Annotated in this window: 50 protein-coding genes (2 of these 50 cut by a window edge); 24 read left to right on the top strand and 26 right to left on the bottom strand. The window is 58.8% G+C overall.

Translation table 11 applies throughout. From position 1 onward, the window contains the following. Positions 1-1,232: the 5' portion of a S1 RNA-binding domain-containing protein gene (locus CA85_RS17910; RefSeq protein ID WP_146392713.1), read on the bottom strand. The gene continues 496 nt to the left of window position 1, outside the view; the window shows 1,232 of its 1,728 coding nt (coding positions 1-1,232); the start codon lies at positions 1,230-1,232; its stop codon lies beyond the left edge, outside the window. 108 nt (positions 1,233-1,340) lie between these two features. On the opposite strand from CA85_RS17910, the gene CA85_RS17905 reads away from it, so the two are divergent. Next, positions 1,341-1,943: a hypothetical protein gene (locus CA85_RS17905; protein ID WP_246112931.1), complete on the top strand. Its 603-nt coding sequence runs from the start codon at positions 1,341-1,343 to the stop codon at positions 1,941-1,943. 74 nt (positions 1,944-2,017) lie between these two features. Beyond that, positions 2,018-3,037 carry an AEC family transporter gene (locus CA85_RS17900; RefSeq protein ID WP_146392765.1) on the top strand — a complete coding sequence of 340 codons (1,020 nt, stop codon included), beginning with the start codon at positions 2,018-2,020 and terminating at the stop codon, positions 3,035-3,037. Between the two features lie 104 nt (positions 3,038-3,141). On the opposite strand, the gene CA85_RS17895 is transcribed toward CA85_RS17900, so the two are convergent. The 3 genes from CA85_RS17895 to ndk form a co-directional block, all read right to left on the bottom strand. Then, positions 3,142-3,588 carry an RbsD/FucU family protein gene (locus CA85_RS17895; RefSeq protein WP_146392711.1) on the bottom strand — a complete coding sequence of 149 codons (447 nt, stop codon included), beginning with the start codon at positions 3,586-3,588 and terminating at the stop codon, positions 3,142-3,144. Positions 3,589-3,602: 14 nt separating this feature from the next. Next, positions 3,603-4,511: a hypothetical protein gene (locus tag CA85_RS17890; protein ID WP_146392710.1), complete on the bottom strand. Its 909-nt coding sequence runs from the start codon at positions 4,509-4,511 to the stop codon at positions 3,603-3,605. Between the two features lie 61 nt (positions 4,512-4,572). Next, positions 4,573-5,031 carry a nucleoside-diphosphate kinase gene (ndk, locus tag CA85_RS17885; RefSeq protein WP_146392709.1) on the bottom strand — a complete coding sequence of 153 codons (459 nt, stop codon included), beginning with the start codon at positions 5,029-5,031 and terminating at the stop codon, positions 4,573-4,575. A gap of 165 nt (positions 5,032-5,196) precedes the next feature. Between ndk and CA85_RS17880 the strand changes: the two genes are divergently transcribed. After that, on the top strand, positions 5,197-6,126 hold the full coding sequence (locus CA85_RS17880; RefSeq protein WP_146392708.1) for a pyruvate kinase: 930 nt from the start codon (positions 5,197-5,199) through the stop codon (positions 6,124-6,126). Between the two features lie 111 nt (positions 6,127-6,237). On the opposite strand, the gene CA85_RS17875 is transcribed toward CA85_RS17880, so the two are convergent. The 9 genes from CA85_RS17875 to CA85_RS25040 all read right to left on the bottom strand — a co-directional run bounded on the left by CA85_RS17875 (position 6,238) and on the right by CA85_RS25040 (position 15,838). Next, positions 6,238-7,413 (bottom strand): metallophosphoesterase, encoded by a 1,176-nt coding sequence (locus tag CA85_RS17875; RefSeq protein ID WP_146392707.1) that lies wholly within the window; start codon positions 7,411-7,413, stop codon positions 6,238-6,240. Further along, positions 7,410-8,012: a SixA phosphatase family protein gene (locus CA85_RS17870; RefSeq protein ID WP_246112929.1), complete on the bottom strand. Its 603-nt coding sequence runs from the start codon at positions 8,010-8,012 to the stop codon at positions 7,410-7,412. The genes CA85_RS17875 and CA85_RS17870 overlap by 4 nt, the downstream gene beginning before the upstream one ends. A gap of 414 nt (positions 8,013-8,426) precedes the next feature. Then, positions 8,427-8,903, bottom strand: a complete 477-nt coding sequence (locus tag CA85_RS17865) for a hypothetical protein (RefSeq protein ID WP_146392706.1) — start codon at positions 8,901-8,903, stop codon at positions 8,427-8,429. Positions 8,904-8,950: 47 nt separating this feature from the next. Then, on the bottom strand, positions 8,951-9,724 hold the full coding sequence (locus tag CA85_RS17860; RefSeq protein WP_246112928.1) for a hypothetical protein: 774 nt from the start codon (positions 9,722-9,724) through the stop codon (positions 8,951-8,953). 57 nt (positions 9,725-9,781) lie between these two features. After that, positions 9,782-10,402: a hypothetical protein gene (locus CA85_RS17855; protein ID WP_186775029.1), complete on the bottom strand. Its 621-nt coding sequence runs from the start codon at positions 10,400-10,402 to the stop codon at positions 9,782-9,784. A 217-nt stretch (positions 10,403-10,619) separates the two neighbouring features. Further along, positions 10,620-11,309, bottom strand: coding sequence for an ATP-binding protein (locus CA85_RS17850; protein ID WP_146392705.1), 690 nt, complete (start codon positions 11,307-11,309; stop codon positions 10,620-10,622). Then, entirely contained in the window at positions 11,290-13,017 is a 1,728-nt protein-coding gene (locus tag CA85_RS17845) for a prenyltransferase/squalene oxidase repeat-containing protein (protein WP_146392704.1), read from the bottom strand. The genes CA85_RS17850 and CA85_RS17845 overlap by 20 nt, the downstream gene beginning before the upstream one ends. Positions 13,018-13,190: 173 nt before the next feature. Further along, positions 13,191-14,573, bottom strand: a complete 1,383-nt coding sequence (locus CA85_RS17840; RefSeq protein ID WP_146392703.1) for a methyltransferase domain-containing protein — start codon at positions 14,571-14,573, stop codon at positions 13,191-13,193. Further along, the gene (locus CA85_RS25040) at positions 14,570-15,838 is read right to left on the bottom strand and encodes an ABC transporter ATP-binding protein (RefSeq protein ID WP_186775028.1); all 1,269 of its coding nucleotides are present in this window, start codon (positions 15,836-15,838) and stop codon (positions 14,570-14,572) included. Before CA85_RS25040 ends, CA85_RS17840 begins: the two co-directional genes overlap by 4 nt. Before the next feature lie 105 nt (positions 15,839-15,943). Between CA85_RS25040 and CA85_RS17830 the strand changes: the two genes are divergently transcribed. From CA85_RS17830 to CA85_RS17820, 3 genes are all read left to right on the top strand, one after another. Continuing rightward, a complete protein-coding gene (locus CA85_RS17830; protein ID WP_146392702.1) occupies positions 15,944-16,549 on the top strand; it encodes a class I SAM-dependent methyltransferase in 606 nt (201 codons plus the stop codon). A gap of 564 nt (positions 16,550-17,113) precedes the next feature. Then, on the top strand, positions 17,114-17,908 hold the full coding sequence (locus CA85_RS17825) for a transposase (RefSeq protein ID WP_146392701.1): 795 nt from the start codon (positions 17,114-17,116) through the stop codon (positions 17,906-17,908). A gap of 291 nt (positions 17,909-18,199) precedes the next feature. Further along, positions 18,200-19,222 (top strand): glycosyltransferase, encoded by a 1,023-nt coding sequence (locus CA85_RS17820; RefSeq protein ID WP_186775027.1) that lies wholly within the window; start codon positions 18,200-18,202, stop codon positions 19,220-19,222. A gap of 25 nt (positions 19,223-19,247) precedes the next feature. Here the strand turns inward: CA85_RS17820 and CA85_RS17815 are convergent, their stop codons facing one another. Then, a complete protein-coding gene (locus tag CA85_RS17815; protein ID WP_146392699.1) occupies positions 19,248-23,039 on the bottom strand; it encodes a PVC-type heme-binding CxxCH protein in 3,792 nt (1,263 codons plus the stop codon). A 243-nt stretch (positions 23,040-23,282) separates the two neighbouring features. Between CA85_RS17815 and CA85_RS17810 the strand changes: the two genes are divergently transcribed. Then, complete coding sequence (locus CA85_RS17810; protein WP_146392698.1) at positions 23,283-24,809, top strand: Nramp family divalent metal transporter; 1,527 nt, start codon at positions 23,283-23,285, stop codon at positions 24,807-24,809. 29 nt (positions 24,810-24,838) lie between these two features. Here the strand turns inward: CA85_RS17810 and CA85_RS17805 are convergent, their stop codons facing one another. Then, on the bottom strand, positions 24,839-25,642 hold the full coding sequence (locus CA85_RS17805) for an exodeoxyribonuclease III (protein ID WP_246112927.1): 804 nt from the start codon (positions 25,640-25,642) through the stop codon (positions 24,839-24,841). A 450-nt stretch (positions 25,643-26,092) separates the two neighbouring features. Next, positions 26,093-27,172 (bottom strand): hypothetical protein, encoded by a 1,080-nt coding sequence (locus CA85_RS17800; RefSeq protein WP_246112926.1) that lies wholly within the window; start codon positions 27,170-27,172, stop codon positions 26,093-26,095. A gap of 375 nt (positions 27,173-27,547) precedes the next feature. Between CA85_RS17800 and trpB the strand changes: the two genes are divergently transcribed. The 6 genes from trpB (at position 27,548) to purN (ending at position 36,006) form a co-directional block, all read left to right on the top strand. Next, positions 27,548-28,783, top strand: a complete 1,236-nt coding sequence (trpB, locus tag CA85_RS17795) for a tryptophan synthase subunit beta (RefSeq protein ID WP_146392697.1) — start codon at positions 27,548-27,550, stop codon at positions 28,781-28,783. A 2-nt stretch (positions 28,784-28,785) separates the two neighbouring features. Then, positions 28,786-29,895 (top strand): class I SAM-dependent methyltransferase, encoded by a 1,110-nt coding sequence (locus CA85_RS17790; protein ID WP_146392696.1) that lies wholly within the window; start codon positions 28,786-28,788, stop codon positions 29,893-29,895. 68 nt (positions 29,896-29,963) lie between these two features. Then, complete coding sequence (locus CA85_RS17785; RefSeq protein WP_146392760.1) at positions 29,964-31,112, top strand: aminotransferase class V-fold PLP-dependent enzyme; 1,149 nt, start codon at positions 29,964-29,966, stop codon at positions 31,110-31,112. A gap of 55 nt (positions 31,113-31,167) precedes the next feature. Then, complete coding sequence (coaD, locus tag CA85_RS17780; protein WP_146392759.1) at positions 31,168-31,650, top strand: pantetheine-phosphate adenylyltransferase; 483 nt, start codon at positions 31,168-31,170, stop codon at positions 31,648-31,650. Positions 31,651-31,807: 157 nt separating this feature from the next. Continuing rightward, positions 31,808-35,407 (top strand): isoleucine--tRNA ligase, encoded by a 3,600-nt coding sequence (gene ileS, locus CA85_RS17775; RefSeq protein WP_146392695.1) that lies wholly within the window; start codon positions 31,808-31,810, stop codon positions 35,405-35,407. Continuing rightward, positions 35,407-36,006, top strand: coding sequence for a phosphoribosylglycinamide formyltransferase (purN, locus tag CA85_RS17770; protein WP_146392694.1), 600 nt, complete (start codon positions 35,407-35,409; stop codon positions 36,004-36,006). Before ileS ends, purN begins: the two co-directional genes overlap by 1 nt. A 217-nt stretch (positions 36,007-36,223) precedes the next feature. Here purN and CA85_RS17765 read toward each other — a convergent pair whose 3' ends face one another. Then, positions 36,224-36,637 carry a four helix bundle protein gene (locus CA85_RS17765; protein ID WP_246112941.1) on the bottom strand — a complete coding sequence of 138 codons (414 nt, stop codon included), beginning with the start codon at positions 36,635-36,637 and terminating at the stop codon, positions 36,224-36,226. 966 nt (positions 36,638-37,603) lie between these two features. Here CA85_RS17765 and CA85_RS17755 point away from each other — a divergent pair. The 5 genes from CA85_RS17755 (at position 37,604) to CA85_RS17735 (ending at position 39,724) form a co-directional block, all read left to right on the top strand. Continuing rightward, positions 37,604-38,296: a DUF899 domain-containing protein gene (locus tag CA85_RS17755; protein WP_146392693.1), complete on the top strand. Its 693-nt coding sequence runs from the start codon at positions 37,604-37,606 to the stop codon at positions 38,294-38,296. A 158-nt stretch (positions 38,297-38,454) separates the two neighbouring features. After that, positions 38,455-38,718, top strand: coding sequence for an SRPBCC domain-containing protein (locus CA85_RS17750; RefSeq protein WP_146392692.1), 264 nt, complete (start codon positions 38,455-38,457; stop codon positions 38,716-38,718). 3 nt (positions 38,719-38,721) lie between these two features. Continuing rightward, positions 38,722-38,964, top strand: coding sequence for a YciI family protein (locus tag CA85_RS25780; RefSeq protein ID WP_246112924.1), 243 nt, complete (start codon positions 38,722-38,724; stop codon positions 38,962-38,964). 107 nt (positions 38,965-39,071) lie between these two features. Beyond that, the gene (locus CA85_RS17740) at positions 39,072-39,491 is read left to right on the top strand and encodes a DoxX family protein (protein WP_146392691.1); all 420 of its coding nucleotides are present in this window, start codon (positions 39,072-39,074) and stop codon (positions 39,489-39,491) included. Next, a complete protein-coding gene (locus CA85_RS17735; RefSeq protein WP_146392690.1) occupies positions 39,488-39,724 on the top strand; it encodes a YciI family protein in 237 nt (78 codons plus the stop codon). The genes CA85_RS17740 and CA85_RS17735 overlap by 4 nt, the downstream gene beginning before the upstream one ends. Before the next feature lie 543 nt (positions 39,725-40,267). Here CA85_RS17735 and CA85_RS17725 read toward each other — a convergent pair. From CA85_RS17725 to ffh, 7 genes are all read right to left on the bottom strand, one after another. After that, the gene (locus CA85_RS17725) at positions 40,268-42,073 is read right to left on the bottom strand and encodes a TolC family protein (RefSeq protein ID WP_246112923.1); all 1,806 of its coding nucleotides are present in this window, start codon (positions 42,071-42,073) and stop codon (positions 40,268-40,270) included. Positions 42,074-42,204: 131 nt separating this feature from the next. Continuing rightward, positions 42,205-43,557, bottom strand: coding sequence for an HlyD family secretion protein (locus tag CA85_RS17720; protein WP_146392689.1), 1,353 nt, complete (start codon positions 43,555-43,557; stop codon positions 42,205-42,207). Positions 43,558-43,658: 101 nt separating this feature from the next. After that, complete coding sequence (locus CA85_RS17715) at positions 43,659-45,782, bottom strand: ATP-binding cassette domain-containing protein (RefSeq protein ID WP_146392688.1); 2,124 nt, start codon at positions 45,780-45,782, stop codon at positions 43,659-43,661. A gap of 181 nt (positions 45,783-45,963) precedes the next feature. Continuing rightward, a complete protein-coding gene (rplS, locus tag CA85_RS17710; protein ID WP_146392687.1) occupies positions 45,964-46,317 on the bottom strand; it encodes a 50S ribosomal protein L19 in 354 nt (117 codons plus the stop codon). A gap of 137 nt (positions 46,318-46,454) precedes the next feature. After that, positions 46,455-47,162: a tRNA (guanosine(37)-N1)-methyltransferase TrmD gene (trmD, locus tag CA85_RS17705; protein WP_146392686.1), complete on the bottom strand. Its 708-nt coding sequence runs from the start codon at positions 47,160-47,162 to the stop codon at positions 46,455-46,457. Between the two features lie 22 nt (positions 47,163-47,184). Beyond that, complete coding sequence (rpsP, locus tag CA85_RS17700; protein ID WP_315852718.1) at positions 47,185-47,595, bottom strand: 30S ribosomal protein S16; 411 nt, start codon at positions 47,593-47,595, stop codon at positions 47,185-47,187. A gap of 201 nt (positions 47,596-47,796) precedes the next feature. Then, complete coding sequence (ffh, locus tag CA85_RS17695; RefSeq protein WP_146392684.1) at positions 47,797-49,269, bottom strand: signal recognition particle protein; 1,473 nt, start codon at positions 49,267-49,269, stop codon at positions 47,797-47,799. Positions 49,270-49,496: 227 nt separating this feature from the next. On the opposite strand from ffh, the gene CA85_RS17690 reads away from it, so the two are divergent. From CA85_RS17690 to CA85_RS17675, 4 genes are all read left to right on the top strand, one after another. Beyond that, the gene (locus CA85_RS17690; protein ID WP_146392683.1) at positions 49,497-49,847 is read left to right on the top strand and encodes a hypothetical protein; all 351 of its coding nucleotides are present in this window, start codon (positions 49,497-49,499) and stop codon (positions 49,845-49,847) included. 111 nt (positions 49,848-49,958) lie between these two features. After that, positions 49,959-51,314, top strand: coding sequence for an NAD(P)/FAD-dependent oxidoreductase (locus CA85_RS17685; protein WP_146392682.1), 1,356 nt, complete (start codon positions 49,959-49,961; stop codon positions 51,312-51,314). A gap of 9 nt (positions 51,315-51,323) precedes the next feature. Beyond that, complete coding sequence (locus CA85_RS17680) at positions 51,324-52,421, top strand: type III polyketide synthase (protein ID WP_186775026.1); 1,098 nt, start codon at positions 51,324-51,326, stop codon at positions 52,419-52,421. 86 nt (positions 52,422-52,507) lie between these two features. Beyond that, complete coding sequence (locus tag CA85_RS17675; protein WP_146392681.1) at positions 52,508-54,490, top strand: hypothetical protein; 1,983 nt, start codon at positions 52,508-52,510, stop codon at positions 54,488-54,490. Here CA85_RS17675 and radC read toward each other — a convergent pair. Further along, complete coding sequence (gene radC / locus CA85_RS17670; protein WP_146392680.1) at positions 54,487-55,434, bottom strand: RadC family protein; 948 nt, start codon at positions 55,432-55,434, stop codon at positions 54,487-54,489. The genes CA85_RS17675 and radC overlap by 4 nt on opposite strands. Before the next feature lie 64 nt (positions 55,435-55,498). On the opposite strand from radC, the gene CA85_RS17665 reads away from it, so the two are divergent. Together CA85_RS17665 and CA85_RS17660 are read left to right on the top strand one after the other, a co-directional pair. Then, positions 55,499-55,837, top strand: coding sequence for a histidine triad nucleotide-binding protein (locus CA85_RS17665; RefSeq protein WP_146392679.1), 339 nt, complete (start codon positions 55,499-55,501; stop codon positions 55,835-55,837). A gap of 114 nt (positions 55,838-55,951) precedes the next feature. Next, the gene (locus CA85_RS17660) at positions 55,952-57,148 is read left to right on the top strand and encodes a hypothetical protein (protein ID WP_146392678.1); all 1,197 of its coding nucleotides are present in this window, start codon (positions 55,952-55,954) and stop codon (positions 57,146-57,148) included. Between the two features lie 65 nt (positions 57,149-57,213). Here CA85_RS17660 and CA85_RS17655 read toward each other — a convergent pair whose 3' ends face one another. Further along, positions 57,214-57,671, bottom strand: the end of a protein-coding gene (locus tag CA85_RS17655; RefSeq protein ID WP_246112922.1) for a DUF368 domain-containing protein. 556 nt of this gene lie beyond the right edge of the window; the window shows 458 of its 1,014 coding nt (coding positions 557-1,014); its start codon lies off the right edge, out of view; it ends in the stop codon at positions 57,214-57,216.

Here is a 57,671-nt window from a genome sequence, read left to right as displayed (position 1 = left end):
TCGCTGGGGTGTTTGACCCGATCCCAGCTCAACTTGCTAACGTGGATTAGGCCGTCGAGACCACCGAGGTCGACGAAAGCACCGAAATCGCGAACGCTCCGCACGACGCCTTCGAGAATGTCGCCGGCCTCGATCTGTTCGAGCTGTTCCTGGCGTTTGGATTCCCGTTCACGTTCGAGGATCGCCCGTCGGCTGATGACGAGATTGCCACGCCGCGCGTTGGCTTCGTTGACGAGGCAAATCATTTTTTGGTCAACGAATTCAGATAGATCTTCAACGCGGTATTCGGTGACTTGGCTGATCGGCATGAATGCTCGGATCGACCCGACCTGGCACTCCAAGCCGCCGGTATTGTGTCCTGTCACGAGTGCTTCGACGACCGATCCCTCATCGATATCGTCCCAATCACTGACTTCGATTGCTGATCCGGGCAAGGAGCACGAGTACAGACCATCTTCACGACTGAAGCCGCGGATCAGTACTTCGACGGCGCTGCCTGGAGTCGGTTCGGCCTCGGTGAACTGTTCAAAGGGAACGGTGCCTTCGTCGGGGCCGCCCAGGGAGACGAAGACGGTGTCTTCTTTGATCTTCAGGACGGTCGCTTGAACGCGGGCACCTTCGGCGAGAGGTTCGCGGCGATCGGGTAGACCCGCGGTGCCGCCATAGAACGACTCCAAGTCCGAGTCGGCTAGGGTCGCTTCGAGTTCGGCTTGGAGGTCGTCCGACAGGTCGTGGCGGATATTGGGAACGTGGACCTTACCGGGTTTGGGGGCCTGTGTCTTTTTCTCTTGGGCGACGTCCTCGTCCGATTCACCAGCCAGGCGTGGGCGGGGCGCCTTTTTCTTTTTCCCGCTACCTGACTTGCCGCCCGCCTTGGGTTTGGCGCCCTCGAGGTCTTCGGTCGAGACCGCGGCGGGTGATTGTGGTTTGGCGACACCGAGCCCGCGGGCGGCGAGCGGGCCGCTGCCGATTCGGGGCAGCGGTGCTTTGGATTTCTTCGGTCCCGCCGCACTCTCGCTAGTTGGAGCAGCCTTCTCGCCAGCATTTTCGTTTGCCGGGGCGTTTTCGTTCGCCGGAGGAGGTGTGCTGGGGGCCGAGCTTTCGGCGGGAGTCCCCGCAGCGCTTTCGGCGGGAGTTCCCGCAGTGCTACTGGCGGGAGTCTCCGCAGTGTTGGCGGATGGATCGGGGGTAGCGGAAGGCGGAGTGGAGTCCGGATTCTCGGTCACTGACATGGGTTGGGCGTCGGCAAGCAGGAGCGGGGGTATGAAAGAAAGGTCCTCGATGCCTGCAGTCTAGCAATCCAATCGCTCAACCGGTAGCCTTCAGTAAAATCGCCGCTGGTGGCTACCGAGTCGGAGGAAATCGGACCGTCGGCAGCTCTCCGTTTTCATGCTCTCGATCTGTGCCCCGCCATGCCTCGCATCGACGAATTTTTCGCCCCCACCTTGGACCGCTTTTCCCCTGAACTAGGCACTGCGATCACGGAGGCACCGATGCCCGGGCTCGGCGCGGGTCCCCCCGCGGCGGAGTTGGCCCGCCTGCTCGGCCGTCCCACCGCACTGCGTTTGGCCACGAATGAGGGGGGAAATGCCCCATTGCCCCCGCTGGCGATGTCCGGATTATGGCTGCTCGCGGGGGAATTGGATCGCAGCCACACGATTAGCCAGGACGATTCGTCGCCGGCGGGCAGCTTCTGGCATGGCATCATGCATCGCCGGGAGGGGGATTATTCCAATACAGCCTATTGGTTCCGCCGGGTTGGTGGGCACGCTGTGCTCGATGAGTTGGCGAGGCGGTATCCCGATGACCATCGCGACGCCTATCAGTTCATCAACGCTGTCGAAGCAGCCTGCCGGCAGCAGGATGCGGAGCGGATTGCTAACCTCGAGCAGATTCAGTGGACGGAGTGGCAGCTCTTGCTGCAGGATTGTTTGCCGGCATGACACCGCTTACCGGCATCACCTTGGGATCGGGCTACGGGCTCGCGGTGACGGATATCGCCCACGCCCCCTTTTGGATGCAGTTCACGCAGATCGTCGGCAGTGTGCTGGGCGTGTTTCTGATCATTGGTATCGGCGCGTTCTGCCGGTCGCAGAAATGGCTGTCTCGCGAAGCTGACTTTTCGCTGGCCAAGATTACCGCCAATGTGCTGATGCCTGCGCTCTTTCTCGACCGCATCCTCAATGATGATTCGCTCGACGCACTCTCGACGGCTTGGGTGCCCCCGGTATTCGGTTTTGGCCTGACCACCTGCGGGCTGCTCTTGGCATGGGCGATCGCCCGGTGCATCGGTCCGTGGATGGGTCTGAAAACGGATGCTCAACAACGCGCTTTCGCGATCTGCGCCGGCATCGCCAATTACGGATACATTCCACTGCCACTGTCGCAAATTTTCTATCCGAGTGCCGAGGTCGAGCTGATTTTGCACAACGTGGGTGTTGATCTGGCTTTATGGAGTGTGGGGATCGCGATCATCTCCGGTGGCAACTCGCCCGTTCATGCGGCTGAGCAGCCCAGTGCTCCTCCGCCACGGGGTTTCTTGCGTTTGGGGTGGATGGGGAAAATCCTCCGCGCACTGACCAGTGCGCCTTTGATTGCCGTTGCGATCGCTCTTTCGATTCGCACGCTCGGCTGGGACACGTTGATTCCTTCCTCCCTGATGAAATCGATTCATCTCCTAGCAGGTGCGTCGATCCCGATGGGCTTGCTGCTCAGCGGCGCGATCATCATTGATTTCCTCCGTGCGGCGCAGTGGACCGGGGCAGCTCCGGTGATCTTTCTTTCGATTGGATTTCGCCAGCTACTGATGCCGGTGATCATGCTCAGTGTGGCGGGAGCGTGGGCGATCCAAACCGACATGAAACATGTGCTGCTGTTGCAAGCGGCGATGTCTTCGGCCGTATTCCCGATTGTGCTGACGAGACTCTATCATGGGGATACGGCAACTGCCCTGCGGGTCGTGCTCTCAACGTCACTGGCCGGCCTCGTCCTCATCCCAATCTGGATCTCACTGGGAGCGTGGTGGCTCGGCGTTTAGCAGAGGCAGCTCGCCGAGGGCGTTGAAGAAAATAGCCGATGGTTCGATCGCAAGCGAACACCACCGGATAAGTGGCGAGACACATGAGCCAACTTCGAATGGGCTTAATCCATTCGTACGCCGATGTTCAGCAAAAGATTTGCGTAGCGTTGTTGATCGCCGGTTTGGATCGTGAGGACATGGTCGGGCGTGATGACTTGGTCATAGAACGCCCATTTTTCGAGTGGTTGCAGCACGACCTCTGAGCCTGCGGCAGCGAGCGATTTGCGGTAGTCATCCCAGACGGGCGGGTCGCCATCGAGTGCGTAAGGGCCCTCGGTCTCTGTTTGCATCGTCATCGCTGCTTCCACCGGGACAGCCGATAACAGGGCCTGCAAGGCTTGGTTGCAGGTGATCAAACCGGGCGAGAGGTTCATGCTGACGAGTTTGGCATGCGGCCCACGCTTGTTCAGCGCGGGGTAGTTCCCGTCGGCGATAAGGATCGTGCTGTGATGCCCGGAGGCTGCAAGAATCGCGGAGATTTCAGGATGAATGAGCTGGTTGAGGAGCATGGGGAGTGTTCGTCTTAGGGGGTAGGTGTGTCGGTCGCGGTGGGGATTTGCCCGGGTGTCGCTGGGCCTGCTTCGCCGTCGGCGGTCGGATCGGGCTGGTCCGTTGGTAGGGCGTTTTTGTTTCGTTTGGAGCGTTCTTTGCGATTGGGTTGGGCCGGCGCTTCGCCGATCACCCGATCGGTGGTGATCTTGATCCGTTGGGCCTTTACCTTGGTTTCATCAGGTGGATTGTAAAACCCTTCCACCTCGACCTCGTCTCCGGCTTGTGCGAGTGAGAGATTATTCATTTGAATCTCAATCTCAGCGTTGGGGGCAACCATTGTTTTTACCGGAGTGTTCCCCGCTTGGACGGCAAGGGCTCCTTGGGGCGTGATCATCAGCAGGGTACCGACCACGTCGACGCGGCCTCCCGGCGTGGCGCCTCGTTGACGAGCCTGGCGACCGGCTTGGTGCACACCCGGTGTGAACTGAGCGGTTTGATTGCGGGGGACGGCGCCGGGACCGAGCGGGGCGAAAATCTCAATCTTCTCCACGGGGCTGATCGGGGCCCCATTGGGTCCGATCGCCATCGCGAAGCGAACGGGGGTGCCTCGGCGGAGGTAGCCGGGAACGGCCGCCGCACTGAACTTCAACGATGTGATCTCGTCGGGGAACTGCACCATGCAATCTGTCCCGTCCTCCCGCGTGACCACGATCACGTTGCCGCGGGCGTCCTTGAGCTTCCCACTGAATTTGGTCACCTCATTGGCCGCTGCCCCGGCAGCATTGGCGGGAAGCCCAGCGGCGTAGCCGCCGGCGCCGGGCGTGGGGGCCTGCCCTACCGCCGGTGAGTAGTGAGCAAAGAAACACGCCATCGCAAGGGCCGCACCAGTGGTGAGCGAACGCGAGACACGAATGCGGCGATAGAGGAATCGATTTCGCATGGAGAGCTCTCGGAAAGGGGGATGGAGGGAATGTCCAACCATAACCTAACCGAAATCCAACTCACTCGTCGTCGGTGCGCATGAATCCGGTGAGACAGAGTGAGTAGTCACAGATTTCTTCTGGCTGGAAGTACAATCCGAGTTCACGCTCTGCAGAGGCTTCGGAGTCGCTTGCGTGGACCAGGTTCATTTGACGGCTGCTGCTGAAATCGCCACGCAGGGTGCCCGGGGCGGCTTGCAGTCCGTTGGTGGCGCCGAGCATCTCCCGGACCACGCCGATCGCCTGGAGCCCTTCGAGTGCCACTGCCACGACCGGCGCCGAGGTGATGAAATCCTCGAGAGATTGATAGAACGGTTTTTCGACGTGTTCAGCGTAATGCTGACGCGACAATTCCGGGGTGACTTGCAGCATCTTCAAGCCGACGATCTGCAGTCCCTTGGCTTCGAAACGGGACAGGACTTCACCGATCAAGCGGCGTTGGACACAATCGGGTTTAAGGAGGATCAGTGAGCGTTGCATGGATTCGATGGTTTTCGTATACGGGGGATAGAGGTGTATGCAACGCAGAAAATACTCAAGCCGCCGCATCTTTTAAAGTCCAGGCAACGAGTCCGTTTTCCTGGGGACTCGTCGTCTGGTCCACTACGATGTCTTGTTCAACGCCCGAGACTTAGGAACTCCTCAATGCGATCGTTTGCTACCGTCGGCGCGCACCGCCTTGCAGTGCTGAGTTTTGGCACCCTATTGGTTGCTGTGGCAGCAATGCCATCGGCGATGGCCGACCCAGCCTCTCGGCCTGCCGCGACGCGGCTGAGTTTCCAGCGTCAACCGCTCGCCACGATCCCGCCAGGAACCCAGATTGAGAACCAATCACCTCCCGGTTGGTCCAACCTGCTGTCGTTTGTTCGGGTCCAATTGACCGGTGGTGATGTGGCGTCGATCTCGGACACTGTGCGTTACTATGCTGAGTTTTTTAATCTCGCCATGCTCGCCAACACACAGCAGGGACCCGATGGCAGGTTCGTGCTCGACAAGGTTGCAATCGGTTTTTCCATGGCAATCAAGGGAAAAAACACTGTCATCACGCCGGACACCGAGAGCGAGTTGGGTGGCAACCTCTCTTTGATCGGACGGGGCGTTCTCGAGGGAAATGTGGCATCGCTCAAACGTATCGAACAGGTTGCACGGACGAGCCACAGCATGCTCGTCGACGCACCTGCCGTGTTCTTGATCGGGGGCGAGCACCGGGAGATGATCGTGCGGCACTACATCTGGGTCTTCCCAAAAAATGGCAACGTCGGGACCCTGGTGTGGTTGATCGATCCATCGCCTCGAGGGGCACCGGCTGGTCCTGGAATGAAACTGGCCGATACGACTGCGCAGCTGTTGCCTCCGAATATGCACGAGGATCGCGTGATGGACGTAGATGCGGACAAGTTCAGCGTTTTTGGTATCCCGGCCAAAGATGCTTTTGCATCGGTAGAGCTCCCGCAAGGCAGGCCGTTTGAAATGCAAGAATCGATGCAGCGCATCGCGGTGGAGAGAACGTATACCGCAGGGACCTTTGAGGAACTCACTGCCGCGGTCGCACACATGTTGACCCAAGCCAAGTGAACAGCCGCGTTCCGTGCACAGCTAAGCACCGCACGATCCATTTCTGTCGTAGTGGACGAGGCAACGAGTCCCTCGAATCCGATCGACCGAGCACCTATTACCCCCGCGTTTCTAAGCCGCTTTCAAGGTCAGCAGTGACAGTTCTGGTCGGCAGTGAATTCGCATCAGGTGCACGCCGCCGAGTCCTCGCGAGACGTGCATGGTTGTCGGGGCGCGGTAGAAATCGCCCGATGCCCACCGCGTGCCATGCCAACTCGGACTGAGGATGGGGCCGGCCAAAGGCAATCGACCCTGCCCGCCGTGGGTGTGTCCGCACATCAGTAGGTCAACGTCGTGCCGCCGCGCCCAATCGAACTGATCGGGGCTATGGCTTAAACAGATCTTCAGTGCCCGTTCGGGATTTTTTGCCGTCACGGCCTCGATCTCCGCGGGAGCGGGGCGGCCGAACCAGGGCCACTCGTTGCCCATCATCGTGATATCAACGCCCCGCAGTGAGGCCGGCTGGCAACGACCGCCTACATCGGTCCAGCCCACCGCCGACATCTGCTCCCGGATGTCGTTGGGATCTGAGACACGGGTGTCGTGGTTCCCCAAGATGAAGAAACTGCCGTCTGGTGCTGTCGCAGGCTGGAACAATTCGGGCAACCAAGAAACACACTCCTGTGCATCAACAATATCGCCCGTCAACGCAAACATCTCTGGGCGGAAGGCCAGCGCCCGCTCGATCACTCGCGCCGTGTATGCTCGATGCAGATGGCCGGTCAGGTGGATGTCGGACAAGTGGGCGATCCGATATCCATCCAACTCGCGCGGCAACCGAGGAACCGGCAGTTCGACCGAGTCGATGGAAAGATCGAGCAGTTGGTTGCCGGGGATTTTCGCTGCCCAGCGACACTTGGGGGTCCTGGCGAAGCGGTCGATGTCTTCTGCTGTCGCCCGTTCCATGCGGCTCGACCGGCGAGCATCGGCATGTTCGATGCCAAATAGCGGACGCCACAGGAGCCACAGGGCGAACAGCCCTGCCCCTAAGATCAAGCACAGGATTCCGTAGGCGCGGAGTGCCCAGGGGAGTTCCTTCCAGACAAAATCACCTGTGGCAAGCGAGCGGAATGATCGAGAGTAGATCAACCCGATGATCACCGGCGTCAACCAAGTCTCGACGAACATCAGTTTGACGATGCGTTTGATGGTCCGCCGCGGCCACGCCAATGAATTGATGCGGTTGTACGCAGACAGCCGCAACCCGAAATGAGCGATGATCGCCAAGCAAACCAACGCCAATTTCATGCCGGACGCCAGCCGTCGCGTTGAATGGATTTGGGAGTCATCTCCACGATCAACTGAGTGTTTTCGCTGGTGAGAGGTTCCGCCCAACCTGAGACAAGACACTGCAGGACGACCAGCGCCGCCGTTGGCAGCCCTGTCGGGTGCCCCAGCAGACTCGATGCCGCGTGGCTGATCCCTGGATTGTGGGCGAGCACCAAAATGGTCCTCGGTTTCTGAGCATCCGCATCACCGAAACCCGCACCCAGTTCTTGGACGGTTTCTAGAATCGTCTCAGCCGGCGAGAGGTAGAGCTGCGGGAGAACTTGCAGCTTGGCTGTTTCCTGTTTTGTGTTCTCCCAATAGGACTGCATCAGAGCCGCCGTCTGCTGCGTCCGGGCCGCAGAGGAACAGAGAATCTGGTCCGGCAGTACTCCCGACTCGGCCAGCCAACGTGCCATCGTGGGAGCATCTCGCAACCCTCGGTCATTCAAGGGGCGATTATGGTCAGTCAAATCACCGTCCGACCAATCGCTCTTGGCATGCCGCATCAGTAGGAGCCGGTAGCCTTGGTCGGCGGTTGACTCGGCGGATAGGGGCGAGGTGGAAGTAGAGTTGGTCACACGGCGTCCTTTCCGGTCAAGTCGCTATCGTTTAGGCGTGGCAGCCGACGGGAAGATCAATTCCCATCGACGATAATCTGACCGACAATTAACCACACGAAGGTAAACGCGATTCCAAAAGCAGTGTGAAGAGCTTCAACATTCATCGTTAGCGACCTCAGGCAAAAGAGAGAGGTGCCACTATTTCGTTCGGATACGAAATGTATCGTGACACAAAGGGAACGGAAAGAGGCCGTTTCCCTGGCCTGAGTGCAATGGCGTCCAATCATGGACGCGACTGCCGTTGAATTCCATGCGGCACATCCGATGCCGCATCAAGTGGTATCGGCAGGGGCCAGCAGGAAACCTGTGAAAAAAAACTGGCCGACGCACAAGGCCCGCAGATTCGCTGGTCGCTGCAATCGGCAAAGTCACTCACCAGTCGGTGATTCGATCACCGGACCCGTTCCAAGTCGGCGTCGGGTGTTCGATTTCGCCTGGCCGGACCACTTGTTTTTCCGACAGTAAACGCAGGTGCTCTCTCAGATAGAGACGCCTTTGTGTTTGCTCAGCACGCCGCAGCCGGTACAGAATGCGGCCCTTGCGGCGGACGTAGTACATGCCTGTGATTACGCCGACAAACAAATCTCGCTCCATCCCCACCCCCAACGTTTCAACTTCATCGCCGATATCGAGCCCCTCGGCGGTGATCGGCAGCCACATGCATGGCAACAAGCGAAACGCAAACTCGCCATAGGTGTAGTGGTAGTAGCGCCCGTCGAAAGAGTTTCGCCGCAAGACGCGTTCACTCGGGATCAGCCGGCTGACGATTGAAACGTCATCGGGGTGGATGAACCCCTGGCCATTCTCAGGCCAACGAGGCATCAATCCGTATTGGGGAAAGGTCATCATCGCATCACCCTGACGCACCTGTAGTGAGAGCCTTTTCGGAGAGGCTTTTAAAATCCGCCCTCGGTTTTGGCCGCCTGAATCTCTTGACGCAGGATCGTGGACATCTCGATCCGAGGGTACTTTTTATCTTCGATCTTCGCCCGGTCGCCCAGTAGTTTTGCACGTACGATCACTTGATCAACATCTTGGGGAGTTAGTTTTGATTTGATCGTGCGGCTGCCTGTCTCATCATTGATGACGGCAACCGGTTCGAGCACATCGACGACATCGAACACAGTGGCTTGGCCGGCTTGGATAGCGCGGCGAACCCGCGATATTTCAACGAGCGCTTGCTCCCGCTCCGCATCCTCGTAATTCTCTTGGACGTAGACCTCCACGGCATCGAGTTCCCCCCAGTGCGGGATCGGCAGCCGAACCACTCGCTGCATGATTGCGGCGGCGCTCGCGGGTGGGTAGTCGGGGGCACTCATCTCTTGAATCAATGATTCAAATTGTTTTAGCACCTCCGCCTTGTCGTCCGGATCGAGCAGGCTCTGTTCGATCACGGGAACGAAGCCTTGGAGTGTGCGGACGGCGATCTCGGATCGTTTCTGAAAGAGAATCCAAGTCGTCACTCCGCAGAGGATCGCAGCGGCAATGCCCATGAGCAGCGTTCCCGCTACGATCGCGGGCAGACATCCCGGCCCCTCGTCTTTACTCTCATCAGCAATCCCATCGCTACCACTGTCGTCGGGAGAGGCCGGGTTGGCTTCGGAATCGATGGGATCGCCAGGGGCTGGCTCTGCAGAGTCGGATGGGTTGCCGTCGTTCGGTTTGGTCACAGGAGAAGCAGTGTCTAGGTTTGGATTGTGGGTAATCGATAGCAGGCGAGATCCATTCTAGCCGTCGAACGCGTCGAGTTCATCGACGAGCCGATCGAGATCGTCCGCTGGGGGCGCTGTAGGTGTTGCGGAGCGAGTCTCAGATCGTTTTGGCCGAGGTGGGGGCGAGACCGGTTGCGGGCTGCGGTGCGGAGCAGACACTGTTTCTTTCGCCTTTGGTGCGCCCCCTGGTTGGGATGCGGAGGCAATTTGAAATGTCGATACCTGCAGCGTCTGCAACAGCTTGTGCAGTTCAGTGAGAACGGCCTCGGCATCGCCGCGCCGCCGCATATCAAAAAAGTATATCCGTCCTGGTGGTGCCGATTCTGGCTCAGCGAGTTCCTGGTCGCAGTCCGGGTCACCGGCATGCGGGCGGCGCACCATCGGCCGGCCGGCGCGGTCGAGATCCGCTAGCACATCCGCTGCATCCTGCCACGCCAGGCAGGCGATATGGCCACCGATCGATTCCAACGCCAGCGTTTCGGTCGAGTCCTCACCGGACCGGGGCAATCGCTCGAGCAAGGTCACGTCGAGGCCCGGACGACCGAGTAGGTGTCCGAGCATATCGTCGCTGTGAGCATGCCATGTCGATCCACCCCCGGGCGGATGGAGCATCAGAACGCTAAGACGAACGGCCATGAAAGAGGTTCCTAAGTCGGGAAGTCAGTCGGTGAAAAAACGCCAACTCTCACAGCGAAAGTCGTCTCAGGCGAGAGGGCGGTCACCATGCTCGTGAATCATTTGAGCTCGACTTTCGGCAGACCAGCATCCTAACCGAAATCCGCAGAATACTCGATCGGCAATCAGGCCGCAGCCGGATCGCGAACCCGCTCAGTCCAACACGAGCCGGCCGCCTTCAGTAATTTGAATAGGCTTGGGCGACATCGTACAGCTCGTCCCACAGATCCCGCAGATTGCTAACCTCGCGGAGATCTCGGGTCTGCAGGTGGTTTCGCAATTGGGTGTGAAGTGCAGGGTCTATGTCGTTCTTCTCAGGAGCGAGCAGCTCACCGAGCAGTTCGTTGATCAATTCGGGCGAGAGTTCGGTGTGATAGAGCGTTTCGAAGCCGGCGAGTTCATGGTGGCTCGTCACGAGCGCGAACTGCCCCCCCCGCCGGCAGCGATGGGCGATCCAACTGCGTAGGAATCTCGGTACCTGTTCCGCCCCGTCGATCACGAAGACGCCGCCGCGGGCGACGGAGCGTTGGAGCCGCCCCAGCGTGCGTACGTTATTCAGCGTCTCCCGGTACCCGTGGCTCTGGGTCAGCTGCACCCAAACGCCACCGGACATCTCGCGATCGAGTGGCCCGGCGAGCTCACGCAGCAGTGTCGATTTTCCGGTGCCGTGATTACCAACGATCACGCCACAGCGAGCCTCACGCAGCCGGGCGATCAATCTCTCGGCAAAATTATGCTGCGGCTCGTCGCTGCTTTGCTCCGCTCCCGCGCCGCCATCGACGCCGCGAAACGCGAGTGCCCCTGGCCTCACAAACCGACTGGCAAAGGGGTTAGAGCGTGACGTGAGGCTACTGGGTGAGGAACACATAGCCGGGGTCCATGGTCAGATACCAATTCCGCCATTCCCGTTGCGCTTTACGCAGTTCGCCATAGTTTTGCTTCTCGCCCGGCTCGATCTTCATGCCGAACCCTTCGAATTTGCGGCTGATAAATCGCAGCCCATCGCGAGCGTAGGTGCGGACCTGCGTGTCGCGGTCATCGAGCGCAAAGATCAGAGAGGGGACGACGCGTATTTCGTCGCTTTGTCCGAGGACCCGCGCGGCCACACGGCGGGCTTGATAAGAAGATGAACCTCGAACAAGCCGCTCGAGCCGCCCAATTTGTGCCCTGCGAGTTTTCGGGTCCTGCGGGAGTTGCATGTCCTCGGGCAGCGATTTTCCTTCGAGCGCATTGGGATCATCCCCCTCGAGCATATCGAGCAGGTCAGTAACCGCTTCGGCGACCGGTTCACCTTTGATCTGGGTTCCGTCGACGCGAATTTTCGTGGTATCGCCCGGTAGTCCTTGCCCACCGGCCAACGCTCCCTCGGCTTCCTGTTCGATCGCCTTCTTGGTACCGCGGATGAGGAATAGCATGGCGAAGGCGCTCGACACGGAGCTAGTGGTGTAGGAGCGTCCCGGCCAACCTTTGCCTTTCTGTTCCTGCGCTTTGAGGTAGTTGACACCGATGTCGTACCAGCCGCTCATTTCGCGATAGTCATCACCCATGATGACTTCCCGGAAGCTTTCGTAACGTTCCAGGGTATAGAGCTGGTAGTACGGCCACTGGGAAGTCACTTTTCCCGGATCGACCGAGTTCTTGCTGTTGCTGAGGTAGCGTTGGCAATCCTCGATGGACTGACGAATCGCTGTGGGATCGTAGGAGGGTTTGTCCGAAGAGGTTTCATCTTCGACCAAATCTTCCTGGAACAACTTGACGGCTTCGGGCAGTCCCACGATACCGGTCTTGTCTTCGTCCATGGCTCCGCCCCAGACCTCGAGAATGTCGGCGGCGATCATCAATGCGCTGCCCCCGGCAACGGCCATCGAGGGCGTGACGCCGCCTTGCTTGATACGAGTTTTGCTACCGGGGTCTTCGCCGAGGTACGGCCATCCACCGCCCGGGTCCTGTACCCGTAGCAACCAACCGATCGTGGCCTGGATGCCTTTGTAGTCCACGGCGATGCCCGCCCGATCGAGTGTCCACAACGCCAAAATCGCATACTGGGTTTGCGAGACATCGCCCTTGCGGTCCCCCGGGTATGCATATCCGCCAAACGATTCCCGGTCCTGACGGAGGTACTTTTCGTACAGCTTTAGTTGGGGGCGATACTTTTTGCGGTCTACCTCAGCGAGCACCAGCACGGCTGCTGAAACAGTGTAGAGCGTCTTGTTCTCGGAGCCCAAGAAGTTCCGTTGCTGGGCGTTGTTGAGCATTTTCAGGAACGCGAGCGCCGCATCGACGCCCCGGCGGACGACAGCGTTGTTTTTATCGTGGTGTACCTTCATGACCGCATACCCTGCCAGACAGAGCTCGCCATGGCCCCCAGAATAGGTCAGGTCGAGAGCGTAAAATGGCTTGGTTTTGGTGTTGGCCAGCATATTGGCCATCCCACCCTCGACCATGTTGACCACGATGGCATCGTCGACGGAATACGCCTGCGCCGTGGTCAAATCCAGTGCCCCGAAATTAAGTGTTGCGACAAACAACAGCAGCGGTAGAGCAATGCGGAGAGTGAGGCGACTAGAAGGAATCATGATTTTTTTGGCCAGCGAAAAGAGATCGGCGTGACGAAAAGGTTGAAAAGCGGCGTCTAAACCTCGCCCCCACCCCGTGGGTGGCTGGGCGGAACAGGCGCAGAGAGGAATATTCTCAATAGATAGGGTAATGGAGTCCAGGGCGAGCGACAACTTTTTTCGCTCCGATGTTACTATCGCGTTGCCACTAAAATCGTTCGTTGAACGTCAGATGATTCGTGTGAACGTTCGCTGGGATAGGATTCGATGTTCGTGAAGAACCGTTGGAGGGCCTCCCGCCAAACCTCGATCGCATAGTCGGCCTGACGGTGGGGCACGTTCCATTGCTCGATCCAGTAATCGTCGCTGGGCACGTGTTCGAGGACGAGTGTCTTCCGTGTCACCGAGGCAGCGACCTCCACAATCGTCGACACCTCGTAGCCTTGTTTGAAGAACAAGTGATGCGCTAGGGCTAGCATGAGCGTGTGGTCAGCTTGAAACCGTTTCTCGAGAGGGTCGTAGAAACGGGGGCCGTGGGCAATCGCAGGGCTGAAGAATGAACCGACGACTGGAGTGATTGCGAGCTGGTGCTCCCGGGTGTACCGATACAGGGCATCGATGCAGGTCCGGTCGGTATCCATGCTGATGGTTTTCAGCCCGAGTTGCGCTGCCAGAATGCTGTACCAGCCCGTGTTGCAACCCACGTCGAGCACCGTCCCACCGCTGAGCGAATTGAGTATTTTCGCAACACTTCGCTGTTTCTCGTTCCAGTCGGCTTGTGGGTCGGCACCGGATTTGGGGAACGAGCCGGCATAATCGGACCAGCGTGTCTGGGGCCGAGGGAGTGAACACTTCTCAATCTTTCGCTTGAGACTTCGGGCCAATTCAATAGCCGCGTCTGGGCCGCCTCGGTCATTGATGGCAAACAGCTTGGCGCACTCTCGTTGCTTGCGTCGCCGCGTCCATTCAAACTGAAGCGAGGTCCATCGCGGGATGGTTGCTTCCAACGGCACCCAGTTGTCGCGGCCGAGCAAGAAAAATGCGTACTCGGCAGCATGCGCATCAATCAACTGCAACGGATGCAAGAAACAATTGAGGAACTCATTGAGCGGTTTCCAGGGCTCGCCATCTGCGAGTGGAATGATCGAGGAGAAGTCGATGTAGCGGAGGGTCGCGTTGTCGAACATCATGTTCCAGCCATGGCTATCTTGGAGCTGCAGATCCTGCCCCGCCAACCGCTCGGTGAGGTCGCAGAACAACAGCGCTGCGTCACGAAGCATGGCAGGCGACCACTCGCTGACCAGTGGGCTCGGAGGCAGCTTCTCGTGCTCGACCACCAGATCGTAGCCATCGATCTGCAAGTCCGATCGCCAGGTTTTAACGACGTTCCACTGTGGCATCTCATCGAGCAGCCCTGCGTCCTCCAAGCGGCAGAACGCCTCGGCCGATTCTCCACGGAGGGCGCGAAAAACACGATCATCTTTCCAGAACAGGCGGCCGCCTGGATCCTCAAAAGAATGCGGGGACCAATCGATGGCGTTGAAATCAAGTTGGGTGACCGGGTCATGCGTCTTCATCGGGCGGCACTCTCATTGCTAATTTCCCAGGAGGCGTCGGGCACTACATGTCCTTGGTAGTGCGGATCAGGCAGCGATCCCGTGCCGTAGACATCTCGCATTTCGATATCGAATTGGGCGCAGCCCAGTAGGGTTTCCAGCTCCCGATCGTGACGCCACAGGGAGGCATCCACTCTGTATTGGCCCACATTCAAGGGGATGTTTCTCCAGATCGCGCGGACACGCGTGGATCCGGATACCGACCATCGCGAACTATACTGAACGTCGGTGTGCAGGGTCGCAATCCGCCCGACGCCCGGTTTGGAGATCACAAATCCAAAACGAGGGTCATCCAGATCCATGTCCGCCGTCAACTCTGCTTCGAAAATGACCGTGTCGTCTACGAGAAAACGGTCTCGGGGATCGTCGTTGTCATTGAGCAGTCGCACCGACTTGATATGACGCGACGCGTTCGAGGATAACTTCTGCTGCGTGTCGTTGGCTTCCGCATCGAGATATCGCTGCACGACCTCCGTCGGCGAACCTTGATCGGTGAGCCTGCCGTGATCGATTCGAATGGCATCGCTGCAGAGGGTTTCGATCGATCCCAGGTTGTGACTTACGAACAAAACGGTTCGCCCCGATTGAGCAACATCACGCATTCGTCCAATGCATTTTCGCTGAAATTCCATATCGCCCACCGCCAGGACCTCGTCGACAACGAGGATTTCACACTCCAAATACGCAGCTACCGCGAATCCGAGCCGCACCGTCATGCCACTGCTGTATCGCTTGACCGGCGTGTGAATGAACCGCTCGCATCCCGAAAACTCGACAATCTCGTCGAGCCGCGAGGTGATCTCTTGTCGCGACATGCCGAGGATCGCGCCATTGAGATAGATGTTTTCGCGACCAGTTAGCTCGGGATGGAACCCGGTGCCTACCTCGAGAAGACTCGCGATCCGACCCTTCACACAAATCTGACCCGTCGTCGGCGCGGTGATTCGCGAGAGCATCTTCAGCAGCGTCGATTTGCCCGCACCATTGCGTCCCACGATCCCCAAAATGGTGCCTTGAGGGACGTCTAGCGTAAAATCCCGCAGCGCCCAAACGGTTTGATCGCTATGCTTCGAGTGATGAGAAGAATCGTCGATCTTGGCCAACGGATCAGGCTTGCCCTGGAGCTTTGCCCATGTCCGGCTCAGGTCACTCGAGAGCGTGCCGGTACCGATGCCCCCGAGCCGATAGAGTTTTCCAAGGCTTTCCAGACGAATGGCGATGGACATAAAAACGGCAAATGGATCGTGCGGCTGCGAACGGAGGCAGGGCGAAGTATACTCCCTACGGTTGCGAAAGTCGTCAGGACTTTCATTTTCAGGAGGAGATGGACTTTGCTGAAGAATAGCTTAATCGGCGTCTGGGACGCTTTAAAATATGACGCGTTTATCTGGAGCCACGGATTGCGCCAGGCTGACAAGATCGCCACCGACATGACCGGCCCGGAAAAGTTAGCACTCTATCGACTGGTTCGCGAAACCAAGCCGAAGGTGATCGTCGAAGTCGGCTCGTATCTCGGTGCGTCGAGCTCCTTCATGGCTCGGGCTGCCCGCACCGCAGTACCTGCCTGCCAACTGCACTGCGTCGACACGTGGCTCAATGACGCGATGCCCGAAGGCAACCGAGACACGTTCGCGGAATTCTCCCGCAACACTCAGTCGTACCGTTCCAACATCCGCGCGATTCGTCAAAGAAGTGATGAAGCAGCCAAAGATTTCGACCTGCCGATCGATATGCTATTCATCGATGGCGACCACGAATACGACGGTGTGAAGCTCGATTGGGATAGCTGGTCACCGCACCTGAGTGATCGCGCGACGGTGGTCATGCATGACGTCGGGTGGGCCGCGGGAGTCCAACGCGTGGTGGATGAATCGATCCAGCCGATCGCCTCTGACGTTGGCCGCCTGCCGAATTTATTCTGGGCACACGTAGGATAGGCTGGCGACGCGCGGAGTTGGCCCCCTGCTGGCTTGCCCAGCAGGAGCGGACGTTTTGAAGTTAGAATGAACGGGTGACTGTGCGCCCCTCCCCGGTTGGCTCAAAAACTTTTGCTTCCTGCCAGGCAAGCTGGCCAGGGGAGCGATTGGGGCTTGGCGGCGACGAAGCTAATCACAAAACGTTTGTTCCTGCCGGGCAAGCCGGCGAGGGGACATGTGTGTTTTCGGTCGACTGACGCCCCCTGCTGGCTTGCCCAGCAGGAGCGGACGTTTTGAAGTTAGAATGAACGGATGTCCGTGCGCTCCTCCCCGGTTGGCTCAAGAACTTTTGCTTCCTGCCAGGCAAGCTGGCCAGGGGAGCGATTGGGGATTGGCGGCGACGAAGCTAATCGCAAAACGTTTGTTCCTGCCGGGCGAGCCGGCGAGGGGACATGTGTGTTTCCGGTCGACTGACGCCCCCTGCTGGCTTGCCCGGCAGGAGCGGACGTTTTGAAGTTAGAATGAACGGGTGACTGTGCGCCCCTCCCCGGTTGGCTTGTCCAACCGGAAAGGAAAGTTTCTACCATGCCCAAACCAATCTATGTGCTTGAAAACACACGGCCAGCCTATCACCTTCGCTACACGTGGACCGGCTGGCCTGCAGGAGGTAGTGCGTTCCCGTCGCAGCCAGATGACGACTTTTTCAGGCAACTTGACGAACAATGGGCAACGGACAATTTGAAGCATCTGTCGACTGCTTGGGAGCGATCCCAGGTTCAACTCGGTTTTTCAGCCATTCCAACCGTTTCACCGGTGTTGTGTGTGTCCCGCGCCAAAGGACGATTGCAGCATGCTCTTCGTTTGGCAAGAAACACGGTGAAGTTTAGCCGGAAAGTCGCTTTTCGAGGGATCGGCGCCAACCATACTGCCGAGGTTGAAGAATACGTCTCGCAGCAGGTCGACAGGGAGAAGTTTGTCGATCCGAGATTCGCTGCGATGCTCAAACGCTTCACGACATTGGATTCTAGCGTTGCCCTGGATCAACCGAGCGAATCGATTAGTGGCCGCTATTGGTACGACGTGCATATCGTCTTGGTGACTTCCAATCGTGTTCGATATCGCAGGCAGCGGGATTTCGAGGCACTGGATCGATCGCTTGTTGCAACAGCGAAGAAGCATCATCACCGACTGGCGGCTCGTGCGTGGATGCCCGATCATCTACATGTGGCAATGCGAGGCAATATCGAAGAAAGCCCGGCGGAGATTGCATTGGCAATCATGAACAACACTGCCTACACCATGGGCCAGAATGCGATCTGGCAGCATGGGTTTTATGCAGGTACGTTTAGTGAGTACGACGTTCGTGCGTTGCGTAGATGAGATGGACTTTTGCTTCCTGCCAGGCAAGCTGGCCAGGGGAGCGATTGGGGATTGGCCGCAACAAAGCTAATCACAAAACGTTTGTTCCTGCCGGACAAGCCGGCCAGGGGACATGCGTGCTTCCGGCGGACTGACGCCCCCTGCTGGCCTGCCCAGCAGGAGCGGACGTTTTGAAGTTAGAATGAACGGATGACCGTGCGCCCTTCCCCGGTTGGCTCAAAAACTTTTGCTTCCTGCCGGGCAAGCTGGCCAGGGGACATGCGTGGTCCAGATCCAGGAATTCGATATCTCATGAAACGTTCTGTAATCATCCCGACCGTCAAAACGCTGCGATGTATCGACCAGACTTTGCAATCACTCGCAGCGCTTCAAGATTGTCCCGAGGAAGTGATCGTGGTTCAGAACGGGTTGTCGGAGCGAGATCGACGGGATGATCGAGCAAACTACGATCGTGTTGCTCAGCAGTATGATTGTTTGCATTTGAAGATCGTTTATGACGAGGTTCCCGGTTTGCTGTCGGGGCGTCATCGAGGAGCCGATGAGTCATCCGGTGAGCTGCTCGTCTTCATCGACGATGACATCACGGTCGCTCCGGGATGGATGACGGCGTTGTCGAGTGTCTTTGCCGATCCCGAGGTCGTGCTCGCTGGCGGACCGAGTCTGCCCGAGTTTGCGGCCGAACCTCCGGAGTGGCTTCACCGCTGCTGGCAACCGACGCCTGATGGTGGCCGGCAAATGGCCCAGCTCAGTCTGCTGGAGTTGAACACGAATTCTGTCACGACGATCCATCCAGATTTCGTCTGGGGTTTGAACTACGCGATTCGTCGCTCGGCCCTGCGCCAGTACGGTGGGTTCCATCCCGATTGTGTGCCCAAATCGATGCAGCACTTTCAGGGCGATGGAGAGACGGGGTTGAGTCACAAAATTGCTGCCGCTGGACACCGGGCGGTCTATCATCCCGATGCGCTTGTATGGCATCACATTGGTGCTCAACGCATGACACCGGAGTACTTTGATCAGCGGTCGTTTTACCAAGGAGTCTGCGATTCCTACACGCAAATTCGCCAAGGCGAGGACCCTGTCGAAAAGGTGCCCCGCAAGATTTCGATTGCCCGCCGTTGGGCGAGCTATTGGAAACGTACGCTGTTACCACCGAAAGAACTCGATGAGATGCAAGCACGATTTCATCGCGTTTATCGTCGCGGTTTCGACTTTCACCAGGCCGCTGTTCGGTCGTCACCGGTGCTGCTCAGATGGGTGCGTCGAGAAAACTATTTCGACTATGCCTATCCGACTCTTGAGTCGGACGGCTGACGTCCACCGCGAATAGCGCGCTCGCCTACGGCGATCCGAACACAACCGCTTGCTCCAGGTGGAACGTGCCGGTGCCGGCTAGGCCGATGCGGATGTAGCGGGCGTGGGTGCCCTCGGGGAAGTCGATCATCCATTCGCTTTGAGGCTTTTCGGACGACCATACTTTTTGATAGTCCACGTCATCATTGCTGATCCACACGCTCAGCCCATCGGCCCGGTTGTGGAACTGCCTGCTCTCGCGATTGCGTAGGTACAGGTGGCTGATCTCGTGGTCCTCTGCCAATCGGATGGTCACGTAAGGGGAGTCTGTATCGTGGTCCGAATGGAAGGTGAAATCAAAGTTCGACGGGGCTGCATGCGAGAGAAACAGATGGTTCTCTTCGTTCCAGTTGGAATTTGAGAAATTGGGGCCGAGTGATAGCCAAGCATCCCGGGAAATCTCTTGAGCACCGGCGTGTTCTCGCAGTGGCGGTGGGTTGCGGTACTCGGTCCGCACCCATTGAGAGTGCTTTCCGCTGCCCTTTTCGCTCACTCGCTTGGCGTCCTTTTGAGTCTGGAGATAGGACACCAAGTCGAGGAATTCGATGGGGGCGATCGTCCCGATCAGTCCTTCCGGCATCGAACTCGACTTCATGTCCTTGCGGATTTCGATTTCATCCTTCGAGACAATGTCTTCTTTGCCGTCGGCGATCCCGAGCGTGATCGAGTCGGCGTCTTCCTTGAGAATGAAGCCAGTGTGGGTGATGCCGTCGTAGTCCAAGAGCATCACGGTCTCAAATCCCTTGGCAATTTCTTCGTTGGGCATGATGATCGACTGCACAATTTTCTTAGCGTCGTAGCGGGTGCCGATGTCACTGAGATCGGGGCCGAACGGTTTGCCTAGATCACCGATTTGGTGGCATGCCGAGCAGACCTGTTTGAAGACTCCTTCGCCACGGGCGGCATTGCCACCTCGAATGCCAGCCAGCTTTGCAATGGCCGCTTTCCGATCCTGCATGCTGGCGTCGACGTCTTCGGCGACGTGCAGCGGCCGGACCGCTTCGCCCCCCGGGCCGCTCAGTGCCAAGTAGAGTTGAAAGTAGCGTTTGGATTCATCCGTGGCTGATACTAGGAATGTGTCGTCCTTTTCGCGTCCCGACCATACCGGTTTCATCGCGTGCAGGGTGTGTTCGAGGGTGTACTCGATCCAGTAATCCCGCGGCTGCTGGATGACCGAGAGGGCAGCGACCATGGCTTCTTCGGTGGGGAAAAAGCTCAGGGCGCGGATGGCTTCGAGCCGTACGCGAGGGTGCGGGTCCCGGACGGCTGCAGAGATGACTTCGAAGGCCTGCGGGAACCTCTCCATCTCGTTGGAAACCGCGTGAATGGCGGCGGCCCGGGCGTGGAAGTCGTCGTGCTGCAGGATCCGGCTGATCAATTCTGGATCGAGATCGCGGAAGCTTTCTTGGACCCACATCGCTTCGCAAAGTCGTCGGGCATCGCTGGTGTCCGCAACCCAAGCCTGCAACGCTTCCATTGCTTCTGCTCTTGGGCGTTCCCGCAGTTCGCGTCGCACGCGGTAGCGGGTGCGGAGTTCGGGGACGTCTAACTGCTCGAGCAGTTCGGTGGCAGAGGCGCCATCGAAATCAGCTTTCTCAAGCAGCGGTTTTTTGTCGTAAACCATACGGAAAACCCGGCCGTGCGTGTGATCGCGATTCGGGTCCCGTTGAGAGTACTGCATGTGCCCGATCAAGGCGTTGCACCAATCACCGAACCAGATGGCGCCATCGGGACCGATTTTCGGGTCGACTGGGCGGAAGATCATATCGGTCGAGGAGAGTAGGTCATCGATGCGCTCGCCGGTATAGCCCGCAGTGCCCGCTTCGTCTTTGAGTGTGAAGCGTGGCATGCCGTGCATGTTGATGACGCAGGCGTAGATGAACTGCCCCTGTACCGAGTCGGGCAGATGCCGCGACAAGAGGAACTCATTGCCCACGGCGGGACGCATGCCCTCATTATCGAAGACGGGTTGCAGCGTTTTCCGCGTGCTCACCTCTTTACCTGACAGCGGTGACGTCCAGTGCTGTTTCGCATTGGTTCCATCGCCAACAATTCCCTGGCCCCACTCGTCGAATACCAGGCACCACGGGTTGCCGTAGCCAGGCGTGATGAAGTGGCGGAATTTCATGCTGATCGGATCGAAGACATACACGCCCCCTCGATCGCGATTGCGGAAGGCTCCCCAAGGTGTTTCGACGGTGGTCGATACCGCGATGCCCTCGAGCATGTAGAGCAGTCCGCCGGGCGACAGTTCCCACGCGCCCATCGCATGGTGGGTGTCACCAGTCGCAATCCCGTCGACGATTTGAGTCACCTCATCGGCTTGGTCATCCCCATCGGTGTCTTTGAGAAACAGGATACGGGGTTCATCGACGACGATCACGCCACCGTTTACGAATTCGAATCCGGTAGGACAGATGAGCTTGTCATAGAACGTTGTTGTCTTGTCGGCGCGGCCGTCGCCGTCGGTGTCCTCTAGAATCAACAATCGGTCACTGGGGCGTTCCGCCCCCGGTTGCCACTGGGGGTAGTTCGGCATGCAGGAAACCCACAAACGCCCTTTGGCGTCAAAGGCGATTTGGTTGGGGTTGGCCAGTTCGGGGAAATCTTTTTCCGACGCAAATAACTCGACACGGAAGTCCTCGGGGACGTCCATCATCTCGATGGATTCTTCAGGCGTGGGGTACACGAGTTCTTCGGGTTCACGTCCCTTGCGGAAATTCTCGCCTCGCGTTCCGAACATTGTCTCGGGCACCACGACGCTGCCGGTGCCCGAATCGTCTGGTTGGTCGGCGACGTCACGCCCCGCCACGAGGTCCCAAATGTATTGATCTCGGACCTCCACCATGGCGCGGATCTTGCGGTATTCGGTGGGGAATGTTTCGGTGTCCCACGTGCGGCGACCACCGTACACATACCATCCATTGAGCATCCGGTAATCTTGTTGGTGCAGCCATGACTTGTCATTGACCCACTTTTGCACTCGCTCATATCGATCGCTTTGCTCATCGGACAACGAGGCATTCCCGAACAAGGATTCGTCAAGCAGTTTGCCCATCAGTTGATCGCCAGTCGCGTTGAGGTGCGCGCCGTTGATGGTAAACTGCAGGCCATCTTGTTTACCGAATTCCGCCAGGGTTGCGTCGAATAGATCGACATAGCGATGTCCATCCTCGGCAGCGAGTTCCTTGATCGCATCTCGGTAAATCGCGAGGCTCGCGTTGCGTTTGTCGGCGTCGGGGTGCAGCCGATTGTGCAATGGATCGTCGTTCCATTGAGACTCAAATGCCGTGGGGCTGACGAGCACGAATCGAGCGGAATCCCCATCGCTCGCATAGGTCTTCTTCAGCTCAGCGATCCATTGCCGGTAGCCTTCCTGAAAGGCATCGACGGATTCGGCGTCATCGCCCGCAAAGGACTCATTGAACCCATAGAAGCACAGAAACAGGTTGGGCGAGAACACTTTGAGCGGGTCATCGATCTCGGTGTAATTGTTGGGCCGCTGGCGGATCTGTACCTCGTCGGCAGGCCATCCAAAGTTCCGGAACTGGACATTTCGGCCAGCTTGCCGCAGTTGCAGCCGCGTCTCGAAATTACCGAACAGATTCATTCGCTCGGCCAAGCAGTTCCCCACGGCCGCAATCCGTTGATCGTTTTCAACTGAGAAAGCGGTTGCGGAAGTCGAGGCGGGATCGGCGGCCGTCGCAGGGGTAGCGAAGCAGACGCTCAGCAGGACGCCCAAGGCGAAAGTGAGCCGGAGCAGAAGTGGATGAGGCATGGTCGGCAGGTGAGGAAATTCGAGTTAAGAGAATGCGGGGCGAGCCAACGTGCACGAAGGCTAACGTGGCTATTGTAGTCACTGATTGGCTATTAGTGGTAGCATACGGATCAGATGCGCCAAGTGCTCGGTCGGGCGCATCCACCGCAGAATCCGCCTGCAAAGTCATGACCTACGGTGCCTGCAGAATGCATAGGCCGTGCAGTTTGCGGCATCATCTCGACGCACTTCTCAGCCCCCACCATGAATCATCCCGCCGCACCATCTCCCCAGCCGATTGATCCGCCGACGCGTTGGATCAGCATGCTACGCTGCGTCGGACCGGGGCTGATTGTGGCGGGATCGATTGTCGGTAGCGGCGAGTTGATCGCGACGACCAAGACGGGCGCCGAAGCGGGAATGTCGCTGCTGTGGTTGATCTTGCTCGGCTGTGTCATCAAGGTTTTTACCCAAATTGAATTAGGGCGTTACACCTTGATCAGTGGCAAGACGACGCTCGCGGCCTTGGACCTCGTTCCCGGGCCTCGCATCGCGGGGCGGGGGAATTGGTTGGTTTGGTTTTGGATCGTGATGTGGGTGGCCAGCATCAGTCAACTCGGCGGGATTGTCGGCGGCGTTGGCCAGGCATTGGCGATCAGTGTGCCGCTGACCTCGGCGGGCCGCGACCACAATGACCACGCCGACCGCCAACAGCGCGCCGCCTTCGAGGCAGCAACACAAGCGATCTTGGCCGAGCAAGCAGACGCGGCTCTGGAAGCTTCCGTGATTACTGAGCCCGCCGCTCCGCCGAAGAAGTCCTACGATGCTGTGCTGTGGGCGGCCGTGATGGCGGTCGTCACCAGTCTGATGTTGATGGTGGGCCGATATGGACTGATCCAGTCGCTATCGACAGCGCTGGTGATTTTGTTCACGCTGTTGACGGTGCTCAATACGATCTGGTTGCAAAGTGATCCGTTCTGGGGGATTCCCTGGCCCGAGGTCGCTGCCGGGTTGTGGCCGCAGTTGCCGGATGTTGCCGCGGCGGATACTGCGACGAATGCTCGGCCGATTGCGACGGCCTTGGCCACCTTTGGAATCATCGGCGTTGGCGCGGCGGAGCTCGTGGTTTACCCGTACTGGTGTCTAGAGAAAGGCTACGCTCGCTTCACCGGTCCCGACGACGGGTCGCCGTCCTGGGCAGCTCGGGCGTCGGGCTGGATGCGGGTGATGCATCTCGATTCGTGGGGTGCGATGGTGCTCTATACCTTCGCAACAGTCGCGTTCTACTTGTTGGGGGCAGGTGTGCTGCACCGCATCGGGCTGAATCCGGAAAAAGACACGCTGGTGCGTACCTTATCGGTGATGTATCAACCCGTCTTCGGTAGCGCTGCAGCAGTCATCTTCCTCGCCGGTGCCTTTGCTGTTCTCTACAGTACGTTCTTTGTGGCGTTGGCGGCACATGCTCGGGTGTTCTCCGATGCGATGCGAATCGTCGGTCTGATCGATAGCGATGAAGCGACGCGGGCGAAGTGGATTCGCTGGCTGGGCGGTTTCTTCCCCATCCTCTGCTGGATCATCTATGTCGCCTTCCCCGCTCCCGCGCAGCTCGTCCTGATCAGTGGTGTGGCGCAAGGCGTGATGTTGCCGATGCTGGCTGGCGCTGCACTGTATTTCCGATATCAGTTCGTCAGCGAACCGCTGCGCCCCGGGCGACTGTGGGACGCGATGTTGTGGATCTCGGCCGCCGCCATGTTGGTCACCGGCGCGTGGACCGTCGTGTCCCAGTTTTAAGGAAGGTGGGAGTCGATTCTGCAAGCTTCTCAAGACGACCGGCGGTCGGGCAGCTGCACATCGATCTCGACCGGGCAGTGATCCGAACCGAGGATCTCATTTCGGATCCTGGCACCGACGACCTGCGGCATGAACCGCTTGCTGACCCAGAAGTAATCCAAACGCCAGCCGATGTTTCGCGCCCGAGCGTTGCTGCGATAGGTCCACCAGGTGTATTGGCCGGGTGAATCGTCAAAGTGCCGAAAGGAATCGACAAAACCAGCTTCCGCCATCAGGTTCAAGCCGCTGCGCTCTTGATCGGTAAAGCCAGCGTTCTTGCGATTGGCTTTGGGGTTGGCGAGATCGATTTCCTGATGAGCGCAGTTCAGGTCGCCGCACAGGAGAACAGGTTTGCGGCGGTTGAGTCGCTGCACGTAGGCGAGGAAATCGGCGTCCCAGCGGCAGCGGTAATCCAGCCTCGCTAAGCCTCGTTGCGAATTGGGGGTGTAGACATTCACCAGGTGAAAATCGTCCCAGGTTGCGGTAATGACTCGGCCCTCGCGATCATGCTCCTCGGCGCCGATACCAAGTGTGTGTTTTTTCATGGGGCGACGCGTCCACACCGACGTGCCGCTGTAGCCCGCTTTGTCGGCGGAATTCCATAGCAATTCGTATCCCAATGATTCCGCCCACTGTGTGTCGACTTGCTCAGGACGCGCCTTGGTCTCCTGCAAACAGACAATCTCGGGCTGCTCGGATTCGAGATAGTCGCGCAGACCCTTGTTCATCGCCGCACGGATCCCATTGACGTTCCAGGAAACCAAACGGATCGGAGCAGGCGCGAGTGCAGTCAATGGAAGTGTTCTTAATTGTGGGGGAGGAGTGGTCGGGGTGTTTGCAACCAATCGGCAGTTTGGTGCGTTCTCATTGAGGCAGGTTCGGAATTCTATGCGCGTGGCCGGTGGTTTTCACCACCAGCACGGGGCTGTCGTCCCTGTCGGGACTTGGGGGGCAGTCCCTGTTGGCTGTTGATTACCCACAAGTTTGCTCCCCCGTGTGCTTGTCACACGCCGAAGCGACGTTTTCAAATTAGAAAACCAGCGGTATTGACACACCTTCCCCTGTCAGCTTGTCTGACGGGAAACCAAGTCGATAAACTTTGCTGTCATGTGGGGCAAGCCCGCATGGGAGCGGGGCAAACGCTCTATTGTTCTAATCACAAAACGGAGATTCCTGTCAGACAAGCTGACAGGGGATCCGGTTTCGTGGGTAAAGACAAGGTCTCTGCTGGGACTGTTGCGGTCCTAGCGGGTCGCTGCGTCGAAAAGGTCGATCTTGCCCGACACAAGCTGGTCACCGGGTGGCAGGGTGAAGACGCCCACGGGGACACTCTGCATGTTGATGTCTTCGATCACATTGGGGCTCTTGCCGGTGCGGTCGATGGCGATGGATTGAATCCGGGTCCGATCGACGGCTACTTGATATCGCGCTTCTGGCTCCATCGCGACTCGGACTTCTCGCTCCACGGGATCGCCTGCGATGTCCCATGACTGATAGCGATCAATACGAGTTTGTCCGGCGCTGCGTGGCAGTTTGACGCGTTGGCTGCCGCCGGGCTGAATTTGATACTGGGCCTTCTTACCTGGGGTGCGGGCATCGGTCAGTACGACGAGCAACGTCTCGTTCTGCGAATTGACAAACTCGACTTCGACCGGGTCCAAGGTACCGTTATCAACCACGCGCGACTCGATCAGAGTGGATTGGGGCTGGGCAGGGGCCAGAGTCGGCATCATCGGTGCCGCTGGGACGGCGAGGGGCGATGCGACGGAGAATGAAACGCCACTGCGATAGTAGCCACCGAGGGCGGGCCAACTTCCATAGCCTGGGCCGCCATACCGAAAGCCGCCATAGCCGGGGCCGCCTGAAATCGTCCCACTGTAGAAGCGATAACCGGGAGCCGTGAACTGGTACGATGTCTCCAGCCACGTGGGGAGATAGGGGGCGAATCCCGGGCCGCTGCCAATCGGCCGGACCCTGACGCTGGCGGGAACGAATTGAGGGTAGATCGAATCCAGGTCAGCGCGTTCGACCGGTCCTCGACCGCTACGCGGGAAGCGGATGATCCGGTTGAGGGTTTCGTTGTAGAAGCCCAGATACCGGCCGTCGGGCAGATCGTAGCGGCGGGCGCGGCGGTAGAAGAATCGGTTGCCCGAGTTCTCTGTCACCATCAGCCCCTTGCGGCTGGCGTCGATCACCCCGGCGATATTTCCGTAGCCATCGACCATTTCAAGGTCCGCCGCCGCAACCGTGGTCGTCGACAGCAGTAGCGTGAGCGTCGCCATGCCGCAGTGAAACGGTATCGCTTTCATACTTTTCGGAGACATCGCAGGGCTCCCTTTCGTGGCATGGGAATTAGGGAATTGGATTGGAAACTCACGGAGCAGGCTGCTCTGGCGGCCCCGGATTGGCGGGGGGATGTCGCTGTTGATTCCTCACAAAACCGGATCCCCTGTCAGCTTGCCTGACAGGAAACTCTGTTTTGTGATTAGAAAATGGAGCTTTCACCCCGCTCCCATGTGGGCTTGCCCCGCATCACAGCAAAGTCCGTCTGGGACGTTCTTTCATTGTAGCGTTTTCGCCTCACGCGGCCGGTTTCTTTCATCCTGAAATTGCTGATCGCGGAGTCGGTCGCGTTGACCCGCTTTTCGTTTGCCGTGACAATTGAGCCATCCACTGCCGATATCACCCACTGAGATAGAATGAACACAGCTGACCCCTCCGCTTCGAAAATTGCCGCCGCGTCTGCTCAGGTTCCCGACCCACAGGGCCGATTTGGGGATTTTGGTGGGCGGTTTGTGCCAGAAACGCTCACCAACGCCCTCGATCAGCTCGCCGAGCAATACGATCTCGCCAAGCGGGACCCGGAGTTTCAGCGTGAACTCAGCGGGCTGCTCAAGACGTTCGTGGGCCGGCCCAGCCCGCTGTATCACGCCCGGCGGCTGTCCGAGAATGTCGGCGGGGCCCAGATTTGGCTCAAACGCGAAGACCTCAATCACACCGGTGCTCACAAGATCAACAATACGATCGGGCAAGCCTTGCTGACGTTGCGGATGGGCAAGAAACGCGTGATCGCTGAGACGGGGGCGGGCCAGCACGGGGTCGCCACGGCGACTGCCTGTGCCCATTTCGGACTGCCTTGCACGGTCTACATGGGTTCGGAAGACATCCGACGCCAGAAACCCAATGTGTTCAGCATGCAGCTGCTCGGAGCAAAGGTGTCTCCGGTCGAGAGCGGCTCGAAAACGCTACGCGACGCGGTCAACGAAGCCATGCGGGACTGGATGTCGTCAGTCGAGGACACCCACTACATCATCGGGAGCGTGATCGGACCGCACCCCTTCCCGATGATGGTCCGCGATTTTCAAGCGATCATTGGTCGAGAAACCCGCGAACAGTGCCGCGATACCTTCGAGCGGTTGCCCGATTGTTTGGTCGCCTGCGTCGGCGGCGGCTCCAACGCGGCCGGAATGTTCTTCCCGTTTGTCGAAGACGAGTCGGTGCGAATGGTCGGTGTCGAAGCGGGCGGGCGATCCGAATCCGCGGGCGATCACGCCTCACCGCTGTCCTACGGCAACCCCGGTGTCTTGCACGGTAGCTATAGCTACGTGATGCAAGACGAAGACGGGCAAACCTGTGACGTCCATTCGATGAGCGCGGGGCTGGACTATCCCGGCGTCGGCCCCGAACACAGCTATTGGAAGGACTCCCAGCGGGCCGAGTACGTCGGCTGCCGGGATGACCAAGCGATGAAAGCGTTTGAGCAACTCGCCCGAACCGAAGGCATTCTGTGTGCCCTCGAAACAGCCCATGCTGTCGCCAAGGCAATCGAGATTGCCGCGGAGATGTCTCCCAAGGAACATCTCGTCGTCTGTCTGTCCGGTCGCGGCGACAAAGACGCGATGGAAATCGCCCGCTTGCGTGGGGAGGAATGGTAATCATGTCAAATCAAGACCGCACAATCGATCGCTATCAAGAACTGATGACCATCAACGCGACGTCGCATCTCTTGCGAGCCGCGCGGACGGTTGGGTTGTTGGATGAGCTCGCATCCGGCCAGAAAACGCTGCCGGAGCTATCGGAGAAACTGCAAATTCCCGAGCAGCGACTGCTCCTGCTGCTGAAGTCGCTGATTCCAGTCGGGATCATCGAGCAGTATCAAGAGGACTATGCCCTCTCGGCCACCGCCCGGTTGCTCTGCCAGTACGACACCGACCTCGGTGATGCGACCTGGGAACAGCTAGCCGATGCCCTCAAAAAATCGCCAAGCGATGCACCGGGGGAGACCCCCGGGCAAGTCGACCCGGCGGAGCAATTGCGGTTGCGGGCCGATGCGGTGGCCGCCACTCAGTGGGTGCATACGCCCGCTGCCATGCAAGCGGCCGAAATTCTTGGATTTGGACCCGACCAAGAGAGCGTTGAAACAACTGGCGAAAGCCCTGAAATTGCTGCCCAGAGCGAGTCGGAAGTGGACGCATCCTCCGGTACGGTCACTGGCGAGATCGTCACGGATTCGGCCGCGAGCGAACCCTTCGAATTGCTCGATCTCGGTTGCGGGTCGGCCGTGTGGAGCTGCGCGATGGCCTTTCGCGAACCCGCGATTCACATCACTGCAGTTGATAGCGAGGCAGCCTTGGTCGCTGCCCAATCGATGGCGGACTCGATCGAATTGAAGGATCGCTTCGAAACGAAGGTTGGCGATGTGCTCGGCATCTCTCTCGATCCCGATACCTATGACATGATCGTGATCGCGCAGCGGCTGCACGCTTATTCCCCCGCGCAGATTGATGAGATTCTCGCCTCCTGCCGCGCGGGATTGAAAGCCGGTGGGCGAATCGTGGTGATCGACTCGTTCCAAGGCCCGCATCGCCCCACACTATCGGAATCACTCGAAGCCCTTCGCTTGCAGGTGCAGTCAGCCGAGGGTTCGGTCCCTGAGCTAAAGGCGGCCGAAGAGAAACTCCGCGGCGCTGGCTTTGAAAAAGTGCAGTTCACCTATATCGCCGCCAGCCGAGTTGGATTGGGGATGATGATCGGGAGCAAGCCGTGACCGATTCGCTGACCCGGGAGCCCTGCCCGAGCCAACTCGACGAGGTCTGGACATGGTGGCGTGATCAAATGCCGGTGGCGCGCCGTTGGGCGTACTTGGACCATGCCGCGGTCGCGCCACTGAGTCAGCCGGCCGCCGAAACCCTGCGCGACTACACCGAGATGGCAGCGACCAGCGGCGATGTCCATTGGTTGGAGTGGTCGGCCAAGGTGGAGTCGCTGCGAAGCCTGACGGCGGAGTTGATTCACTGCGAGAAAGACGAAGTCGCACTGATTCCCAATACGACCGCCGGGATCAACTTTGTCGCAGGCGGCTATCCCTGGCAGAGCGGCGACAACGTGGTCTTGCCTGAGGGTGAATTCCCCAGCAATCATTACCCGTGGCTGAACCTGGCGTCAGAGGGCGTCGAGGTGAAACTCGTGCCGCGCCGTCAGGGACGCGTCGAGGTGGACGATTTGATCGCGGCGATGGACGATCGGACTCGCTTGGTTTCGGTCAGTTGGGTGGGCTACGCGAGCGGATTTCGTATCGATCTCGAGCGATTGGTGGACGAGGCTCACCGCCGCGGTGTGCTCGTGTTCGTCGATGCGATCCAGGGCATGGGGATGTTCCCGCTCGACCTCCGCAGTTGCGATGTCGATTTTCTATCGGCCGATGGGCACAAATGGATGCTCGGCCCCGAGGGCGCGGGCGTGGCGGTGATCCGTCGCCGTCACCTGTCGTTGTTGCGATGCCAGAACGTCGGTTGGGCCAGCGTCCGCAATGCCCACCTGTTTGCTGCTGGGGAATTGGAGTTGCGGGAAGATGCGGCGCGGTACGAAACCGGCTCCGCGAACATGCCGGGGTTGATGGCGTTTGCTGCCTCCTTGGAAATGTTTGTCGAAGTCGCACGCCGCCATGGCGCGTCGGCAATCGGTGATCGCGTGCTAGAGCGATCCGCCCGGCTGCGCAGCTTGATCGCCGAGCGGGGTGGCAAGCTGCTCTTTGACAACTCGCCCGCCCCGACCCACGACAGCGGCATCGTGACGTTCGAGGTCGATGGTGAATCCCCCGCTGATTTCCGTTCGCGTGCGCTGGCCAACGATGTCGTCGTCAGTTGCCGTGGCGGGGGCGTGCGGGCCAGCGTTCATGTTTACAATGACGACGCTGACCTGCACCGTCTGGCCGATTTGATCTCAAACTCCCCGTCCAATTCAGGGACCTCCTCTCTTGTCTGACTCCATCCCCACTGAGTCGCGTTCGGACCGCAGCGAACTCTCTCACCGCATCGCGGTGTACACGGGATCGTTCGATCCGATCACCTCGGGCCATCTGCATATCATTGAGCGCGCGTCGAAGATTTTTCAAACGCTCGTCGTCGGCATCGGTATCAATGCTGACAAGCGACCGCTTTTCGATATCAACGAACGTGTCGAGCTGGTTTCGGAAGTCACCCGTGAGCTCCCCAATGTTCGTGTCGAAACATTCGATACGCTCGCGGTCGACTTTGTGCGCTCGCTCGGGTCCGGTGTGATGGTCCGGGGGATCCGCCCGCTGACGGATATCGCGGGCGAGTTCACCATGCTGATGGCCAACCGGCAGCTCGATCCCGCCATCGAGACCGTGTTTCTGATGGCTGACGAGCGGTTTGCCCACGTCAGCAGCTCGTTGCTCAAGCAGATTGCGATGATCAGCGACGATGATGACCATCTCGCCAAATTTGTCCCCCGCGAGGTCGTCGCGGCGATCCGCACGAAGCTACGTACCCCGGCGTGACAACGCAGTCCCCGGCGTGACAACACGCCGAATTGTTCCATTGGCGACGCGAAAACGATCGGGGCTGGGGAAAAAGTCGCGGAGAACCTAAAGTGTTGCTTTGGAGTCCTGCTAGATACTCCATTTCCGTCCTGGTTCCTCTACGTTTTGGTTTTCGATGTCCGCGAAACCCGGCCCTGCTCCCTCTTCCACTGATCCCACCCCATCGGCTGCGGAAAAGGCGTTTCGCGCCGCTGCGGCGAGCCCTTCTTTTCCCGCGCTCGAAGAAGAGGTGCTGGCATTTTGGGATGAGCAGCAAATTTACGAGAAATCGCTGGCTCGACGGGCCGACGCGCCCACCTTCGTTTTCTTCGAGGGACCACCCACAGCGAACGGGATGCCGCACCCAGGCCACTGCTTGACCCGGGCGATCAAGGACGTTTTTCCTCGCTATAAAACGATGCGGGGCTACCGGTGTGAACGCAAAGCGGGCTGGGATACCCACGGATTGCCCGTCGAGGTGGAGGTCGGTAAAGCACTCGGAATTCACTCGAAAGAGGAGATCGAAGAATACGGGGTCGAACCCTTCATCCAGAAGTGCCAACAGAGTGTGTGGCGATACATGCAGCAGTGGGAGACGCTCACCCGCCGGCTCGGCTTTTGGGTCGATCTCGGCGAGGCGTACGTGACCTACCGTCAATCCTACGTCGAGAGCGTGTGGTGGAGCCTGAAGAATCTGTTCGATCGCGGATTGCTCTATCAGGGGCACAAGATCGTGTGGTGGTGGGCTCAGGGCGGCACCGCGTTGTCTGCCGGTGAAGTCGGCCAGGGGTATCGCGAGGTGGCCGACCCCAGCGTGTATGTGCTCTTCCCGTTGATCGCCGCGTCGGACGCCGCCCCTAAACGATCGCTCGTTGTGTGGACCACGACGCCCTGGACCCTGCCCAGCAACATGTATGCGGCGGTGAAAGCGGACCTGAACTATGCGGTCGTCGAGGACGGCGAAACGGGCGAACAGTTCGTGCTCGCCGCAGCCCTTGTCGAAACCCTCGCGGCCAAGATGAAACGCGAATTGAACGTCGTCGAGACCGTCTCCGGTGCATCGCTGGTCGGCCGTCGCTACGAACCCCCCTTCGCCGACTACCACGATCGGTTGAGCGATCCACAGGGTGCGCTGAAATCAGGTGGTCAAGAACATTGGTATTGGCGGGTCGTCGCGGCGGATTTTGTCACGACGGATTCCGGTAGCGGCCTGGTGCACCTGGCGCCGGCCTTTGGCGAAGTGGATTACGAGGTGTTCAGTGAGCAACGCAGCCGATTCGCCGAGGGCGAAGCCCCTGACCTGTTGTGCGCCGTTGGCCCCGACGGAAAATTCACTGCTGAGTTTCCCGAGATGGAAGGCGAATGGGTGAAGTCGGCTGACAAGGCACTCACGCGGCAGCTTCGCGACGGCGGCAAACTGCTCTACCAAGAACAGTACTTGCACGATTATCCGTTCTGCTGGCGGGCGGACCAGGATCCACTGATCCAGTACCCGCGCGAGAGCTGGTTCATCCGCACGACCCAGTTCCGCGATCTGATGTTGAAGAACAACTCGCAGATCGGATGGCAGCCCGAGCACATCCGTGACGGACGGTTTGGGAATTTCCTCGACAGCAACGTCGATTGGGCGCTCTCACGCGAACGATACTGGGGTACGCCGCTGCCGATCTGGGTTTGCGAAACGACCGGCAGAATGGAAGCGGTCTGCAGCTACGATGAGGTGCTGGCGAAACCGGACGTGCAGGGAACCGAGGTCTGGGAGGAAGCCAAGCGAGCCAATCCGGAATTGGCCGATGATCTCTGTGTGCATAAGCCGTATATCGACGCGGTCACCTACGCGTCGCCATTCGCCGAAGGTGCGCGGATGAAACGCGTCAGCGAGGTGATCGATTGCTGGTACGACAGCGGCGCGATGCCGTTTGCTCAGTGGGGGTGGCCACACCAGAACGCCGATCAATTCGCCGAACAGTTTCCTGCCGATTTCATCAGCGAAGCGATCGACCAAACCCGAGGTTGGTTCTACAGCCAATTGGCGATCAGTACGATGTTGTTCGGCGAGGGAGCGTCGATCGATGTGAGTGATTCGGCAGCCAGCGGTTCTGCAGGGGCACCGAGCGGTTCCGCTGGCGCATCGACCCAACTCGCCGACCGGCGCTCCGAGCAGGCCTACCCCCATCCTTATCGCAACTGCATCGTGCTCGGCTTGATGCTGTCACAGTGGTTCGAGGCGACGGACGAAGACGGCAAGAAGGTGGTCGCGCTGACGCAGGAGGAAACTGCCGAGCATGCGGGACTGTCTTTCACTAAGAAGACCGGCAAGATGTCCAAGCAGTTGCGGAACTACCGCAGCCCCTCGGAGATCTTTGACCGCTACGGCGCCGATGCGATGCGTTGGTACTTCTTCGCCAATCAAGCTCCGTGGAATTCGATCATCTATTCCGACAGCGCGATCCGCGACTCCATCCCCGAGTTCCTGTTGCGGCTTTGGAACACATTCAGCTTCTTCACGATCTATGCCGAGATCGATGGTTTCGATCCCACCACGGCCACCGACGCCGACGATCAACTGACCCCCGAAAGCCTTGCCTCGGCACCGACCTATCGACCGGCTTCGCAGCGCAGTGAAATCGATCGTTGGATCCTCTCGGAGCTAAACGTGGCCATTGGCACGATCACCGATCGCATGGATCGTCTCGACAACTACAACGCCTGTGCTGCGATCACTTCGCTGCTCGATGGGTTGAGCAATTGGTATGTCCGCCGCAGCCGTGACCGGTTTTGGGCGAAGGATTCCCAGTCCGCTGACAAGCATGATGCGTATTGGACACTGTATGAAGTCCTCGTCCAGCTCACCAAGCTGATCGCTCCATTCGTTCCGTTTCTGGCCGAGCGACTGTGGCAGGAACTCACGCGCCCGTTCGGTGATCGGGTCCTCGCCAGCGTTCATTTGTGCGACTATCCCGCATCGGATGAGACACGCGTCGACACGCAGTTGTCGACTTCAATGAAGGTGCTCCGTGAGATCGCATCGCTGGGACGGGCCGCTCGCGCCGATGCCAAACTCAAGGTTCGCCTACCGCTCGCGGCAGTCGAGGTGGTGTTGAGCGAGGACACCCAGATCGCTTGGTTGCAATCACACGATTCGCTCGTGCGGGAAGAACTCAACGTCAAATCGGTCGCCTACACCACCGACGGTGGCGACTATGTGCAGTACAGCGTGGTACCGAATTTCAAACGGCTCGGGCCGAAGGTGGGCAAGCAGATTCCGGCTGTCAAAAAGCTGCTCGGCGAAGCCGATGGGAATGAACTGCTCAGCCAGCTGCAGACGACCGGCACGGTTTCGTTATCGCTGCCCGACGGCAGCACGTTGGAACTCGACAGCGACGACATCGAGGTGCGATTGCAGGCACGCGAGGGTTGGGCCGCCGCCCAGGGCGCCTCTTGCGTGGTCGTTCTCAATACCGAGGTCACCGAGGAGCTTCGCCGCGAAGGCATCGCCAAGGACTTGATTCGGGCGATCCAGAGCCAAAGAAAAGAGATCGGCTGCGAATACACTGATCAAATCGAAGTCGGTGTGGTCACCGAAGACGCCGACATCCGCAAGGCGATCGAATGTCATCGCGAGATGATCTGCCAAGAGACTTTGGCTCGTCAGCTTGTGATGGATGGGCTGCCGAGTGTCGAGGCAGTCGAGATCGAGAATGGCGAACTGTTTGTAACCAGGGTAAATGATTGATGTCCGCGTCGAGCCGCTCCCAAACGATCCCGATCGCCGTGTTCCTCAGCGGCAGTGGCCGCACGTTGGCTAATTTGATCGAGCATCGTGATCAGCACGGACTACCGATTGACATTCGCATCGTGATCAGTAGCCGCAGCGACGTCCGCGGCGTCGAGATTGCGAGACAGGCGGGTATTGAAACCCAGATCATCCGCCAGCGTGATTATCCCGATGCCAACGGGTACAGCGCAGCCATGTTCGCCCCGCTCGGCGAGTTAGGCATTGAATACGTCGTCATGGCGGGCTTCCTCAAACACGTTTTGATACCCCATGCGTTCGAAAACCGCGTGCTCAATATTCACCCCTCGCTCCTTCCCGCCTTCGGAGGCCAAGGCATGTACGGCAGCCGGGTGCATGCGGCGGTGATCGAGCGGGGCGTGAAGATCACCGGATGCACGGTCCATTTCGTTGACAATGAGTACGACAACGGTCCCATTGTCCATCAACGATCCTGCCCCGTGCTCGCCGACGATACCCCCGACAGTTTGGCTGCGAGGGTGTTTGAGCAAGAGTGTTTGGCGCTGCCCGAAGCGATCGAAATGATCGCATTGACCTAAGCTCGTCTTGTTCTGCCTTTTCGCCCCAACGGGGGCGGTCCTCTGAAAGCCTTGGGTTGAAGAAAGAGAGGGGCGAGCACTTTGCCAACGGAGTTGCCATGGGCTTCACGGCATCGCAATAGCAGATGGTGGCCGAGACGCTGAACTGATAGACCTCTCGCCCAGCAGATGCGACTCAGATCGACCTGGTTAGCTTGCGTCATGCTCGTGCTCGTGCTCAGCGAAGCGGTGCTCGTAATCGATCCCAGCATGATACTCCGCGCCGAACTCCGCGACACCATCGAATTACATCGCCATTCGAGTCAGCACCCGCGACGATCCGGTAGTGCATCGCTTTCCTTGCCGCATCGCCTTTCATTTTGATTCCGTTGGTCCTCAACAGCACGTCTTGGATATTGGCACACTCCAAGGCGGACCTGCGTGCGATGTCGAGAAGCCGGGCACGACCCTTCTGGCTTCGTTTGTCATTGCCCTTTGCAATGTTGGGCGGAATCGATCGTGCGGCACGCAACCATTGGTCGCGAGCGTGACGATACCAACCGCTAAATGTCGAGTCGTTCGGGGGCAGGTGTTTGCTCGGACATAGAGGCTGGTTTCGATTGCGAGCACCGTCGCTGACGTGACTGAGCACGAGCACGAGCACGAGCACGAGCACGATTCAATTCCCTCTGACTCGATGATCTCGATGTGGCCGTCCAAAAAGGGTAATTTGCGGTGTCGCCTATGTGGCGAGTATGAGCAACATACTTGTCTACGATTGAAGGTACGAATCGCGTCGGCAAACGCGGATGTCGAACGAGGGCGATATCATTCTGCTGGAAGTTCAGGATCGTTCACTCTGGAATCGTGCTTTCGTTGACGGACCTGCTGCATTCCACAAGAGGCGAGTTGCTTCGCCAGACAGGCCAACTCGACAAGGCAGCGGTAGCACCGCCGTGCATTGGAGCTGGCTGTGCAGGAGCCTGAGCGGCGATTCCTTGAGGCCAAGCTGTTGGAATTGCAGGCGAAAGCGTGAGTTCGACGAAGGGCGGGCGAATATGGTTCATCCGACGGAAGCGTGCGCAGAGCCCAGCGGAAGGTTTTTTGACGCATGGCTCTCGTATCCGATGATCGTTCAAAAATGCGTCCCTGACGAACAAACGCTCGCCAGGGACCGACAACACCATTGGCGTACCGCTTTGGCAGGGAAACGCTGGCGACCGAGATATCCCTCGCCAAGCCAGCACCTCTGCAAAGCTCGGCTCCGTTTCTCCCGGCAGTGCCAGTCTAAAATTGATAATCACATCCCACAAATAAATCCTTCGATACGGGAGCCATGCCTTGAAAACCTCGGGCGCACGCTTCCGTCGGATAAGCCGCAAATTTCTCGTTTCTTCTTCGGCCTCCTGTCGATTTCGTCTGTCTCCGATCGACCAGTTGTTGAAGGAACGGAAAACGTCCTGTTCTGAGGAAACGAGAACTTGGGAGTCAAACCATGCAATTGCTTTGATGTCGAATCATCCCGGGCTGAACGCCGGGCCGTTTGAGATTCGAGCCGCCAACGAAGAAATCACCTGGATGAATGAAGAACGTCAAACTGCCGTGGAAGGAGAATCCCATGACTAAGCTCGCTCTGCCTGACATCGTTTCCAACGAAAAGTGGGAACAAGCACTCTCTGAACTGCTGGAGCACGAAAAAGCTCACACGCGCGCTGGCGACAAACTCGCTTCCAAACGCCGTCTGCTGCCAATGGTCAAGGTCAATGAGCAGTTCGAGTTTAAAGGGCCAGGCGGCAACACAAGCCTACTCGGCCTGTTCGAAGGCCGTCGCCAATTGATCGCCTACTGTGCGATGCTGGAACCGGGAGTCGCTCCCTGCGAAGGCTGTTCCATGGTGATGGACAACATTGGGCACAACCTGGCCCACGTCCATGCGCGTGACACGACTTTCGTTTTTACTTCCCCGGCCCCCCAAACAGAGATCGCAGCATTGCAGCAGCGAATGAACTGGAATGCGCCGTGGTACACCGATCCCGGTCGAAGATTCGCCGATGCGTTCGGTGCCGGCAAGGGGTTTGCCGCCAATGTTTTCATTCGTGACGACGTCAATCGTATCTACCGCACCTATTTCACAACGAACCGGGGCGGCGAGTTGTTCGACACCAATTTTAGGTTGCTTGACCTGACCCCATACGGACGGCAGGAAAAATGGGAGGACTCACCCACAGGCTGGCCACAGAGTGAGCCATACAGGTGGTGGCGACTTCACGATGACTACGACAGTGAAAAACGCCAGTGTGATATTTCATGATTCGTCAACGTCAGCCCACCCGTGAATGCTGTCGAATCCACAGGGGCGAAACCTCGCCCAGACCACCATTGAACAGATTTTTTTGAGGGGTGTCGATTTGAGCGAAACCGATTCGACTAACCATTAAACAACCACCACAAAACATGAGAATCCTTTCCATGTCTGCTACCTCCAATACCGTCACACTGCATCGCGTGCTGAAAGCCCCGCCCGAGCGAGTCTACAAGGCCTTCCTCGACCCTGACGCCTTGACGCGTTGGTTGCCGCCATATGGATTCGTCGGCAAAATTCACGAGATCAATGCCGTCGCCTCGCCGATTTGGATGGCCATGTCTGGGAGATGCTTTGGATGGACCCCAGCAGCATGCAAGAGTAAGGCAGACATTCAAAAACCACCGTTCAACAAACGAACTGGAGAGTAGTCGATGAGAGTCATGGTAATGGTCAAAGCGGCCAAGAGTTCTGAAGCAGGTGAACTGCCCAGCGAGCAATTGATGGCCGAGATGGGCAAGTTCAATGAAGAACTCGTCAAAGCAGGCATCATGAAAGCCGGCGACGGTTTGAAACCCAGTCATGAAGGTGTGCGAGTTCATTTCAGCGGATCAAAACGCACTTTGACCGACGGACCCTTCGCAGAAACCAAAGAATTGATCGCTGGGTATTGGTAGTGGGAAGTCGATTCGATGGAGCAAGCGATCCAGTGGGTCAAACGTTGTCCCAACCCCATGCCGGCGAAGAACCGCAAATCTAATCAGGAAAGCACAGGAACCAACAGATGCATGTATCAAGAAAACGGTGGACCACTGGCTGGGTGCTTACCGTGCTGGTCGGACTATTCATGATCGGCGCCAGCGGCATCCCGAAATTCTTCGACTTCCCTGGCAAGGACGAGATGATGGCGAAACTTGGATTGCCTCTCGAACTGATTCCCACAATCGCTGCACTGGAAATCACCGTGACATTGATTTACCTGATCCCGCGGACGTCTTTTCTGGGAGCCATCTTGATGACGGGATACCTCGGCGGAGCCATCCTCACCCATTTTCGCGTCGGCGAACCGTGGTACTTTCCACTGATCATTGGGATCGTCGCGTGGCTCGGAATCGCACTACGACGATCAGAGATATTGAAGTTGGCGTTTGGACCCTGCGCCAACCAACCGATCAAACGTGGAACAAAGGAGAGCGGAAGATGAGATACATGCTGCTGATCTACGGCTCAGAGGATGGATGGACCGAGGGCGAGCGGACTGAGTGCATGCTTGATTCCATGAAGATTTGCGACGAACTGGAAGCGCAAGGAAAGTGGGGCGCCTCGTCTCCGTTGCATTCGGTAACGCCTGCGACCTGTGTCCGCATTCGTAGTGGGCAACGACAAATCATTGACGGCCCGTTTGCCAAAACGACCGAACAACTTGGCGGCTACTAAGCACGTCTGGGGAAGTTTTTCCGCATAACTCAATTAGCCGGTGGGCGTTAGCCCCGGTTTTCTGCCGCCAAACGCGAAGCGTTGAAGGAACCGGGGCTAACGCCCACCGGCTAATAGACCGAAACAACTACCCCGACCTGCTTACATCATCGACGCGGGCGAACAAAGCTGCGACCGCAGTGGCGGAGTCCGTCGAGGAAAGGGACCTCACGGAAGGGAAGTATTGCCGAATTGCCGTCGATGCTCCGGACTCTGAGCCGGACCAAGTATCAATTGGAGCGTCACGGGAAATCACGACAGGTAGCGACACTTCCGGCCACCGTGCCCATGGCGTGTCGCGATCGTCTGACCCAACAGAGGAGCCGTATGAGTCAAGGCTCACGTACGGATCTGTGCGGGGGGCGGCTGGCAACAGCCGGCCCTACCGCGATCCTCAGAAAATCCACTACGTTGGATCGGTCTCGGCACTCGGTAGCCTGCCACTCAATTCCGAGAAGAGTTCCCGTCGCACAAGCCAACGGGGAATCTGAATGATCCAGGTGCCTACGGCGCGTTGCGGTGACGTTTCCAATCGGCTTCGAGTTGTTCGGCATCGGGTGGCGGTGGCACCTCGAGATGGCCTGGGCCCAACATTTGGCTTTCGGGCAAATCGGAAATCAGCATGGCTTGGTCCAACGGGTCGAGTGCGAGGGCAAGCTGTAGTTCGGCCAGGGCCGAAAACCATTCACGCTGCGCCTCGATCAGCTTGATCTCGGTTTCGTTGACTTTGGTTTCCAACAGGTTTAGGTAGATCAGATCGATTTTGCCACTGTCAAACGCGAAACGGTAGCGTTGGAGTGTCTCCAGAGCCGCTTCCAGGGCGATATCGAGTTCGCGTGCGATTTGGGTCGCCAGCTGCAGTCGGTTGGATTGGGTTTGCAGCTCCACGGCAATTTTATCGTAGGTCAGCCGAAGCTTTTGATCGATCTGATTGAGCTTGGCGGAGGTGGATTGGATCTTACCACGCGCCTTGCGGCGTTGGATCGGGACGTGGCTCTCAAATCCGATCATCAGTTCGAACTCGCCTTTATCGTCCGCATAGGTTGCCTGCTCTCCCATATCCTGGGAGGCCTCGGAAATGAAATCGAAGTTGGGTAGAAGGTCGTTATCGGCGAGGCGCCGGTCCCACTGCGTGCTGCGCATCTCCAACTGCAGCAACTCCGGTTCGGGGCGGCGGCTGATCGCGGCAGTTAGATCCGCCTGCAGATCGATGGGAGGTTGGGGAGTGATATCGGGAAACCGCTTGGGTAGCCATTGGTGATCCGGCGGCATTGGCTGTCCCGTTTCATCTCGCAGATACAGCCCCAATTTGAAGGAGAGTTCGCGAAACTTTTGTTCCGCCTTGAGCAGCAATGCTCGGCGTTCGGCGATCAATTGTTGATTGAGTATCAGGTCGATCTCTGCAAATTTGCCTGCCCGCACTCCGACCTCATACTGTTTTCCTCGCTTCTCGGCGAGCTCCCACAGTTCCCGCTGGGCTTGCAAGATTGACCCGGCGGAGACCCATTTCCAGTACAGGTCGATGGCCTGCCGTGACGTTTCTAGGATGGTTTGCTGCAGCCGTGGAAGAGCTGCCTCTCGTTGGAGCGAGGCTTGGAAGACTGCGACGCGTTCGGCATCGATCGCGCGTCCACGCAGGAGAGGCTGGGCCGCTTTGATTTTAAATTCGCCAGCATCATCGGTCTGGCGCCCTTTGTACCATGGCTGATAGTAGCCGCGGCCGATCCGGTATCCGGCCGAAAGGTACCCGCCCCACCAGGTCCGCCGGGCAAGCCCCAATTCGTTGCGGTAGTTGCGATAGTAACCCGTAGGCTCGCTGAGCGATTCGGCATAGAACTTGGTGTCGTAGGTGCCATAGGCAGACGTCAGATCACCTTGAGCGATTGGTTGCAATTGCCGGGCTTGCTCGATCTTTGGGAACGATTGGTACAGACTGGCAACGACATCAGCCAGTGTCAGTGATTCGCCATGGGCTTCTTCGGCAGCAACGCCTTCAGGTGCCGCGATGATTTCGGGCGAGGCAACGGTATCGGGCGATCCAACGACATTTGCCGGCGCAACGTTGCCACCCGGCGCGAGGGTTTGCGGTGGCCCGGCGGCCGCTCCATCGGTCCGCGCCGTGGCGGGAGCGGATGCGGGTGGGTTCGGCAGCGGTGCCGCGGTCTGGGCGGGCTCTCGCTCATCGTCCTGGACCATGCTTAGAAAGTTAGCAAAGGATTCAGAATCGTTTGAATCGGCTGTCGCCCGCTGCCGTGCCGAACGGAGCTCGGGCGTCTGAGCGGGCGCGTTCGGTGAAAACAATGCCGCCACCAGGACACCGGCGAGAGCAGTCGCGATGCCCGAAAACCCCGGGCTGCCCACTCTGGAGACGGATTGGAGGGGGCCCGGGCTTGTTAAAGCATGGTGATGATTCGGGGGCTCCAGCGAGAGAAAGTGCGCAGCTAGATCTTGGGCAACTTGACCTTGACTGCCTTTTTCTCTTTGGATGTTCCCGGTTCGTCGCCAGCCACGACTGGCGGGAACCCGTTCAATTGACGCCATATTTCGTAGCCTAGTGGCACTCGCTTTAATAAAACCCATCCATTTGCACGGATGCCCTGCCGTAGGTATCGGTCATCCGGCCAACCCTGCTCCCGCTCAAAATGATTATCAGGCGTGACGACGACACGAAAATATCCGGCACCGTCGTCAGTTGGGAGGATTCGGTTGACTTTACCGCCAAATGTTCCGATGGCGACTGATGGCCAGCCGACGAACTGCACTGCTGGCCATCCATCGAACCGCAATCGCACGGGGTCCCCCGTTTGGATCAACGGAATGTCCATGCCACGAATCTTCAGCTCCACTGCCATTTCATCGGCGTCGGGCACGATGACGAATAGCTGATCGCCCTGTTTGATCGTATCGCTGCCCTCGACCCCGAACCATTGTTGAATGTATCCGGAGCGGGGGGCACGAATTTCCAACCGATCCATCTGGCCGCGTTGATTGCGAAGGTCGAGGATCTCCTTTTCAATGTTATTGATCTTTTGCATGTCTTCGAGAACCTTCTGGTTCGCGGTGCGGTTCTTGATGTCGATCTCTTGCTTCTTTGCTTCGATCTGCTCTTCTTTGGACAGCAATGATGCGTAAACCTCCGCCACCGCATTTTCCGCTTTCAAGACCTTGGCGGACTGCGACTCCGCCGCTCGGCGTTTGGAGAATAGCTCCTCACGGGAGACCAAGCCCTGTTCGGCGACGCGTTCAGCGATCTGTAACTGGTTGCGTTTATCCTCGAGATCGGCCTGCAGTGAGGTGACCTCGTTCTTGGCCTGTTCCCATTTCTGGTGGGCAGCTTGGTATTCCTGTCTGAGTGATTCCGCCATCCTGCGGCCACTGCTCTCTTGCAGGTCCGCCGATTGTTTGGCCACCTCGAGGCTGGCCAACGCGGAGGCCTCTTTCGATTCCATCGCAATGATCTGCGTTTCCAATTGATCGACAGCGTCGATTGCGAACGGGGTCAGCCGCAGGAGCAGCTCGGATTTGTTGACATAGCTACCCTCCCGCAAACCAGGCTTGACGTAGCTAACAACGCCCATCGAGGGGCTGAGCAGTGGTTGTGGGCGTTGTTGGGGATCGAGCGCGACGACGGTGCCGAGACCGCGCGCCGTCTGTCGCCACGGCACGAAGACCATCGCCACCATGGAGATCACCAATGCCGCGAAGGCTAATTTGCCAATCATCCGTACGATCCGGCCGGTACGGACCATTTGCAGCGTCGGGAAATCGTCGGTCGATTCAGGCGTACTGATCATGGTTCAAGCTAGCAGAGAAAGACAAACAGACAGACGGAGCGTTGATGTGGGCGTTGGTGTGAATCGAAACCTTCTAGCCATCGGCTCATTGGGTAGGGCATTTACTTTCGGACGGTGACTCGATTGTCACACCACTGAGCGACATCTTCTTGATGAGTTACGATGACGAGTGTCCAGGGAACCCCATCGGCAGCAATGCTTTTCCAAATTTCTTGGCGTCCTGCTTCGCCCAACCCGTCGAGCAGACCATTAATGATTAACAACCGTGGTCGCGAGGCGAGCGCGCGAGCGATCATCAGCCGAGATTGTTGGGCAACTGAAAACGGCCGGCCATCGGATAGCAGCCGCGTATTGAGTCCACTCTTGAGTTGCAGCATCACTTCACCCAACCCAGCTTCGCGGAGAACGTCGCGGACGCGGCTGTGGTCGATGCCACCCCGCCCCAGGTCAATATTCTCTCGGAGTGTTCCGTCAAACAGAGAGGATTCTCCCGCATACGCGACGATTTCTCCCGGAGCACCAAGCGCCGCTTCGACGGCATCGTAGCCAGCGATCTGAATCAGTCCTGCGGTGGGAGCGGCTAATCCGCCCAAGGCGCGTGCGAGCCGTGATTGTCCACTCGGATCGTCACCAACAATCGCAACAGTCGAACCGGGTGACAGCGAGGTTGTCGAGACCCGCGATCGGCCAGTGGGCGAGTCGAACACCAAATCGGACCATGAGACCTCTGCGGGGCCGGCCGGAATCTCACCGACCTCGGCGCGAGGGTCGACTGGGATATCGAGCAGGTAACCGACCTTATCGATGCCAGCCATCAGGTCATAGAATTTTTCCAAAGACTTACCTGCTTTGGCGAAGGCACCGACGACGACGGTGACAACCAATTCGCTGGCCACGAGTTGCCCGAGCGTCAATTGGCCGTCGATTACCAGCCAGCCGCCAAGGCTGAGTAACGCTGTCGAAGCCACCACCTGCAGCCCCACTGCAAAAATGACCTGCCGAATCACGACACTGAATTGCCGGCTGCGAGCATTGAGATAGTCGACTGTCAGCTGGTTGGCTCGCTGGATCGCCAGTTGCTCGCCTCCGCCGATTTTAAAGGCGTTGGGCATGGCGATCACATCTTGCAGCCAGTGCGCGACGCGGTACTTGCACCCCGATTCATCGATCGCCGTCACGACACCACCGCGTCCCAAGATCCACGTCATCGAGATCATCGCCAACACCAGGACGATGTCAAAACCGAGCAGAAAGGGATGGTAGAACGCCAACAGCAACAATCCAATGATCGTCGTCAACACGATCGATACACCGTCGAGCAGCAGGACCGAGGTCGCTTTTTGAATCGTGACCGTATCGAACACGCGGTTGGCAAACTCTCGGGGGAATTTCTCCGCGAACGCGTCCTGGTCGGCGCGGGGGAACCGGTGCACCAAGTCGTTGACGATACGAACAAACTGCCGGCGTTGGATGATTTCCACGACCCAGGTCTGCAGCACCTTCAAAAAACCAGCGATCCCCAGACAGATCAGCAGCATGCTGGCCAAGACCAACAAGGGCTGGAAATAAACACCCCAGCTGACCACGTTGACGAGGCTTTCGACGATCAGAGGCGTCGCTAAACCCAGGACTCCTGAGACGCCCGCAAACAGAGTGACCAGCTCGATATCGCGGCGATCGAGATGCAGCAGTGCGATCAGACGACGCAGCGGAGTGGGGCGATCGCCGGATGGTTTCTGCTGGCCATGACCAGACGTTGCTGAGAGCGAATCGCACTCAAATTCTTTCTTGGCAACCAACATTCTCACCTGCGACAAATCGCCGAGTAGTCTCGTTAGTTCCGATTTGCCCAGGGCGCGGTGATCCACATGGTCGCCGATCACCGCGGAATCGATCTTGCGCCCATCGGGCTTTTGCAGCACAACCAAACGATCGTCGGGCAAGCTGAAAGTGAGCGGAAAGCCTTGGCGGACGGTTGCGAAGATATCGCCGATTGAAGGAGCAGACGTCTCCAGCAAATTGATCCCTGAGTTCTTGGCGCCTATGAACAACGGCCCCAACGGGTCTTGGTTGGTACCCTCCATGGGGTCCGTTGCCTTCATGGACGCCTGATCCATCGGCTGTTGCAGTGTCAGGGCCAGCGCCGACACTGCTTTCTCCATCGATGCGATCGTTGGTCGACCGCCGGCGGAGGGATCGGAATCGGGTTCAGCGTCAGCGCTCATCAGCTCTATACTTCAGACATGCGAAATCAATACGCCATGCGCATTGGTAGGTTTCCTAGTTACCTCGTATCGCCTCGCGGGCAGTCCCGCTCCATTTCTGAGGTGGCCTGTTGGACGCTAGGCCGGCGGATTCACCGCCCTCCCCGAGCGAGGGAAGGACGTTGAGGATTGAAGCTCTCGCTCAAACGCGGCGGCGCTCTTTCAGGCGGACAGCTTTGCCGACGCGATCGCGGAGGAAGTACAGCTTCGCCCGGCGGGTAACCCCGCTCCGCTTGACTTCGATCTTGTCAATTCGGGGGCTGTGAACAGGGAATTTCCGTTCGACGCCTTGGCCAGCAACGATGCGGCGGACCATGAACATTTCCTGCGATCCCTTGCCCGAGCGGCCGATCACGACGCCACTGAAGACCTGGATGCGCTCTTTGGCACCTTCGAGGATCTTGGTGTGTACGTCGACGGTATCGCCGATATCAAACTTGGGGGCTTCTTCTTTTTGGTTGGCCTTGTTGACCATGTCCATGATGGCATTGCTCATGACGTTTCTCGCTATCTTTTTGGAGGGCTGGCTAGATTGTGAAAATGGAGTGGGTGACGCGTTGCTCGATAAGTTTTCAGTGTGCTTCGGGGAACGCCCGAAACGGCTCCGTCTTTGAAAAACTCATCAGCAGATGCTTAGGACTCGTCGAGCAAATCGCTGCGGCGCGTCCTGGTTCGAATCAGTGTTTGCTCAGCCCGCCAGGCGGCAATTGCCGCATGGTCACCGCTGAGCAAGACCTCGGGAACGAAGTGTCCTTCGAATTCACGAGGCCGGGTGTATTGGGGGAATTCCAGCATCCGGTTTCCGCGGCTGAAGGAATCGTCTCGGTGGCTGTTTTCATCGCCAAGGACGCCGGGGATCAACCGCACGACGGCATCGATGATGGTCATGGCAGCGACTTCGCCTCCATTGAGTACGAAATCGCCAACACTTATTTCTTCTGGCTCCAAAATATCATGGACCCGTTGGTCAAAACCTTCGTATCGACCGCAGAGCAAAACAATCCGCTCGCTGGTGGCGAGATCCTCTGCCACGCGTTGGTCGAGTCGTTTGCCTTGCGGCGTCAGTAGGATCCTGCGGGCAGGGACTGGGGGTTTCCCTGAATCAGCATCCGACTCGATTTCGCGAACACAATTTATCGTGGGTTCGACTTGAATCAACATCCCCGGGCCGCCGCCGAACGGACGGTCATCGACTTTGCGATGAGGTACGTTTTCGGCCCACTGCCGCAGATCATGACGTTGGATGTCGACCAGCCCTCGGACGATTGCCTTGTGCAACAAACTTTGCGTCAGGTAACCGTCAAAAATCGCCGGGAACAGGGTAACAACGTCAATCCTCACAGGGTTTTACTCGCCGGACAGCTTACTCGGAGGCAGTCGTTTCGGCTTCGGAAGCCGCAGGCGACTCTTCAGCAGCAGGTGCAGGCTCTTCTGGCTTAGGAGCTTCCGCTTTGGGCTGAGGAGCAGCGGTAACGGGCGCCGGGGTATAGTCCTTGCGGCGTCCAAGTCGCTCGAGTGCCTCACGTTGGGCATCGAGGTGCGTGCCTTCGGTGCCGTACTTCTTGATCAGGGTCGCGCACTTCTCGCTCGGTTGAGCACCGACGCTGATCCAATAATCGATGCGGTCGCTCTTGAGTTGGGCACGCGCGTCGGTTTCGGGGCACATCGGGTCGTAGAAGCCGAGTTCCTCGATCACGCGTCCATCACGCGGTTTGCGTTGATCCATTGCACAAACACGAAAGAAAGGACGATGAGTGCGTCCCATTTTTTTCATGCGAATTTTGACAGCCATCTCGGTCAGGTCTCCAAAAAGATAATTAGCGCCTATCCGAAAAGGGGTCTGACCCTTTGGAGGCAAGTCGATTTCATTGAATTTGTGGCCACGCCGAAGAGGGTCAGACCCCTTTTCGAACAGGCACTGTTAACATGGGTTTCGGTTCGATTGATCACAAAACGCAGAGAATCACCGTGGTGCTCAGCGACGTTTCCGTTTCATCTTGCGTTTGAGCTTCTCGCGTTCTTTGCGTTGTTTTTCCCGCTCGGCGGGCGACAGGCGTTTGCCGGTGGATTGTTTGATTTTGGCGCCACCCCCGCCCATGCCCGGCATCGCTCCACTTTGCAACTGACGGAGCATCGCCATCCGATCGCCACCACCCTTGCCCGACATCATTTGCATGATCGGTTTCATGGTGTCGAACTGTTTGATCAACTGAGTGATCGACGAAGATTGCACTCCCGCTCCAGCGGCGATGCGGGTTCGTCGGGCTGCATCGATTAGCTTTGGGTTTTTGCGTTCGGCAGGCGTCATCGAGTTGATCGCGCCGATGATCTGTTTCATCTGGCCGCCAGCCTCTTCGCTGTCGAGCGCCTCTTTGAATTGGGACATCCCGGGCATCATGCCCATCATGCGCCCCATCAGCCCGGGCTGAGCGACTTTCTGCATCAAGTTTTTGAAGTCGTCGAGCGAGAACTGGCCGGAGGCCATTTTCTCTTCGAGTGACTCACGTTCACTTTCGTCGACAATTCGGTGGGCTTCGCGGGCTGCCGCGACCATGTCGCCCATCTGCAAGATACGGCCGGCCATGCCCTCGGGGCGGAATGGCTCGAGCGCGTCAAATCGCTCGCCGGTACCAATGAATTTGATCGGGACGCCGGTCACCTGTTTGACAGACAGCAGCGCACCACCGCGGGCGTCACCATCGAGCTTGGTCATGACGACGCCATCGAGCTCGAGAGCATCGTTGAACGCGCCCGCACTGTTGACCGCGTCTTGACCCGTCATGCCGTCGACAACGAGATAAACCTGATCGGGGCCAACTTTCTTGTCGATTCGCTTGAGCTGGGCCATCAGCTCTTCGTCGATCGCCAATCGCCCGGCGGTATCGAGGATCACCACGCGGTTGCCGTCGCGGCGAGCGCGGTCGACACCGTTCTGGCAGACCTTCACAGGGTCTTGGTGGTCGGTCTCGGTGTGAACGGGCACGCCGAGCTGTTCACCGATAATTTTGAGCTGCTCGATCGCGGCAGGACGTTGAAGGTCAGCGGCGACGAGCAACGGCTCGATCTGCTGCTCGCGGAGCATCTGCGTCAATTTGCCGCAGGTCGTCGTTTTACCGCTTCCTTGCAATCCGCACAGCATCAGCACGGTCGGGCGGTCGGCTTTGAGATGCAGCGACGGGTCGACAGGACCGAGGGTCTCGATGAGTTCCTCGTGGACGATCCGCACCAATTCCTCGTGCGGGCGAAGGCTGAGCAAGACCCGTTTGCCGAGAGCTTTCTCGCTCACATGGGCCATGAATTCCTTCACGACACTGTAGCTGACGTCGGATTCGAGCAGCGATTGTTCGACGATTTTCAGGCCGTCGCGCATATTGCCCTCGGTCAGCTTGCCTTTTCCAGACAAGCTTTTGAAAGCGGATTGCAGGCCTTCAGAGAGGGAATCGAACACGGGCGAGGGGTACGCAGAGTCGGCGAGGGTAACGGAAAGCCCGACAGTTTACGCATCACTGGGGGTTTTTGTAAATGGACAGCCGCTATTTCTAGAAAATTGTGGCGGTGACCAAAGGTGTCCACCCACCGGCGATCCTATTCACTGTCGAGCCAAGAGCATCTCACACGGTGTCACGGCTCGTTTTTGATTGCCCAATCGCCCCTATCACGGAAGAGACCTCTATCATGGCTAAGTATTACGTTCAGTGTGGAAACCGCAGCGTTGTCGTCGAAGCGATGGACAGCCAAGCGGCCGCGATGCATTTGATGGACTTGGTCATGAAACCCCATGGCTGGATCTATGACGATGCTGACTTGAGCGACGGAGATCGGCACGCGCACCTCGCCATCGAGGCGCTGCTCACTTTGGCACCGGAGATTCGGGTCAGTGAGCAGGGGCTCGATCGCGGCGATGCCACCCCCCTCGGCACGCCCGAAATCCTGCTACTCTGGCACCAGACGATGTCCGGCCTCAGCCGCTTGTTCCGCTCGGCAGGGTTGGCGCCGAAGCCGCTGCGAGAACTCACCGCCAGCTGAGTAACGGGCACCGCCTATCATCGAATTGCCCCGGTGGGGCGAAGAGGGGAACGAAAACTGCGTCAGGAAATCGGCTGGAACCCCAACGATTTGACATCTCTAGGCTTTGCCATGACTCTCCCTGACCGATCTTCGCCCTCGCAGGTGCTCGTTATCGGTGCCGGCGTGGCTGGCAGTACGGCCGCGATCCGGCTGGCCCACTTGGGTCACGCCGTCACGCTCGCCGAGAGGGCAGTGTTTCCTCGGGAGAAAATCTGTGGTTGCTGTCTCGGCGCCTCAGGCCTGCAGGCTCTCGACGCCATTGGTGCCGGAGAACGGGTTCGCGAGCTGGGCACGCCCACGAATCAGTGGGTGGGGTACCTGCAGACCCGGCCTTCACCGACGGGGTCTCAGCCCATTCCATGCGGCGGTGCAGCGGTTCGCTTGCCTGTTGCGGCAGGGGTCGCGATCTCCCGCAGTGTGCTGGACCCGTTGCTATTGGATCAAGCCAAGCGGGCTGGCGTCCGCGTGTGGCAGCCGTGCGAGGCTCAGGTCGTCTCCACTACGAACTCGCAAACGCGTATTCGGTACCGGCCCATCAATCACATGGGATCGTGCCGTGACTGGCAGTTGACCGACGAGTTTGACTTGGTCGTCGTGGCGACTGGGCTGAGCGGAGTGTTTGCTGGGGGACAGCCGGGCGGCGAATCCGCACCGCATGTGCCAAGGTGGCAATTGCCATGGCGGCAACCGCCCCACGGTCCGCTGGGGGTTGCTGCCCACCTGCCTGGAGGGCATCAGCTCGCCCGCCAGTGGAATCTCGCGGACGGTGAAATTCAGATGGTGTGCGGTGACGAGGGCTATGTCGGATTGGTGCGATTGCCGGGCGGGGCTATTGATATCGCGGCGGCGCTGCGATCCCGACGGCAGCGGCCGAGCGGCCAGGCCGGCGATCGTCTTGGCGAGGCTAGTTCCGGTGCTCCCGCCGATCGCTTGGCGGCGCTCCTGATGAGCCACCCGGAAATCTCAGCTAACATGGGCCAGCAAGTTTTTGCGTGGTTGAGGGACGAGGCTGATTTGATGACCGCGCCCCCTCTACGTCGCTCTCGTTGCGCCGGTCGTGACGGGGTGGTGCTGATTGGTGATTGCGCGGGGTATGTCGAGCCGATGACGGGCGAGGGGATGACCTGGGCGATCGAAAGCGGTTTGGCGATCGCGGATTTATGGAACGGTGCTTCCGCTCGATCCGACCTGGCAAATCTTTGGCAACACAAATTGCAAGCACTTCAGCGTAAGCGGCGCATCCTTTGCGGTGGCGTGACCCGTGCGATGCGTTCGGCGTGGCTGCGGCGAGCGGCCCGCCTGGGGCTGGCTCACGCCCCGTGGCTGGCGATTCCGATAACACGTGGTCTGGCGCGGGGGGCAACCTTCGAACAAACCGCTCAGCACCTCGATTCTCAGCACCTCGATCCTCACCACCACCAATGAACGTCAAGCATGGCTCACCTTCTTTCCGTTGCCTCAGCAACACCGCGCCATCAAGCCGACCGAGCGTTGGCAACGGCGCAAGCGCAGCGGATGTCCTGCCGCACTCCACGCGAGGCGGACACGGTCGAGAAGCTCTTCCGACGGGCAGGCGTGGAGACCCGCGGCAGCGTACTGTTGGATGAACCCACTCCGGGAACGGTGACCCAGTCGTTTTATCAAGCGTTGAGTGTCGACTCGCACGGGCCCACCACCGACGCGCGAAATCAACGTTTCGTCCAAGAGTCGGGGCCGCTGGCGCAGGCCGCTGCGGCCCGCGCGGTCGAGCAGGCCGGTTGCCATGGAGAGCAATTCACCCACCTGATCACGGTTACCTGCACGGGGTTTGGTGCTCCTGGGTTCGACATCGATTTGATCCAGGGCTTAGGCCTGCCAGCGACCACTCAGCGTGTGCAGATTGGGTTCATGGGCTGCCATGCCCTGATCAACGCCTTCCGCACCGCCCGCGGGCTGGTCGCGGCCGATCCGGCAGCCTGCGTGTTGATCAGCAGCGTGGAGCTGTGTTCGCTGCATTATCAATACGGATACGATGCTCAACGCATCGTTTCGGGGTCACTGTTTGCTGATGGTGCGGCCGCAGCGGTCGTGGCGGGACGCGATTTCGCGGCCGACCATCGACAAGACCCCACCCCTGAAATCCTAGCGACCGGGTCGTGCTTGGTTCCCGAGAGTCGCGATGCGATGACATGGTCGATCGGCAATCATGGGTTCGAAATGACGCTCCGCGCCAGCGTCCCTGGGCTGATCGAAGCCAGCCTCGCAAGTTACCTCAGCGGTTGGTTAGCCGATCACGGTTTGGACCTGGGTTCCATCGGCGGGTGGGCTGTCCACCCGGGAGGGGTGCGCATCCTCGATGCCGTCGAAACCTCGCTCGGTCTGGCACCGGAACAGTTGCAAATATCACGCAGCGTACTGCGACAGCACGGCAACATGTCCTCAGCGACCCTGGGCATGGTGCTGGAACAGTTCGCTCGGAGCGCGGTCCCTCGGCCTTGGCTGATGCTGGGATTTGGCCCAGGGCTGGAGATCGAAGTCGCGCTGATTCGTTAAGATTCCGGTGCTGGTGGGCCGTGCTTTTGCTGGCAGATTAGTTAGACTGCGGGGGTTATCCGGCCTGTAACTTGACGAAATGTCCTATGCTCAAGCAATTATTGTTCACAGCAACCCTCCTGGTTGGCGGGTCTGCTCCGCTGCCGAGCCCCTTGGCTTCGGTTTGCTCTGCGGATCAGCCCATTGGTTCGATTGCCGCCGAAATTGCGTGGGCTCGAGCAGAGTTAGACCCTGAGCGGTTGCCTCGTTTACCAGAGGCCGAGGCGGCAGTTCTCGACGCCATCGATGAGTGTGCCGCTTCGCTGCAGGGCCGGGCCGGTGCGGAGAATGCAGCAGCGTGGATGCGTTATTTGAACCTTGGCCCGTTGACCGAGGCGATCCAAACGGGTGAGTCCGTCGGCCAGCGGGGCCGCGCCGCGGTGGAGTTGGAGTCTCGCCTCCGTGATGTTCACCCGGGTCTGGAAGTGGAACCGATCGTCTCGCTGAGGGATGTGGTCCAGCGATACATCGCCGCCCTTCGGTACTCCGATCCGAAACGCGGTCTGGTCGCGGTGCAGCGCCAGCTCGATGTCTTGGCGGAAATGATGTCGCTTGATTCCGACGATGACAGCACCTCCCCTGCGACCGCGGACGGAGATGACGCGGACCCTGGGCAAGAATCGAGAGGATGGAGCGACTTGTCGCCCGAAGAAGTCGCCCAGGTCGATTTGATCCTCGGCGGACTCGCGGACGCCAATCAAGCGAGCGAACTGATCAGCCAAGTCCAGTCGCACTACAACCACTGGAACATTCGCGGGTGGGTAGACGGTCAAGCCGTGGCCGATGCGATCGTGCGGCCGGTCCACACTCCCAATGTGGTCAATGATTGCATTTTGGGGACCCGGATGATCGGTCAGGCCCGGGTCGACGGGAACGTGACCGGGCAACTTTTGCCTGCCGAGGGATACGTGCGGCTGTTGATTCGGATGGACGGTCGGTTTTCAACGACCGCTCGCGGGTACCACAAACCAATCACGCTCGACACGACCGGCACGGGGCGAGTCTACGCGGCGCGCCAGCTGGCGATCACCGAGAAAGGCGTCCAGCTCGGCCAGACTGTTTCCACCGCAGAACTGTCCACCCAGATCAGCCGGATCAATCACCCGTTGAGGATCGTGCGGCGGATCGCCAGCCAGCAAGCGGCGGAACAACGCCCGCTCGCCGAAGCGATCTCCCGCGAAAAATTGCGGACCCAGGTCCACAGCCAATTTGATGAGCAGACCGCCGAGATGGCAGGCCGAACCTTTCCCGGGCTCGACTCGGTCGTGAACCCCTGGTTGCACCGGCTCGATTTTCCGGAGTTGATTCGCACGATCGGATCGCGTTCAGACAGTGTCTACGCGCAAGCGAACCTCCAGAGGAAACATGGCTTGTCCGCCCCGACCGAGCCGCCGGCACTGGACTCGCTGTGGTCGCACGATGGCGCCGGCGTGTTACCGGGGCGGTATCTCGCGGCTGTGCAGGTGCACCAAAGCGTGATCGATAACTCGATCTCTCAACTGCTCGCCGGGCAGACATTCACGCCAGATCGGATCGGGCAACTCGCCGAGACACTCGATCTCGAACTCCGCAACAGCCCCGACGCCGTCGGGGCGGCCGATGATACTCCCGATCGAGAGGACTACGAAGTTGACTTGGCAAGCTTTCGGCCAGTTTTCATCGAGGCGGACAATCAAGCTTTGCGTCTTGGACTACGCGGCACACGTTTTGCCCAAGGGGGCCGCGAGATGGATCGGACGCTCCAGGCCACTGCAACCTATCGCCCCGTTCGCAGCGAGGACGGCGAGATGTGGCTGCGCCGGGACGACGTTGTCGAACTATCCTTCCCCGGCAACCGCCGCTTGACGATCAGCCAAACAGCGATCAAGACGAATATGCAGGAGAGTTTTAACGAGCTCTTTCCAAAGGAAATGTTGCGCCGCACGTTCTCGATCCCCGACACCGCTAAGGTACCGAGCTTGGCAGGGCGGGTGCTGCGGATCTCGGCCATCGACCTCAGTCAGGGCTGGATCTCAATCGCGGTTCGCTAAGAATCTTCGCGGATGCTGACGCAACGCTGCCTCGCGACGACAATATGGTCGAGAACGACGATGCCGATGAGTTTGCCCGCTTCGGTCAACCGATCGGTCACCGCATGGTCTTCGCGGCTCGGCGTGGGATCGCCTGAGGGATGATTGTGAACCAGCAGCACGGCGGCGGCCGCGTCGCGGATCGCGGGGCGGAACACCTCGCGGGGATGGACCAATGAGGCGTCGAGCGTGCCGACGGTAATGCGGTGCGAGCGGATCGGTTTGTGCTTGGTGTCGAGTGTGACGATGTGGAATTCTTCTTGGACTGCATCGCCAGCGAGATAGGCGAATTTTTCCGCGCAGTACTGTGTCGCTTCGATCGTCGACGTGATCTTGTGAATCTCGGCGGGACGCTGACGCGCCGATTCCGAGGCTCGCCGGCCGAGTTCGAGCGCTGCCATGATTTGACAGTAGCTCGCTTTGGTGACCGCGGGCGTGATATCGCGGAGTTCAGGCAAGCCCGTGTCTCGGAGTCGGTCGAGTTCCTCGTGGAAGCGATTGGCGAGCTTGTGACCACCCGTGACAGCCGATTCCCCGACGATGCCGACGCGGATCAAGATCGCGAGCAAATCGGCATCTGACAGCGATGCTGCGCCGAGTCGTAGAAGACGCTCTCGGGGGCGTTCTTGTTCCGGCGTCTCTTTGACTTGATCGCCGTGGATGCGACGGTCGATCCATTGGTCGACCGCGACAACCGGGTTCGGGCTGGTCCATTCATAATGGATCTCGTCGTCTTGTTTGACCGTCGTGAGCACGCCAGCCCGGACGACCTCGTTGACCGTGCGAGTGACAAACCCACTTGTTTCCTCGCCAACAATTTCCGACATTTCGCTGCGCCGGAACCGTTTGCGCTGTGTGAGCGGATAGAGTACGCTTTGATATCGCGTCCGTCGCAGTTCGCTCATCGGCCCCTCTCCATCATTGCATGAAATTGGTTGGATTGGACGCCACTTTTTTGAAATGGAGCCTATGTCAAGTATATTCAGCAAAATCATCGCCCGGGAAATCCCTGCCGACATCGTATACGAAGACGATGACTGTTTGGCGTTCCGGGATATCTCGCCCAAGGCTCCCGTGCATGTATTGGTGATCCCCAAGCGGGAGATTGTCTCGCTTGCGGATCTCACGGTCGAGGATGAAGCCGTGATGGGACGGTGCGTCGTCGCCGCGTCCCAGATCGCCGCGGCCGAGGGGCTCGGTGGTGGCTACCGGTTGATCGTCAATTGCGGAGAGGACGGTGGCCAGGAAGTCCCGCATCTGCATTTTCACCTCTTGGGCGGCAGGAAAATGAGCTGGCCCCCGGGTTAGCAGACCGAATCGCTCCGCCGCCGGCATCGATGTAGTTTTGCCCGCTCGCCGAAGGACCACTGGATCCTTTAAAAACCAGGCTTTCTCGTCAAGCTCCTCCCCAAGAAGTATTTCATGTTGTTGCTCACGTTGGAAGGTTTCGCCCCGGCGGCGCTCTCGTGCTACGGATCGTCTTGGAACCGCACCGAGTCGATCGACGCCTTGTCGGCGACTGGAACGACATGGGACCGGGTCGTGACACCGGTGGCCGATCCAGTCCGGCAGCTCGATCGTTGGCTGTCCCACGACCGGTTTCCAGCGCACGACATGGTTGTTGTGACCGACGATGAGCGTCTCAGTAAATTGCCTTCTGCCGATGCAATCGGCGAGTTGATCGTGATCCCCCCACCGGCCGATGGCCGTGTCGCTGATACGATGGAGGAAACCCTGTTCGCATCACTCGCAGCGATCGCAGCCGAGCAGCTGGCCGACAATCCGCACGTGTGGCTGCATAGCCGCTTCCTGACCCGCGGCTGGGACGCGCCCCGCGATCTCTTTCCCGTCGACCAACTCGACGAAGCTGACCTCGAGCCGCTGGACGCATCGGAATCGCTCGAACGGGAGTTCGCCGACGCGGGGGAGCTCGATGGGCGATCGAACTTGCCCGCGATCTTTCCTGATTGGCAGCCGCCCCACTTCGCGTTAGAAGCGAGCGACGATCCCGATCTTGTGATGGCATGGATGCGCACCTACGGCTGCCAGATCCGACTCATCGACGCTCTCTTCGGACTGTTGCACGACGTCGCCCCCGCTGCCGGTCAGGACGCGATTGTGTTGGCGGGGACCAGTGGCTTTTCACTCGGACAAAACGGCGCAGTCGGGCATCGGGCGGGCCCGCTGAGGTCGTGCCACCTGCAGGTGCCGTTGATCGCAAGCTCGTTCGAAGCGGGGATCTCAGGCGTTGGGATCCGAAATCCCAATGTGACTTCCGCTGACCGATTGCCCGACCTGATCGCCACTCTCGCCAACCGGCCCACCCGTTCTCCGCTCAGCCCAGAGGCGTGGGCGGCCCGTCAGCCGCAGGAAGACGCGAGTGCTCAAGACGGGATTCTGACTAGTCTGGGTGAGAGAAATGTCGCGGTCACGACCCAGGATTGGTTCTTTGTGGCAGGTGGCGCGGGGGCGGAGAGCGACGCGATCTCCAGTGAGGAGGATGTTAGCTCGCTCGGCCATCTGTTTCTGAAACCTGACGATCTCTGCGACGTCAACGATGTCGCGCGTTTGAAGGTGGGCACGTCGACGCAGTTCAGCGAGCTCCTTCAAGATTCCTGAGGCAGGTTATCGCTTGATAGGGCTGAGATGCCGGGGCCATTTTCCACGACCGCTTGCGCGTCTCGCTAATCCGACAACCCGGTCAGCCGTTGGGTCACCCGGTCAGCGATTAGCACGACGCCTCCCGCGATGAGTGCCAATGCGATCAGCAGGATCAGGCTGCCGTCGTACTGCGCCGGGGTGATGAAGACGGTTTCTTGATATTTGAGTTCGAGTTCGGCTGTCTCCGGTGTAACAGCTTGGAGCGGCCAGAGTCGGCCGATCGAGCCGATCATGAGTCCGATCAAGGTCGCCATGGTGACGTCGCGGTGGTGACTGAGCAGATAGTTGAGTAGCCGCGAGAACGCCAGTAAGCCGAAGCCACAGCCGAGCGTGAAGACGGTCAGGCGGATGATCAGCAGCGGATCGATGTCGAGTTGGAAGAATTGCTTCACCATTCCGATGACGGGCTCGTAGACACCGAGCAGCAAGAGGATGAACGCGCCGCTAATGCCGGGTAGGATCATGGCGCAGATCGCCACTG

The organism is Allorhodopirellula solitaria (assembly GCF_007859855.1).
In the GTDB taxonomy this organism is placed as follows: domain Bacteria; phylum Planctomycetota; class Planctomycetia; order Pirellulales; family Pirellulaceae; genus Rhodopirellula; species Rhodopirellula solitaria.
The sequence above is the reverse complement of the archived record's forward strand: the minus strand, read 5'-3'. Positions and strand labels throughout refer to the sequence as shown.

Coding starts and splice junctions, on each gene's coding strand:
- CA85_RS17850 (WP_146392705.1), bottom strand. CDS start 11,309: ATGTGTTCCTCACCCAGTAGCCTCACGTCACGCTCTAACCCCTTTGCC.
- radC (WP_146392680.1), bottom strand. CDS start 55,434: ATGAGCGAACTGCGACGGACGCGATATCAAAGCGTACTCTATCCGCTC.
- CA85_RS17660 (WP_146392678.1), top strand. CDS start 55,952: ATGTTGTTGCTCACGTTGGAAGGTTTCGCCCCGGCGGCGCTCTCGTGC.
- CA85_RS17840 (WP_146392703.1), bottom strand. CDS start 14,573: ATGAAGACGCATGACCCGGTCACCCAACTTGATTTCAACGCCATCGAT.
- CA85_RS17785 (WP_146392760.1), top strand. CDS start 29,964: ATGCCGGTGGCGCGCCGTTGGGCGTACTTGGACCATGCCGCGGTCGCG.
- CA85_RS17890 (WP_146392710.1), bottom strand. CDS start 4,511: ATGCGAAATCGATTCCTCTATCGCCGCATTCGTGTCTCGCGTTCGCTC.
- CA85_RS17685 (WP_146392682.1), top strand. CDS start 49,959: ATGACTCTCCCTGACCGATCTTCGCCCTCGCAGGTGCTCGTTATCGGT.
- CA85_RS17810 (WP_146392698.1), top strand. CDS start 23,283: ATGAATCATCCCGCCGCACCATCTCCCCAGCCGATTGATCCGCCGACG.
- CA85_RS17680 (WP_186775026.1), top strand. CDS start 51,324: ATGGCTCACCTTCTTTCCGTTGCCTCAGCAACACCGCGCCATCAAGCC.
- CA85_RS17875 (WP_146392707.1), bottom strand. CDS start 7,413: ATGAAATTGGCGTTGGTTTGCTTGGCGATCATCGCTCATTTCGGGTTG.
- CA85_RS17845 (WP_146392704.1), bottom strand. CDS start 13,017: ATGATTCCTTCTAGTCGCCTCACTCTCCGCATTGCTCTACCGCTGCTG.
- CA85_RS17895 (WP_146392711.1), bottom strand. CDS start 3,588: ATGCTCCTCAACCAGCTCATTCATCCTGAAATCTCCGCGATTCTTGCA.
- CA85_RS17900 (WP_146392765.1), top strand. CDS start 2,018: ATGCAGTTCACGCAGATCGTCGGCAGTGTGCTGGGCGTGTTTCTGATC.
- CA85_RS17755 (WP_146392693.1), top strand. CDS start 37,604: ATGACTAAGCTCGCTCTGCCTGACATCGTTTCCAACGAAAAGTGGGAA.
- trpB (WP_146392697.1), top strand. CDS start 27,548: ATGAACACAGCTGACCCCTCCGCTTCGAAAATTGCCGCCGCGTCTGCT.
- CA85_RS17820 (WP_186775027.1), top strand. CDS start 18,200: ATGAAACGTTCTGTAATCATCCCGACCGTCAAAACGCTGCGATGTATC.
- CA85_RS25040 (WP_186775028.1), bottom strand. CDS start 15,838: ATGTCCATCGCCATTCGTCTGGAAAGCCTTGGAAAACTCTATCGGCTC.
- CA85_RS17715 (WP_146392688.1), bottom strand. CDS start 45,782: ATGAGCGCTGACGCTGAACCCGATTCCGATCCCTCCGCCGGCGGTCGA.
- CA85_RS17735 (WP_146392690.1), top strand. CDS start 39,488: ATGAGATACATGCTGCTGATCTACGGCTCAGAGGATGGATGGACCGAG.
- purN (WP_146392694.1), top strand. CDS start 35,407: ATGTCCGCGTCGAGCCGCTCCCAAACGATCCCGATCGCCGTGTTCCTC.
- CA85_RS17815 (WP_146392699.1), bottom strand. CDS start 23,039: ATGCCTCATCCACTTCTGCTCCGGCTCACTTTCGCCTTGGGCGTCCTG.
- CA85_RS17825 (WP_146392701.1), top strand. CDS start 17,114: ATGCCCAAACCAATCTATGTGCTTGAAAACACACGGCCAGCCTATCAC.
- CA85_RS17740 (WP_146392691.1), top strand. CDS start 39,072: ATGCATGTATCAAGAAAACGGTGGACCACTGGCTGGGTGCTTACCGTG.
- ndk (WP_146392709.1), bottom strand. CDS start 5,031: ATGCAACGCTCACTGATCCTCCTTAAACCCGATTGTGTCCAACGCCGC.
- CA85_RS25780 (WP_246112924.1), top strand. CDS start 38,722: ATGAGAGTCATGGTAATGGTCAAAGCGGCCAAGAGTTCTGAAGCAGGT.
- CA85_RS17800 (WP_246112926.1), bottom strand. CDS start 27,172: ATGTCTCCGAAAAGTATGAAAGCGATACCGTTTCACTGCGGCATGGCG.
- rplS (WP_146392687.1), bottom strand. CDS start 46,317: ATGAGCAATGCCATCATGGACATGGTCAACAAGGCCAACCAAAAAGAA.
- CA85_RS17750 (WP_146392692.1), top strand. CDS start 38,455: ATGTCTGCTACCTCCAATACCGTCACACTGCATCGCGTGCTGAAAGCC.
- CA85_RS17665 (WP_146392679.1), top strand. CDS start 55,499: ATGTCAAGTATATTCAGCAAAATCATCGCCCGGGAAATCCCTGCCGAC.
- rpsP (WP_315852718.1), bottom strand. CDS start 47,595: ATGAAAAAAATGGGACGCACTCATCGTCCTTTCTTTCGTGTTTGTGCA.
- CA85_RS17690 (WP_146392683.1), top strand. CDS start 49,497: ATGGCTAAGTATTACGTTCAGTGTGGAAACCGCAGCGTTGTCGTCGAA.
- CA85_RS17675 (WP_146392681.1), top strand. CDS start 52,508: ATGCTCAAGCAATTATTGTTCACAGCAACCCTCCTGGTTGGCGGGTCT.
- CA85_RS17790 (WP_146392696.1), top strand. CDS start 28,786: ATGTCAAATCAAGACCGCACAATCGATCGCTATCAAGAACTGATGACC.
- ileS (WP_146392695.1), top strand. CDS start 31,808: ATGTCCGCGAAACCCGGCCCTGCTCCCTCTTCCACTGATCCCACCCCA.
- CA85_RS17865 (WP_146392706.1), bottom strand. CDS start 8,903: ATGATGACCTTTCCCCAATACGGATTGATGCCTCGTTGGCCTGAGAAT.
- CA85_RS17720 (WP_146392689.1), bottom strand. CDS start 43,557: ATGATCAGTACGCCTGAATCGACCGACGATTTCCCGACGCTGCAAATG.
- CA85_RS17880 (WP_146392708.1), top strand. CDS start 5,197: ATGCGATCGTTTGCTACCGTCGGCGCGCACCGCCTTGCAGTGCTGAGT.
- CA85_RS17855 (WP_186775029.1), bottom strand. CDS start 10,402: ATGGCCGTTCGTCTTAGCGTTCTGATGCTCCATCCGCCCGGGGGTGGA.